We start from the raw sequence: 57,671 nt of genomic DNA, 5'->3' as shown, positions 1-57,671 counted from the left end.
GTTGGGAACGCAGAAGCCGCCCACGCCGCCACCGGAGAGATCCGGAACAGCTGCGTTGTCGCCTGCAGCCCAAGCACCCTCAACCACGCCGTCGTCGCCGGTGACGCGCAGGTCTGCGCTCACGCGAACGCGGCCACGCTCGTCAATCGGGAAGTCGGTGTTCTTCAGCATCGGGGATGCTGCCACGCCTGCGGTCCAGATCAGGGTGTCGGTCTTGATCTCGCCTGCGGGGGACTTGTCAGCCATGTTAATCAGCTGCAGGTTACCGTCGGTTGCGTCGGAGAGGGAGGTGTTCAGCAGGATTTCGATGCCGCGCGCACGCAGCTCTGCAACGACCTTCTCTGCACGGTCTGCGGGAACCTCGGGCATGATGCGCGGTGCAGCCTCAATCATGACGAAGTGCAGGTCAGAAACGGAAAGACGCTCGTTGCGCTCAACAGCAACGCGTGCCATGTCTTCGAGCTCGGAGATGGTCTCAACGCCAGCGAAGCCACCACCAACAACGACGAAGGTCAGGGCACGACGACGTGTTTCAGGGTCGGACAGCATGGATGCGACCTCGATGCGGTCCAGAACCCAGTTACGAACAGAAACTGCCTCTTCAATGGTTTTCAGACCGATAGCAACCTCTGCCAGACCCGGAATCGGGAATGCACGGGTCACAGCGCCTGCGCCGAGGACGATCTCGTCGTACTTCAGCTCGAAGGGCTCACCGTTATCGGTGGGCTCCACTACAGCGGTGCGGTTTGCGTGGTCGATGGAGAGAACGCGGCCGGGGATCAGCTCGGTGTCGCGCAGGTGCTGGCGCAGCGGCACAGTTGCGTTACGGCCTTCCATGGAACCTGCTGCAACCTCGGGGAGGAAGGGCTGGTAAGTCATGTAGGGGTTCGGCTCAACGATGGTGACAACGCCACCGGTCTCCTTGATAGCCTTCTGAATCTTCTTAGCAACGGTGAAGCCGACGTAGCCGCCACCGACGATCAGGACGCGAGGACGGTCCTGTGCCACCTTAGTGAATGCCATTTTGTTACTTCCTAGTCTTTAGGTACCGAGGTTCGGTAGCCCCGGTAGGGTGGTATGCGTAACTTTCGGCTCGTTCCGAAAGCTCCCCTGACGAACAAAGCGGCCCGCTCTGGAAGTCCTTACGCAACGCGAAGTGGCTAGCAGCACGAGCCTGTCTATCACATACCTGTTGTCTTCTATTTTACGCCTTTGTTTAGGTAATTTCGCACTTATGATTCCTTTGAGCTGACCCTAAGTTAAAAGTTTTGAAGATATGAACAGGGTTCATCTCGTGATGCGGGTTACGGTCAAAATTACCCTTTCCGTTTTTTACGCGGCATGTTCGATATTTTCGTTTATTGATGCGTGCCGTCTTCCGAAACTTAGGTTCCAACAACAAAGCCCGGGACCAACTCAAAAGTCAGCCCCGGGCGAACAGAAGAAGCTCCCTCAGAGAAGAAAAACACCGGCAACCCAGACTCGCAAGAGCCCTAACGAGTCCCCTTCCGGGCACCCTGCTGCGACCCCACAGAAACGCGACGCTTTCCATGATGAGCACCCGGATGATGCGCCGCATCACGAGCCATACGCGCAGCCTGCCCCGCACTCACGTGCATCCTGTGCAAACGATGCACCGAACCAGCCGTAATAATCGTCAACCACAACGTCAAAGCCGCCAAAATCACCGGCGGCAACCAACCACGATCCTCCGGAGGGCGACGCGCATCCGGCGCAGCCGCCTTCACAATGCTCTCACCCTCCTCATGCACCGGAGCAGCATCACTCGGAGTCGGCTCACTCACCTGCTGCTTACGATGCACCGCAATCCACTCAGAAATCGAGCCCAGCGGATTTGCCGTCACCGTAGGCGCGGGCAAAGCCATCGCATCCTGCGGGTTAAACACACCGTAACCGTACAAAGGGTCACGGCCCGTCGCACCAGCATCATCAGCCGAAGCAATCAAACGCTGAGCCAGCTGAGCCGCCGACTCCTGCGGATACTTCTGCTTCAACAACGCCGCAACACCCGTCACCAGAGGGGCTGCCGCCGAAGAACCCGACCACAGCATGTACCCATTACCGGGAGCCGCCGCAATCATGTCCGTACTCGGAGCAACCACAGCAATCGAAATGCCCTGAGTCGACGACCCCTCAGAAACCTGCTTATTCCGGTCAATACCACCCACCGTCAACACGCCAGGAATCGTCGCCGGAGCACCAACCTGCGTCAAACCGCTACCGCGGTTACCCGCAGCCGCAACAATCAGCACGCCCTTCTGCTCCGCATACGCAAAAGCCTCATCCCAGCTCTGCGGCCAGCTCGTCTTATTCGAGCCAATCGACATATTGATAATCTGAGCCCCGTGGTCGACCGCATAACGCACCGCCGCCGGAATCTGCTCATCAATGCTCTTGCCGCCGGTCGTACCCATATTCAGCGAAATCGGCAGAATCTTCGCCTCGGGAGCCACACCAATCATGCCGGTCGGTTTACCCGGCTGGCCAGCAATCGCAGAGTAACCCTGCGTATCGTGGCCGTGACCTGCAATCAGAGAAGCAACCTCCGTGCCGTGCATCGGCTCAGCACCCAGGCCCTTCCAACCGTCCTCGCTACCCACGCCCGAGACATCGGTACCGCGCAGAACATTACCTTCAAGATCCGGGTGGGTACCGTCCACGCCCGTATCAATTACGGCAACCGTCACGCCCTTACCCGTAGCCTGCGACCACAGCGACGTAATACCGTACTCGCGTAGCCAATACTCGCGGTGACGTACATCATCGCCGCTGGCAGTATCCGCGCCCTGACTTGGAGTTGCCGAAGTCTTTGGCACCGCAGTACCCGACGGCGAAGGAGTAGCCGTCACCTCCCTCTTCGGGCTCGGGGACGCAGAAGCTGAAGGCGTCGGGTCCGTCGCCCAAGTGGCAGGCGCCAGCGGGGTCCACAACGGCAGAAGAGTCAACGCGGCACTAGCGCCCAAAGCTGCAACCTTAGGGATGCGGCGAGTAGCGCCTCGGTCAGAACCAACCGAAGCGCGCACACCAAATACACGAGACGCACAGGCGAAAGACGGCGCAACAGACCAGCCGGGCAGGGGCATACCTCGCCGACGCTCAGAATGGAACATTAAAACTCCTCAAGCTGAGCCGCGCCGCGAACCACCATCGGTTCACGGCGCGAGCGCTCAAGCCTACAGCTGGGACAGAGCGATACCGTCCAGAATGTCGTGCTCGCTGACGGTCACCGAATCCACGGCACCATCAGTCATCTCATTCAGACGGGTCAGGATGCGAGCGTAAATCGTCGCGCCGGCACCAATCACATCCACCCGGCCGGGGTGCATGTAGCCGAGCTCCTCACGCTCGGCTCGGCTCAGCGAAGCCAACCAGCGGGCGGTCTTCTGAACGGTCTCTACGGAGAAGCTTTGAGCGTTAATAGCCTCAGAATCGTAGCGGTCCAGACCCAGCGCAGCGGCAGCCACAGTGGTCGCGGTGCCAGCCACAGCCACCACACGGCGTGCATCCTGCAGGGGCACAGTCTTACGAGCCACCTCGAGAGCCTCGTCAGTATCAGCCTCAACACGGGCAATCTGCGAGTCAGTCGACGGGGCGCTCATCATGTGACGCTCAGTCAGACGCACACAACCAATATTGACGCTGCGGGAAGCCTTCACACCCGACTCGTCACCGAGCACGAACTCAGTCGAACCGCCACCCAGGTCGAACACCAGGGTATCGCCATCACCGTAACCGACAGCGCGCACCGCACCAGCAAAGGACAGAGCAGCTTCCTCATCACCGCTGATAACCTCGGGCTCAATACCCAAAATCTCGCGGATACCGTCCACAAACACCTGACGGTTACCCGCATCGCGAGTCGCACTGGTCGCCACAAAACGTACCGAATCAGCGCCGTGCTCCTTCAGCAACTGCGCGTACTCACGAGCCGCAGCGAAAGTACGGTCCAGCGCCTCCTGCGCCAGCCAGCCGGTCGCGTCCACACCCTGACCCAGACGCACAATGCGCATCTCACGCACAACGTCCTTCAGGACGGTCTTCTCGACCCCGTCCACCACCTCAGTAGTGGAATCAGCAATCAGCAGGCGAATAGAGTTCGTACCGCAGTCAATCGCTCCAACGCGCACGGTGGGTTCCTTTCAGGTCTTCAATACCAATCAGTGCCAAAAGGCAACGCGAGCGCCGTAGGCGAAAAATTTTCGCTTTTCGGCGCTCTTTCTTCTATCTATTATGCGCCCGCACCGTCCTTCAAGACGATGCGGGCGCACCAGAATCAATATTTAGGCTTCTTCACGCCACGCGGGGTCGCAGGAGCAGACCTCGGGGGTCCACCACTCGGCGATAGCGTCCAGGCCGCGGTCACCCATCGGGTTCACGCCGCGCCCCACCGACAGGGTGTGGCCGATAACGGCGTGCAGGCACTTCACACGGGTCGGCATGCCGCCGGCAGAGATGCCGTCAATCTCCGGGACCTCTTCAGTGCCGCTGATTAGGCGGATGCGCTCACGCTCAGCCAGGTAGTTCTCGTGCGCGGCAGCGTACTGTGCCGCCAGGTCCGCGTCCTCAGCCAGCGAGTCGGTCATCTCGTACATCAGGCCGCCCGCCTCCAGGCGGGAAGCCGCAGCGGTAATCACCGGATGCGCCAGGTAGAAAACGGTCGGGAAGGGGGTGCCGTTGCTCAGGCGCGGCGCGGTAGCAGCCACGAGCGGGTTACCGCACACGCAGCGTGCCGGAATCTCAATCACGTCGCGGACCTTACGGCCCAGCTGCGCGGAGAGAACACGGATGTCCTGCTCGGTGGGGGTCAGGGTTTCAACAGTTACGCCGAAGCCGCCGGGGGTGCGTGCCTTCAGCTCTTCAATGGTGTTTTCGGTGCTCATAATCCTAAGTTTCTGGTACGAGGGGTCACCTCGTCCGCTTATGCCGGGTGCTTGCCAGGGCGGGGGTTCCTGCCGGTGGCTGGGGCTAGTTCTTCTCGAGAGAATTCCAAACCTTCGTGGTCCAGGCTTCCTCGGGGGCGTTCTTCGCGTTCGCAGAAGTATCGTCCGCCTTCGTGGAGTCCTCGGTAATGCCGGTGACCACGTAGGGGGTGTCGCCGGGGTTCACATAGTAGAGGCGGCTACGTGCCTGCTGACGAACGTAGTTGTCGTCGTTCCACCAGGTCTGCTCCGCCTTCAGCTGGGCGTTCTCCTGCTGCAGCTGGGAAATGTGCGTGTTGATCTGCTTGATTTCCCGATCCTGGTCAATGTAGGTGACCACCGGGTAAGCGGTACCGAGCGCAATCACGCCCACCACAACAGCGGTCAGGAAGCTACGACCGGAGAACATATGAGCCGCCACGGGGGCATCGTATCCGCCCTCTTCACTGCCCTGCTGGGCTGCGGCGCGGCGGCGGGCACGCTCCTCACGGCGAGCCTGCGCCTGACGTTCACGTTCAGGGTGGCGCTGGTTCAAGCCCACGCCGAAGAAAAGGGCACTAGCCTTTTTCATCAGGGAGGTGCGGGCTTCCTTAGCGGCGCCACGCGGCGCATCGGAGGCGGTAGCGCCCTGAGCGGGTGCAGTGGAACTCGTAGAGTGCGACCGGGTCTGCTGGTTTGCTCGCTGGCTCATTGCTCTGTCCCTCGTTCCATTCTGTACCGCTAAGCGCTTCCTTCATATTCTACCGGGTTCGTAGCACCACTTTTCTTCACGGATGGGGCAGGAGCTGAGGATTATAAAATCTGTCGTTGACGCAGAATATCGAGCAAATCCTGCGATTTTTCAGCATCAACTTTTCGGATGAACCACTTACCTGACGCATCAATCTTCTCAAGATCACCACTATTTAGAAGAGCGGGGTTCTCGCGTTCAGGATCCCAATCAATGTAATGGTGATAAACTTTGTTCTCTTCCTTCATAGTTCCAGGAACAAGCTGACCATCGGTATCCCAGTTGGTAGCATGTTCCTTCGCAGAAGAATTCAGGAGAGCAGTGGCACCCCAAATCTCATCAGAAACGTGGGTTTTCCGCAAGAACTTCTGCATAGCCTTGCCCTGATTGGAATCAAGGAATTTCACCATTGCCAGCGCTCCTTCACGAGAAACAACCCAAGAAGAAGAGCCACGGTAAAACTGCACCGGATACTTCATGCGAGGCCGACGAGAGTAGTATACGTCCCAAAGTTTCTGAACCAGGGCGTACACCTTATTGCCCAAACGCGCCTTCAAGTCATAGGAACGCGGGTACTTCAAAACAGTATAGAACTGCGTACCAGGTGCCATTGCGTAGAAGTTCATCCAGCATCGGTCACGGTTCTCTTCTCGGCCTAGGTACTCAATGTATTCAGTGAGCGGACGAGCCGGATAATCTTGGCCAGACAAGAAAATATAGTGATGAGCGTCGGGGTAGGTTTGCAGAGCCTCACGCAGCAGAACCTGCATAGCACGTGTCAGGGAATAACCTCCCCAGTTAACGTTAAACCGGCGGCTTACAAAATGAGCATCAGCAGTTTCAAATTCCTGCAAATTAGCTTTTTTATCAATAAAAGCGACTGTTTCTCCACCCGAGTTTTTAATGATTCGGGTGAGTTCAAGAAATTGCTGAGGTCGCGAATGGGCGAGGATCATAAAACATACAGTCATGACAGTCCTTTAAGAAATTGAGTGGAAAGATCTGGGTGTCCTATCAAGGCATAAAAATAAGGTCGCACCGTAACTATCTGTCATGAATCACATCACGATATAGTCAGGTACGACCCGAGTAGCCGAACAGAGAGCACCAGTTAGCTCATAGGTTTAAGTCGTCAATTGACGTCTTAAACCATTTGAAAGTATGAAGCGTGAGTGAGTATATACCCAAGATTATATGCCTCTAACAAGGAAAAACCGGGTCGACCCACAATACATGACGTGATGAATTACCTCACGATGTATCCGGATCGACCCGGCCTGTTCAGGGAAGTCCAACAGAACATCCCTTATAAGCTTTCAAGCGTCATTATGCCTTGAAGCGGGGGAATGCGGACTTGCCAGCGTAAACAGCTGCGTCGCCCAGCTCCTCCTCAATGCGCAGCAGCTGGTTGTACTTAGCAACGCGCTCGGAACGTGCGGGAGCACCGGTCTTGATCTGGCCAGCGTTGGTTGCAACAGCCAGGTCAGCGATGGTGACGTCCTCGGTCTCACCGGAACGGTGAGAAACCATGCAACGGTACTCGTGGCGCTGTGCCAGCTCCATTGCATCCAGGGTCTCGGTCAGCGAACCGATCTGGTTCACCTTCACGAGCAGAGCGTTAGCTGCGCCCTCTTCGATACCGCGAGCCAGACGCTCGGGGTTGGTCACGAACAGGTCGTCACCGACAATCTGGACCTTGTCGCCGATCTGCTCGGTCAGGGTCTTGTAGCCCTCCCAGTCGTTCTCATCCAGGGGATCCTCGATGGAAACCAGGGGGTACTTTGCAACGAGGTCAGCGTAGTATGCGCTCATCTCAGCTGCGGACTTCTTCTGGCCCTCGAACTCGTATGCACCGTCGTTGTAGAACTCGGAGGATGCAACGTCCAGTGCCAGTGCAACCTGCTCGCCCGGCTTGTAGCCAGCCTTCTCGATTGCCTCAACGATCAGGTCCAGTGCAGCTGCGTTGGACTCCAGGTTGGGTGCGAAACCACCCTCGTCGCCCAGGCCGGTTGCCAGGCCGCGGTCGTGCAGCACGGACTTCAGGGAGTGGTAAACCTCAACACCTGCGCGCAGAGCGTCAGAGTAGTTGTCGAAGCCGATGGGAGCAATCATGAACTCCTGGATGTCAACGTTGGAGTCTGCGTGAGAACCACCGTTGAGGATGTTCATCATGGGGACGGGCAGAACGTGAGCGTTCGGGCCGCCGAGGTACTTGTACAGGGGCAGGTCAGCGGACTCAGCAGCAGCCTTAGCAACAGCCAGGGAGACACCCAGGATTGCGTTTGCGCCCAGCTTGCCCTTGTTGTTAGTTGCATCCAGAGCAATCATGGCTGCGTCAACAGCGCGCTGGTCGGAAGCCTCAATGCCGATGACCTCTTCAGCGATTTCTTCGATAACAGACTTCACTGCGCCCAGAACGCCCTTGCCCAGGTATACGGACTTGTCGCCGTCGCGGCGCTCAACAGCTTCCCACTCACCGGTGGATGCGCCCGAGGGCACAGCTGCGCGTGCGAAAGCACCGTCTTCGAGCAGAACCTCAACCTCAACGGTCGGGTTGCCACGGGAATCCAGGATCTGGCGTGCGTGAACTGCGGTAATAACAGCCATGAATTGTTCTCCTTATGAGATGTCAAGGATGTGAACGGCTCACCCGGTAGTGGACAAGTCGCGTCCCCTAAATTCTAGCAAAACTCCCACACAAACACACTAGTTGCCACCGCTTTTTTATTGCCTTAATGAAGGTCTAGATAACCCTTAGTCAGGCGCTACAAAGCGGAACAAGACCCACACTCCCCCACATTGTGAGGGTGTGGGTACTCCCCCAAAGCACAACATGAGCCCAAATGCCGGGGTATGTGCCACGAGCATCCTCACGGTTGCCCAACACAACCCCAAACAAACAGAAGGCGCTTTGAAACCTTTCATTCCCTCAGAGAACAGATTTCAAAGCGTCTCACAGAAGAACTCAACCAGCGTTTCTAATAGCTCGGCTCATCATGCGTATGCTGAGCAATATAGCGACGAGTGTACGAACGCAGGGCACGCTCCGGATCCAAACCATTACGCTGTGCGCGGCTCACCAACGCAAAGAGCAGCTCGCCGAATTCCTCTTCAGTGTGCATATAGCGCAGGTCGTCCTCCATGCTCGTGGGCTCCGGCGGCAGAATAATACCCGCCTTACGTGCCTTCACAGCAGTCTTCTCAGCCATAGCGAGCGCCGGCAGATGCGGTGGAATACCATCCAGCGCGCCACGGTCGCTCTTCTCCTTCTTCTTCAACGCATCCCACGCCGCCTGCTGCTCAGCCGCGGTGCGAGGCGCCTCCGAAGAGCCCTCAGACTCAGCCGCAAACACATCGGGGTGGCGCGAACGAAGCTTCTGCACAAGGCCCTCAACCACCTGCACGATGTCGAAGCCCTGCGGGTTTGCCGCAGCAATATCAGAGTGGAACACCACCTGTAGCAGCACGTCGCCCAGCTCCTCACGCAGCAGCGGCATATTCGGCTCGCCGCCGGTTTCTACCGCCTCGACAACCTCGTAGGCTTCCTCCACCAGGTAGCGGATTAGGGAGGCGTGAGTCTGCTCAGCATCCCACGGGCAACCGCCCGGTGCGCGCAGCAGCGCCATGGTTTCCACCAGGGTGCCGAAGGCTTCAGCCGCGCGGGCGGCAGTGTCCTGAACGTTCTGCGCCGCAGAAGCCTCAGGAGTATTAGGGGTATCAGTCATAACAATCTTCCTCATCGAAAAAATGACAAACATAGCGCGCCGCGCCGACCCCCACACGGGGAGCCGGCGCGGCACACCTTACAAGGTTTTAGAGGTTCCAGTGCGAAAGCGCGCTCGTCATATGAGCCGGGATCTTCGAACCCAAACGCGGGAACATACGCAGCTCCTCAACGTAACGCTCAGCATCCAACGGACGCGGGTAGGTGACAAACGCCTGCTCATTCGCATAATCGAATGCCGCCTGAACCGGCACGCCCGGGGTGAAGGTCAGGCTCATAGCCAGCGGCGAGCCCTCGCCCTCGCTGTACGAGTCGGTCTTCAGCGCCGGAATGTCCAGCAGGGTTTCGGGAATCAGCTCGAAGGTACGGACCTGCTCCCAGAAGCCGTTGCGGCGCACGTGGGTCAGGGCGTCGTAGTAGGAACCGAGGGCGCGTACACGAATCAGCACGGTAGTGGCGTCCTTTGCGGTGCCGTTCTCGCCGAAGAGGTGCTCGACGACCGGCGCCAGACGCTGAGCGACCTGAGCCTCGGTCAGAACCAGGTTACCGGCTGCCAGCTGAGTCTCCGAGGGAACCAGCGGGCTCTGCACCGCGGCGGAAGGGGTGTCCGGCTCAGCGACGATGGTGGGCAGCTGGTTAAGCTCACTCAGAGCCGACGCAGAGATGCTGGAGGAAAGGCCCGCGGGGGCGGTCTCCGGCAGAGCGGCGGGTGCAGCAGGGGCAGCCTGAGCGGCAGCCTCGGATGCGGGCGCAACCGCTGCGGGAGCCTCACCAATCTTAGCCGCGGGAGTTACCTCAACGGTCTTGAGCTCAGCGGCCTTCTCAGCGGGCTCTTCCTGAGCGACAGGAGCCTTTACCTCGGTAGCCTTCGACTCAGATACCTTTGCTTCGGTTGCCTTCGCAGCGGCGCCGGCGGTGCCCACAGCGGCAGCTGCGGCAAGAGCACCAGCCAGGCCGGGAGCGACAGATGCGCTCTCGGAGACGGGCTCAGCGTCTTCCAGGGCAGGTGCCTCAGCGTGCGCTTCAGCGGAAGCAGCGGAGGTCTCCTGCTCAGCCAGCAGTTCAGAGTCGTCCAGGAACGCGGGCAAGGCGGGCTCTTCAGCCTTCTCTGCGACCGGCTCATCAGCAGATTCCTCAACGGGCTGGGTACGATCCAGAGTGAAGGACTCAGCAACCACGGGAGCGGCAGCCTTCTGTTCCTCGACAGCCGAAGCTTCCTCAGCGGGTGCTTCCTCAGCAACTGCGGCAGTTTCCTCAGCGGCAGGAGCTTCTTCCTCTGCATCCAGCTTCTTCTGAGCGTTGGCAACGATGGCAGCCAGGGCGGCTTCCATGTCTTCGCCAGACTCATCAAGCTCCTCAGCGGAGGTCTCAGAAGCCTCAGATGCCTCAGCGGCAGACTCTTCAGCCTGCTCAGTCTCGGGCTCTACGGTAGCCGCACCGAAGACCGGGTCGTTCTCGTAATCGTGCTCGAATTCAGCTTCAACCGGCGCAAACTCAGTCTGAGCAGGTTCGTCAGAAGCTTCGACAGATTCCTCTACGTCTTCCTTCTCCTGTGCGGAGGCGACAGCGGCACCAGCCGCTACGGTACCGGCCGCAGCAAGACCGGCGGCAGGCAGCAGACCCGAAGAGGTACCCTCTTCAGCAGCCTCAACGACAGGCTCTTCAGTGGATTCAACAGCGGCCTCAGCCTCGTTAGCCGCCTGCTTCTGAGCAAGCTCAGCCTCCAGCTCACGCTCGATAGCCTCACGCTCAGCCTCAACCGAGTCAGCACGCTGAACAGCAGCTTCCTGAGTCTCCTCCTGCGAAGTAGCCTCAGCAGCCACAGCGGTTGCAACGGGCTTAGCCTCGACAGCGGTGCCCTCCAGCAGGAAGCTCTCACGGGTAGTCTGGCCGTCCGCCATACCCAGGTAGGATGCGTGAACCTCCAGGCCGTCACCTAGACGCGGGTTCAGAGAGACCGCCGCGCGGTTCCAGGTTGCGCCGGCCTGCTGAGCCTCGGTGTACAGTGCCGCCACGGGTGCGAACCAGTCAATGCCGGGCGCCACAATGCCGGTTTCGACCTCGCGACCGCGGTGCAGCAGACGGTAGTGCATATCCTCATCCACCTGGCGCAGTTCCAGGCTCATGGTGCCCGAACCGCGGGTGCGCATGAGCTCCGCCAGGCCATAGAGGGCACGCTGCTTGGGGAGAGCGGGCAGGGTCGCTGCGCCCTCTGCGGGCTCGCTCAGGATGATGGACTCGGCAACCAGCTCTGCCTCGTCTTCGCTGAGCTTCTGCTCAGCTTCCTTCAACTCTGCAGCGGGCTCCTGAGCGGACTCTTCACGAGCGGAAGCCTCCTGCTTCTCGGCTTCCTTCTTATCGATGGCCTCTGCGGTCAGAGCGACCCCCTGAGAGGTACCCTTTTCTGCCTTCTCCTCAGCCTTATCAGCCTTTGCGGCGGAGGCAACAGCAGCGGCAGCAGCCACGGGTGCAGCAACAGCGGCAAGAGCAGGAGCTACAGAGGAGCTCTCGACGGGCTCGTCGTCCTCAGAACCGGAGCCTTCAGCCGCGGAGTCCTCAATCTTGGTAGCAGGCTCTTCCGTAGCGGTTTCTTCCGCGGTGCTGTCCTCAACAGCGCTTTCTTCAACAGCGGAAGTGTCAAAGATCAGCTCTGCGGTGTTCTCTTCTTCAGCGTCGAAGTCCTCAGCCTCGAGCGATTCAGAGACGGACGCTTCGTGCTTCTCCTCAACGGATACAGCGGAGAGCAACTCGGTCTCATCAGAGACCGCGTCTTCTTCCTCAGTAAGTTCAGATGCCAGCAGTTCAGGTGCCTCAACGACAGCCTCAATCGGCTCTTCCTCACCAGCGGCAACAGGCTCTGCAGCCTCTTCTACGCCTGCGGTAAGGTCAATGGTCTCCTCGGATTCGAAGTCTTCAGTAGCATCAGCAACAGGTGCGGGTGCCTCAGAGGCCTCAGCGTCTTCGACAGATTCAGCAGCTTCAGTGGACTCGGGTGCCTCAGCGGACTCTGCTTCCTCAGCAACTACCTCATCAGCGGGAGCTTCTTCAGCGATTACCTCATCGGAGGCGACCTCGCCGAAAGTCTCCTCTTCGCTATCGAGGGTGATGCCCAGGCGAGCAGCGTAGGCTGCCGCCAGGTCGTCCAGGCCGGCGTTCTGTGCCTCGGTGACAGCGGCGCGGGTGCGGGCAGTCTTCAGGTCTTCTGCGGTCAGGGAGTCTTCAGCACCTGCAGATACGTCCTCAGCGGCAGATGCAGAATGAGCGTTCTCAGACTTGTTCTCAGTAGCTTCTACAACAGCGTCGGCAACCTCAAGCTCTTCGCCACCCTCTGCCTCGTCTGCAGCCGCTTCAGCGACCTCAGCGGCAGTATCTTCGACATTCTGGGCACGCAGAGCACGCAGGTGCTCTTCAAACTGGGAACGTGCATCCGCTGCGACGTCCTTAGGCTCCTGCGCCTCGATAGATGCGTCCTCAGCTTCGGACTCTTCATCATCGCGCAGGAACGCGGGGGTAGCGGGCTGAGCAGCCTCAGCAACCGGGGCGACTTCTTCTTTAACGTCCTGGTCCTCAGTATTCTGCTCGACCTCAACAGGCTCCTCAGATTCCTGCGGGAAAGCACCAAGCGCAGCCAGCAGGCTACGACGCTCCTGCTCCTCCGCTTGTTCCTCGGTCAGCTCCTCAGCAGCGGAAGATTCTTCAACCTTCTCATCGCCGTGCAGGAGGGCACGCTTGAGATCCTCAACAGCGCGGTGCTCTTCATTCTGCTCTTCGTCGTGGTTCTGGTGGCGTGCGCTTTCAGACTTCACGAAGCGGCGCAGGGAGTCCTCCCACTGCTGCTGTTCCATAATCTTTTCGCTCAGTCGCGCGCTCTTAGGAGCGTCTTCGCTTGCCTGTTCTTTCTGAGCCTTAGCGGTTTCGGCGCTCTGTTCTTCGCGCGACTGTTCATCCAACTTCTTCTTGCCGATTCCAAAGAAGCTCATTGGGTGTCCTCCTCCGGCGTGCGCCGTGTGATGGTGCGCCATCTCCTTCAACCCCCGCAGGTGTGTGGGCACGGAGTCGGGAACATGACGCAGATGTCCTCATAATCCTTTTAATTCTATCGTGTGCATAGAGTTTCACCCCGCTACTCGGTGAGAGGTAACGGGGTGAAACTTGTACAGTTTTCAAGGCTTGATGCGGCTATATAGTCGTACTTTCAAGCCTGACTTATAAGCTTTCGAGAAGCTCTTTAGCGTGCCTCATCGCGGATGGGGTTCGCCGCCTTCGCAGCCTTCGCCAGCTCAAAACGGACGGCGCGCAGGGCAGTTGCCGCCATGACGCGCACACCAATGCCGATCGCCTGCTCGCTCGGGGCGTAATCGCCCTGGTGCAGATCGTAGGTGGGGTCGCCGGGGGCACGGGTGCCCAGGCGGAACATGGAGCCGGGAACTTCCTGCAGCATCCACGCGAAGTCTTCGCCGCCCATGGACTGCTCAACCAGCACAATGGAGTCTTCGCCCAGTTCGGCGCGAGCCGCGTTCTCCAGCATGGTGGTTTCCAGGTCGGTGTTCACGACCGGGGGCACTCCGCGGATGTGCTCCACACGCGCGGTCACGCCGAAGGGTACGGCAACCTGCTCGATGACTTCATCCAGCATGTTGCCTGCCTGACGCCAAACCTCAACATCCAGGCAACGCATGGTACCCGCCAGGTAGCCCTCGGCGGGAATAGCGTTGGGGGCAACGCCAGCACTGACCTGACCCCATGCCACCAGCACACCCGAACGAACGTCGGTGCGGCGGGTTAGCACGGCGGGAACCTGCACAGCAATCTGGCTCATCGCATAGATGAGGTCCTCAGTCAGATGCGGGCGAGAAGTGTGGCCGCCGTGACCGCTCAGATGAATTTTCACGGTATCCGAGGCGCTGGTAATCGCACCGATGCGGGTACCGATCTGGCCCAGGTCCACCTTCGGGTCACAGTGCAGAGCGAAAGCACGCGGAATATCCTTGAGTAGACCCTGCGAAATCATCTGCACCGCACCGCCGGGCAACTGCTCCTCAGCGGGCTGGAAGAGAATACGGACGCTACGGCCCAGCGGGGTCTTCTCGTTCAGCTCGTGCAGTGCCAGCGCCACACCGAGCATGACGGTCTGGTGAATATCGTGACCGCAGGCGTGCATCACGCCGGGCACGGTAGAAGCATAGGGCAGGTCGGTCTGCTCAACAATGGGCAGAGCGTCAATATCGGCGCGCAGAGCCACAGCGAAGGGGCCGCTCCCGATATCTACGTAGCAGCCGGTACCTTCGCAAGCAACGGGGTTCATGCCGGCTTCTCGCAGTCGATTCATGAGGCGCTCAGTGGTCGCCACTTCACGGAAGGAAAGCTCCGGGTTGGCGTGCACTTCGCGGCGGAACTGCACGAGGGTACCCATCATGCGCTCCACCCAGTCGTCGAAGACAGGGGTGGACAAATCGTAGCGAGAATTAGCGAAAACCATACACAGTAGAATAACGCCGCCCGCCGGGGTTTACCTACCCGCTCCCCCTTTCTGACAGCCCTCGAGAATATCTATGACTTTATGACAGATTGTGAAGAGTTTTTGTGCACGCCGAAGCCCCTGAAAATGCTCTGTGCCATCATTTCCATCAGACTTTTTCTGTCAAACAATTCAAGCCGCCACCCGGTGTGGGTGACGGCTTGAATCGTCAATGCTGTATCAGCTGATACCGCGTACTCAGATTAGAGCGAGCGGCTCAGGATTGCCTGCTTCACCTCGGCAATAGCCTTGGTGATCTGGATGCCACGGGGGCAAGCCTCGGTGCAGTTGAAGGTGGTACGGCAACGCCATACGCCTTCCTTGTCGTTGAGGATCTCCAGACGCAGGTCGCCTGCATCATCGCGCGAGTCGAAGATGAAGCGGTGTGCGTTCACGATAGCGGAGGGGCCGAAGTACTGACCGTCGGTCCAGAAGACCGGGCAGGACGAGGTACATGCTGCACAGAGGATGCACTTGGTGGTGTCATCGAAACGTGCACGGTCCTCAATGGTCTGCAGGCGCTCACGCTCAGGCTCGTTCGAGTCGTTGATGAAGAACGGCATGATTTCGCGGTATGCCTGGAAGAAGGGCTCCATGTCAACGATGAGGTCCTTCTCGCAGGGCAGACCCTTGATGGGCTCAACGGTAATCGGCTTGGACAGGTCAAGGTCCTTCAGCAGGGTCTTGCAAGCCAGGCGGTTACGGCCGTTGATGCGCATCGCGTCCGAACCGCAGATGCCGTGTGCACAGGAGCGGCGGAAGGAGACGGAGCCGTCTACTTCCCACTTAATCTTGTGCAGAGCATCCAGCACGCGGTCGGTGCGGTACATGGTCAGCGGGAATTCATCCCAGTACGCCTCGGAGGAAACTTCCGGGTTGTAGCGACGAATCTTGATGACCACATCGTACGTGGGGATGGAGTCGGAGTCGCCGCCGGTCATACCCTCAAACAGCTTGACGGATTCCGGTTCGGGGAGTTCGTTTTCAGCCATTTTAGTACTTACGCTCCTTCGGCTCGTAGCGGGTGTAGACAACGGGCTTGGTTTCGAATCGCAGGCCCTTGACACCCTCAAACTCGGATTCGGGGTCGAGGTAGACCATCGAGTGCTTCATGAAGTTGACATCGTCACGCTTGGGGAAGTCCTCGCGGTAGTGACCACCACGGGATTCCTTACGGTGCAGCGCGCCAACGGACATGACCTTTGCCAGCTCAATCAGGAAGCCAAGCTCAACAGCCTCAAGCAGGTCGAGGTTGAAGCGCTTGCCCTTGTCCTGGATGGAGATGTTCTTGTAACGCTCTTCCAATTCAGCGATGGTTGCCAGTGCTGCGCGGATGGTCTCGTCGGTACGGAACACCTGCATGTCAGCTTCCATAGCCTTCTGCAGGTCTGCGCGGATAGCGCCGACCTTCTCGGTGCCCTTGCCTTCGAGGATGCCGTTGAGCATGTTGAGAACGCGATCTGCTGCGTCGTCCGGAACCGGTACGAACTCAGCGGATGCTGCGTACTCTGCTGCCTTGCGGCCTGCACGCTTACCGAACACGTTGATGTCCAGCAGGGAGTTGGTGCCCAGACGGTTTGCACCGTGGACGGACACACAAGCAACCTCACCAGCTGCGTAGAGGCCGGGGATGGTCTCTTCGCTGTTGCGGTAAACCTCGGTCTCGTTGTTGGTGGGGATACCGCCCATTGCGTAGTGCGCGGTGGGGAACACCGGGATGGGCTGGTGGTGCGGTTCCACTGCCAGGTAGGTACGAGCGAACTCGGTGATGTCCGGCAGCTTCTCGTCGATGTGCGAGGGCTCCAGGTGGGTCAGGTCCAGCAGCACGTAGTCCTTGTGGGGACCGCAGCCGCGGCCTTCGCGCACCTCGTTTGCCATTGCACGTGCCACGATATCGCGGGGTGCGAGGTCCTTAATGGTGGGTGCGTAGCGCTCCATGAAGCGCTCACCGTCAGCGTTACGGAGAATACCGCCTTCACCACGAGCACCCTCGGTGACGAGAATGCCCAGGCCAGCCAGGCCGGTCGGGTGGAACTGAACGAATTCCATGTCCTCCAGGGGCAGGCCTGCACGCAGTGCGATGGCCATGCCGTCGCCGGTGAGGGTGTGGGCGTTGGAGGTGGTCTTGAAGATCTTGCCGCAACCGCCGGATGCGAAGATCACGGACTTAGCCTGGAAAACGTGGACCTCACCGGTTGCCAGGTCGTAGGAGACGACACCGGCGGGGCGGGGCTTGCCCTCTTCGTCCTTGACCAGAATCAGGTCGAGCACGTAGAACTCGTTGTAGAACTCCACATTGTGGCGAACGCAGTTCTGGTAGAGGGTCTGCAGAATCATGTGGCCGGTACGGTCAGCTGCGTAGCACGCGCGGCGCACAGCAGCCTTACCGTGGTCACGGGTGTGACCGCCGAAGCGGCGCTGGTCGATGCGGCCTTCGGGGGTTCGGTTGAAGGGAAGACCCATCTTTTCCAGGTCGAGCACAGCGTCAATAGCTTCCTTAGCCATGATTTCTGCTGCGTCCTGGTCGACCAGGTAGTCGCCACCCTTGACGGTGTCAAAGGTGTGCCACTCCCAGTTGTCCTCTTCAACGTTAGCCAGAGCGGCGCACATGCCACCCTGTGCCGCACCGGTGTGGGAGCGGGTGGGGTATAGCTTGGTCAGTACCGCGGTGCGAACTCGCTGGCCGGCCTCAATGGCGGCACGCATACCTGCGCCACCGGCACCGACGATCACTACATCGTACTTATGTACCTGCATGATGTTCTTTCTGTGTTTTAGATGTTTTCGTTTGTCTCGGATACGTCGCCGTTAGCGTGCCGAGCAGAAGCTGGGGAGCAGTTCAGCCGCTGCGCCGGAGGGGCAGGGGTCGAACGCGAAGATGGTGAGGGTACCAATGAGCAGGACGAATGCGCATGCTGCGAAGAGGATGATCTTCAACCAAGCGCGCAGGCGGTCCTTCTCTGCGTAGTCATCGATGATGACGCGGATACCGTTAGCACCGTGCAGCATAGCCAGCCAGAGCAGCAGCAGATCCCAGACCTGCCAGAAGGGGTTCGCCCACTTGCCGCCCACGAAGCCGAAGTCGATGGCGTGGATGCCGTCGCCGACCATGAGGTTGGAGAACAGGTGACCGAAAATCAGCACGACGAGTACGACGCCGGACAGGCGCATACCCAGCCAAGCGAACATCTCAAAGTTGTTGCGCTTGGAGGAGGAGCGGTTGTACTTCACACCGTCGATGCGGTTGTCACGCAGACGGGGTACATAGGTGCGGGGCTTAAGCGGAGTAGCCATAGTTTAGTGACCTCCCATGTGCGAGAAAACGATCGGCAGGTGACGTGCGGCGAAGCCAGCAACGGTGATTGCCCAGAGGAAAAGCACAACCCAGAGAATCTTGATGTGCGTGTAAGTTGCCTTCTGGCTGATTTCGACGTTGCCGTCCTTGTTCTTCGCCTGGATGTGCTCCACGTGTGAGTTGGTTGCCTTACCCCAGAAGTCAATGAGGATAATGCGGATACCGTTGAACGCGTGGTAGACGATGGCGGCGACAAGCGCGGTCTCACCCAGACCCATGATGGGGTTCTTGTACAGGCTCAGTACGCCGTTGTAGGCCTCCGGGGAGATACGCACGACGGCAGTATCCAGGATGTGTACAAGAAGGAAGAAGAAAATCGCGATACCGGTAATGCGATGAGCAACCCAGGACCACATGCCCCAGCGGCCGCGGTAGAGGGTTCCTTTAGAACCATTCAACACTGAATAACCTCCTGCTGCGACGGCGAGCTTCCGGGTTCTGAGGGGTCATTGTGACCCTCAGCTTCCGGGCACAGCTGTGTGCTCACCGACTGCTTTTGTTCGTCTGTTACTTCCAAGATATCAGGTAAATTCACAGCTTATTGACACCCTGTTTAGGGAATTTTTACAGGTTCTAAAAGTGAATTAGGGCATGTTTTTATTACCATATCGCCTACTTCCCCGTGTTTGTGGGGAACTTACCTTAACCTAACCTCAAACATCGCCTAAATGAGAGCCGCCTGACACTTTTTTGTTAAAACCTAAAAGAATTCGATATATGACAAATTCACCCGCTATTCTTGAAGCGATGAATACTGCACTCACTCGATTCCGCCCGCTCATTCCCGCCGGCGGTGTTGGCTCGCGTTTGTGGCCCCTGTCCCGCGCGCACGCCCCGAAGTTCCTGCTCGACCTCACCTCGTCGGGCAATTCTCTGCTGCGTGACACCTACGACCGTCTCATCGATCTCAGCAACGGTTCCGTCATGGTGGTTACCGGCACTTCGCACGCCAATGCGGTTACCCAGCAGATTCCTGAACTGCGGGCCGCTGACCTGGTACTGGAGCCCTCCCCCAAGGATTCGGCTGCAGCTATCGGCTTGGCTTGCGCCATCATCCACCGCCGCGAACCGGACGCTATTATCGGCTCCTTCGCAGCTGACCACGTCATCAGCCCGGTGGACGAGTTCCACCGTGTGGTGACCGAGGCTGTCATCACCGCGGCAACCGGCAAGATTGTCACCATCGGCATTACCCCCACCGAGCCCTCCAGCGCGTTTGGCTACATTCACGCCAGCGAGTCCCTGGGCATCGAGGGTGCACCCAACGCGCACGCGGTGGACACCTTCGTGGAGAAGCCGGACACCACTACCGCACAGAAGTACCTGGATTCCGGCGAGTACACCTGGAACGCAGGCATGTTCGTGGCACCGGCAGCCCTGATGCTCAAGCACCTCGAGGCGAACGAGCCCGAGCTGTACGCGGGCATCATGGAGATTGCTAACGCATGGGACACCCCCGAGCGCGAGGCCGTCATGGAGCGCGTGTGGGAGACCCTGCCCAAGACCGCTATCGACTACGCTGTGGCTGAGCCCGCTGCGGCAGCGGGCGACGTTGCAATGGTTCCCGGTTCCTTCAGCTGGGACGATGTGGGAGACTTCGACGCTGTGGCACGCCTGAACACCGAGAAGAGCGGCGAAGAGCTGACCATTCTCGGCGAGAAGGATAACGTTATCAACCACGGTTGTTCCGGCATTATTGTCGCGAATACCGACCGCAAGATCTCTATCCTTGGCCTCGACGATATCGTTGTGGTGGACACCCCCGACGCCCTGTTGGTCGCTCCGCGCTCCAAGGCACAGGCTGTCAAGGATGCAGTGGGTGAGGTCAAGGCGCGAGGCTTGAACAACCTCCTCTAAATTTTTGGCTCTGAGTAGGTACATGAGCCTTACTCGAGCAAAAGATACCTCTAGAGACCGGCTCTCTTCTTTTCGGAAGGGAGCCGGTTTTTTATGCCCTGATGAGCCATTTCGCGAGTCGATTCAAGGCTTTCACCTAGTGGGGGCACAAAAGGACACTTCCTTCGGCTGGGCAGGGGCAGAATACCTTACACACCCCGCGCAGATTGCACTTCCAGACTCTGATACGAGCCAAGGATCAACCACTATAGAGAACCATTCTCATGTTAATCTTGGTACATGCACATGACCCGTAAGTTTTTCCTCACCCGTGCCGGCGCACTCGGCGCAGTAGCCGCACTCGCCCTGACCGCATGCGGCTCCCAGACCACCCAGAACGCCCAGACCAGCCCCAGCGCCTCCACCTCTGCAAGCGCAACCCCCGCCCCTATCACCGAAGGCAAGGGCGCGGCAAGCCGCGTCGCCATCACCTACGACGGCGGCGTGCTCGTCTACGACGCCAAGGACATGAAGTTGCTCGCAGACATCCCCAAGGAAGGCTTCCTGCGCCTCTCCGACGCTGGCGATAACCGCCACCTCGTCGTTGCAGACGGTAACAGCTACACCTTCCTGGACACCGGCGTATGGTCCGTAGCGCACGGCGACCACTCGCACTACTACACCACGTCCCCGTCGCTGTCCTCGCTGTCTCTTGCGGCTGACCACACCGGTCACGTCATCAAGGACAACGGCAAGGTCGCGGCATTCGCTGACGGCACCGGCTCCTTCGCCGTGTACGACCCGGCGAAGCTGACCCACGATAAGCGCACCGCTTCCTCCCTGGAGACCACCACCGTCACCCTGCCGCAGCCGCACCACGGCTTCGCAATCCCGCTGCCCAACGACCAGTACCTGGTAGCGGTTGGCGACTCGAAGACCCGCACTGGCGCCGCTGTTGTGGACGCACAGGGCAAGACCGTCATCGAGAGCCCCGCCTGCCCCGGCGTTCACGGTGAAGCCATCGCCAAGGACGGCGCGTTCTCCATCGGTTGCACCGACGGCGCGCTGGTCTACAAGGACGGCAAGTTCACCAAGATCACCAATCCCGAGGACCCGTACTCGCGCTCGGGTAACCAGGCTGGCAAGGCTGACTCCCAGTACGTTCTGGCGGACTACAAGACCGACAAGGACGCTAAGCTGGAGCGCCCCGAGAAGTTCTCCATTATCGACACCGTTGCGGCAACCCGCACCGTCTACTCCCTGCCTTCTGGCGTGAGCTACACCTTCCGTTCGCTGGCTCGCGGCCCCCAGGGTGAGGCGCTGCTGCTGACCACCGACGGCAAGCTGCGTGTCTTCGATCCGGCGACCGGCGCGGAGCTGGGCTCCGTACAGCTCATGGAGGCGTGGACCGAGTCTGAGACCTGGCAGGACGAGCGTCCGGCACTGTGGGTGGACGGTAAGACCGCCTACGTGACCGACCCGGCGACCAAGAAGCTCATTGCGGTGTCCCTGTCGAACCCGGCAGCACCCAAGGAGCTGATGAGCGTGGAGCTTCCGAAGACCCCGAACGAGATTCTGGGTGTCTCCTCCTCGAACGCTGCACCGGTTGAGGCTGAGGCTCACGGTTCTGAGGCACACGGCACTGCTTCATCCTCGGCTTCGGCTGACGCGCACGAGTCCGGCGAGGCTCATGAGGGCCACTCCCACTAGGGCTCTCACGCTGAGATAAACCTAGCGAAAACATAAAGAGAGATGCGACCGATAACTTATCGGTCGCATCTCTCTTTACGTTTATACGCCAGCTACTAGCGCAACGGCAGAACCGTCATCTCTTCCCAGTCCTGCCCGTCATAGGAGTAGCAGTGTAGGTGATCCACGGTGAAGGTGCGCTGCTCGGCGGGCAGAGCATCAAACACCTCACGGGCGTTCGCCACCTGCTCTTCCGTGAGCCCGTGACCCAGGGTCACGTGCGGCACGTAGGGGAAGGACGCCGCGCCGGCACCGAATAGCTCAACCAGCTTCTGGTGAATCTGCTCGAACTCGGCCTTGCCCGCCTCCAGGTTCAGGTACTCCACCTCGGTGACCGGGCGGAAGGAGTGCACCGAACCCCAGCGCGCCTCAAAACGCGGCGTGTCCAGCGCCTCGCGGAACTGCGGGGAGTGCACCTCAGCCATTAGAGACTCGTTCAGCTCCGTCAGGTACACGGTCACGTGGGTGCTGATAGGCGCCACCGCACCACCGGCTACCGCGCGCTTCCACTCTTCCAGGCGCTGAACATTCTCACCGCTCACATGCGCAATAACGCTCAGGTAGCGGTGACCGGGTTTCAGGGTCGGGGATACAGGAGCCGTCGTGGGGCTCGAAGAGTTCTCTTGTGCTGTCATCTCAATCGTGCAGGTAATGCGGCGTCTCAGCCGGACTGGCTGAACAGCGCGCTAGATTGCGGCGGCAGGCAGGAAGCCAACCTTCTTGTACACGTTCTCAATGGTGACCGTAGCGATCTCGCGGGCGGCGGAGGCACCCACGGCCAGCAGGCGGTCCAGCTCAGCGGGGTCGTCCATCAGCTCGAGGGTGCGCTCGCGCACCGGAGCCAGGCGGTCCACCACGATATCGGCCAGGTCGACCTTCAGGTGGCCGTACATCTTGCCCTCGTAGCGTGCCACAATCTCGTCGATGCTCTCGCCGGTCATGGCCGAGTAGATAGAGAGCAGGTTGGACACGCCGGGCTTGGCCTCGCGGTCGTAGGCGATGACGGAGCCGTCGTCGGTCACGGCGGACTTAATCTTCTTCTGGGTAACCTTGGGGGTGTCCAGCAGCTTGATGAGGCCCTTGTCGGATGCCGCCGACTTGGACATCTTCGAGGTCGGGTCCTGCAGGTCGTAAATCTTGGCGGTTTCCTTCAGAATCACCGGCTCGGGCACCACGAAGGTCTCACCGAAACGGGAGTTGAAACGCTGAGCCAGGTTACGGGTCAGCTCCAGGTGCTGACGCTGGTCCTCACCCACGGGCACGCCGTCCACCTGGTAGAGCAGGATGTCGGCAGCCATCAGAATCGGGTAGGTGAACAGGCCCACGGAGGCGTTCTCGGCGCCCTGCTTCTGGGACTTGTCCTTGAACTGGGTCATACGGGAGGCCTCGCCGAAGCCGGTGAAGCAGTTCAGAACCCACGCCAGCTGGGCGTGCTCGGGCACGTGCGACTGCACGAACAGCGGGGTGCGGGTCGGGTCAATGCCGGAGGCGATATACTGCGCCGCGGTCAGGCGGGTACGCTCACGCAGCTCCTCGGGGTTCTGAGGAACGGTGATGGCGTGCATATCCGGGATAAAGAACAGACATTCGTTATTCGGGTCGTCCTGCAACGCCACCCAGTTGTTCACAGCACCAATGTAGTTACCCAGGTGCATCGAATCAGCCGACGGCTGCGCACCCGAGTAGATACGTGCCTTCTGCTGAGAGGCGTTAGGGATGAGGGACTTATCCTGCTTCTTTTCGTCTGCCATAGTTATTTCCTGTGCAGTTCTTCCTGTGCGGTGCTGCGGACGGTGCAGCACATCTTCAAAAACTTATCTGTAGGTGGGTCCGCGTCTTACTCACCGATGCGGTAGTCAACCACGAGCGGCGCGTGATCGCTGAAACGCTCGTCGTAGCTTGCCGCGCGGTCCACGACCGCTTCCACGGCGCTTTCGGCGAGCGCCGGGGTCGCCATGTGGTAGTCGATACGCCAGCCTGCGTCATTATCGAACGCCTTACCGCGGTAAGACCACCAGGTGTAGGGGCCGGGCACCTGACCCGCCAGCTCACGAGCCACATCGCGGTAGCCGATATCGCCGAAGAAGCGGTCAAAGTAGGCGCGTTCCTCCGGCAGGAAGCCGGCACGCTTCTGGTTAGCCTTCCAGTTCTTAATGTCCAGCTCGGTGTGGCCCACGTTCAAATCGCCCACGATGAGCACGTGGTCTGAGTGCTTTGCCAGTTCAGGCATGCGCACCAGCATGCGCTCCAGGAAGCGGTACTTATCGTCCTGCTTCTGGGTGCCGACCTCGCCGGAGTGAACGTAGGCGCTGACCACGGTCAGGGTCTTACCGTTGGGCAGAACGTAGTCCGCCTCAACCCAGCGGCCCGAATCGTCAAAGTACTCTTCGCCAATATTCGAGCGGGTCGCTACCGGCTGGTTCTCCAGAACTTCACCGGCCGAGTTCGGGGTGCGGCGGGTCGCCACCAGCACGCCCGCACGGCCCTTCGCGGCAGCCTCCGCGTGCAGAATATGCCACTGGGATTCGTCCAGCAGCTCACGCACGATAGCGTCGGGGGCGCGCACCTCCTGCAGGCAGAGAATGTCGATGTCACGGCTCGCCAACCACGCCGCCATATCCTTCTTATAGGCGGCGCGGATACCGTTCACATTCACGCTCGCCACGCGAAGCAGACCGCTCGGGCGCGGTGCAGGGGTGTTAGAAAAATGCATAGTCTTAATTATGCCAGTTTGAGGGAAGAGAAATTTTCACTCGTGCGCGTTTTTTCTCTGGCTGAACGGTAAACTATTGGGTGATGAATTCACACTCCTCACAGACCACCGACCACGGTGCCCCCTCACATTCTGCGGGCACCACCGCATCCGAAAGTACCGCTCACAACGCTGAGAGCCGCTACGAGCTACCCCCGATTCCCGGCCCGAAGTACGAGCAGGTCATCCACTACATTGAGCAGCGCTACATTATTCCCGGCAAGCCCGGCGATAAGCTGCCCACCGAACGCATGATTCAGCAGAACTTTGGGGTGAGCCGCCAGACGGTTCGTAGCGCCCTGAAGGTTCTGATTGAACGCGGCCTGCTCTACAACGTGCAGGGCTCCGGCACCTACGTTGCCGAGCGCACCGACGCCACCTACATTCCGCGCGTGGACACCTTCGTTGACGATATGCGCCGCCGCGGTTTTGAGGGGTCCACCCGCATGATTGCGACCCGCTGGGTGGACGCCACCGAAGAGATCTCCACCCACCTATCCGTGCCGGTGGGTGAGCAGGTGCTGTTCGTGCGTCGTCTGCGTCTTGCCAACCACGAAGTCATCGGCTTTGAGCGTTCCTACTTTGTCAAGGCCGCCGCAAGCAGCATCCTGGACGCCATGATGGCGGAGATGTCCGGTGCGATGAGCTCGCTAGACCAGCTTGCCGACACCCCCAACGCGATTAAGCACGCCCGCGTACGCACCAGCGCGGCGCTCTTCACCGACGCCGACGCCGAGGCGTTCAACCACCAGGTTCCCGTGGGCGAGGCGGCGTTCAAGGTCTGCGCGACCGGCTACACCGAAGAAGGTAGCCCCGTAGAGTACGCAGAGACCCTGTACCTTGCCGATGCCTACTTCTACGAGATGATTCTCTAGCACCTGCCTTTTCTCTTGTGATGACAGTGTGAAGGGCGGTGCCCCGGTAGATTGTTCTACCGGGGCACCGCCCTTTTGAGTTATCAGCCCTGAAATGTTGCGAGCCTTACGCCGCCTGACGCTCCGCAGTCTCAACCACGTTCACCAGCAGCTCCGCGCGGGTCATCGGGCCCACACCGCCGGGGTTCGGGGAAACCCAGGACGCCTTCTGCGCAGCCTCCGGGGAGACATCGCCGAAGAGCTTCTTCTTGCCGGTCTCCGGGTCCTCAGCGCGGGAAACACCAACGTCCAGCAGGATTGCGCCGTCCTTGACCTGGTGAGCCTTCAGCACGTGCGGAACACCCACAGCGGCAACAATGACGTCAGCCTCGCGCAGTACCTCGTCCAGGTTCTCGGTACCGGTGTGCGCCAGGGTTGCGGTCGCGTTCACCTCGCGGCGGGTCAGCAGCAGGCCCAGCGGGCGGCCCACGGTAATGCCGCGGCCGAGCACCACAACGTTCTTGCCGTTCCAGTCGATGCCGTGGCGCTTCACCAGCTCAATGACACCGTTGGGGGTGCAGGGCAGCGGGGAATCCAGCGGCTCAGAAACGTTCAGCACGAGCTTGCCGAGGTTGGTCGGGTGCAGGCCGTCAGCGTCCTTCTCGGGGGCGATGCGCTCCAGCACGCGGTTGGTGTCCAGGTGCTTGGGCAGGGGCAACTGCACAATGTAGCTGGTGCACGCCGGGTCGTTGTTCAGCTTGTCGATCTCTGCGTCGAGCTCTTCCTGAGTGATGTCACCGGGCAGGTCCACACGGATGGAGTTAATACCGATCTCTGCGCAGTCGCGGTGCTTAGCGCCCACGTACGAGCGGGATGCGGGGTCGTCACCGACCAGCACGGTACCCAGGCCGGGGGTAATACCCTTAGCCTTGAGCGCCTCGACGCGCTCCTTCAGCTCTTCCTTGATGGCTGCGGCGGTTGCGTTACCGTCTAGAATCTGGGGCATTGTTTTTCCTTCCATAGATTGCGGCGGGTTCGCCGAAACGGACGGTCTGTGTGTTGGGTTCTAGGGTGTGCCCCTAGAGGTACCACTCCCCCGCTACGTCCCTCAACGAATGTGGCGGGTAGAGCAGCAAAAAGTAAGAGGGCGAAATAACCCCGCCCGCTCAGCACCCACAGGGAATGTTGAGCGAACGGGGTCATTCATGGGTCTACCAGTTCTCGCTGCCCTGGTAGAGGGGGTACTTGGCGCAGAGCGCATCAACGCGGGCACGCAGAGCGGCAATGTCCGGGTTCGGCAGCAACACGGAAGCGATAATGTCGGCTACCTCGGTGAAGCCCTCAGCGTCGAAGCCGCGGGTCGCCAGAGCAGGGGTACCGATACGCAGACCGGAGGTCACCATCGGCGGGCGGGGGTCGTTCGGCACAGCGTTACGGTTGACAGTAATACCGGCATCGTGCAGCAGGTCTTCTGCTTCCTTGCCGTTGAGGGCGTGGTTGCGCAGGTCAACAAGCACCAGGTGAACGTCAGTACCGCCGGATGCGATGGAAACGCCGGCGTCCTTCACATCCTGCTGCAGCAGGCGGTTCGCCAGGATCTGTGCGCCCTCAACGGTGCGCTTCTGGCGGTCCTTGAACGCGTCAGATGCGGCGACCTTGAACGCGGTAGCCTTCGCGGCAATCACGTGCATGAGCGGGCCACCCTGCTGGCCGGGGAACACTGCGGAGTCAATCTTCTTCTTCAGCTCCTCGGTGCAGAGGATGAAGCCGGAGCGGGGACCGCCCAGAGTCTTGTGTACGGTGGAGGAGACCACGTGTGCGTGCGGGACGGGGTTCGGGTGCAGACCTGCAGCCACCAGGCCCGCGAAGTGGGCCATGTCCACCCACAGGTACGCGCCGATTTCGTCAGCGATCGCGCGGAACGCAGCGAAGTCCAACTGACGGGGGTACGCGGACCAGCCGGCGATAATCAGCTTGGGGCGCTCAGCCAGCGCCAGTTCACGCACCTGCTCCATGTCAACGCGGCCAGACTCGTCCACGCTGTAGGCGACAACGTTGTACAGCTTGCCGGAGACGTTCAGCTTCATGCCGTGAGTCAGGTGGCCGCCGTGTGCCAGGGACAGACCCATGATGGTGTCGCCGGGGTTCAGCAGTGCATGCATGACGGCGTTGTTCGCCTGCGCGCCGGAGTGGGGCTGAACGTTTGCGTGCTCAGCGCCGAAGAGTTCCTTCACGCGGGAAATAGCGAGGGACTCAACGATGTCAACGAATTCGCAACCGCCGTAGTAGCGGCGGCCGGGGTAACCCTCAGCGTACTTGTTGGTCAGCACCGAGCCCTGGCTTTCGAGGACGGCACGGGGGACGAAGTTCTCGGATGCAATCATCTCGAGGGTGTTCTGCTGGCGCTTGCGCTCCAGCTCAATGGCTTCTGCAACCTCGGGGTCGAGGTCGGCGAGGGGCATCTCGAGGATCTTCTGCTCGGACATTACGCTCCTGGAAGTGTTTTTGCGTTATCTTCGGTCGCTCATCATCGAGGTTTCCGCGGCGTATGCCGGGCGTTCTTCAGGAGGCGGCGGGCGCCTCCAACTGAAAACCCCGAATGAAAAAAATATGAGCTACACCTCATAATACCGTAAAGCCCGCTTTCCTTCGAGAAGGAAAACGGGCTTTACCAAGCATCACGATGAAGTTTTCACGGTGTCTGCGCGAGTCCGGCGCGGGGCGCACAACACACCCCGGCGGGCTTATTGGCGGCAGTTTACGCAGGTCTGTGCGCCCTACGCCTGACGCAGAATAGCGGAAGCGTACTCCAGGTACGCCTCGCGAGCGCTTTCCTTCTTACCGCCAGCCACCAGCTGGGTCTGCACCACGTAACCGGTCAGCACCGACAGCACCGCGGCACCGATAACGGTCAGCCACTCTTCAAGCTCTTCTTCGGTGAAGTCCAGCTCAGCGGCACCCCAGGCGCGGTAGCGTTCCAGGGACTGATCGCGCAGGTAGCTCAGCTGTTCAGACACCACGGTCGCCAGCTGCGGCATTGCCACAGCCTCGCCCCAGGTGACGAGCAGGTGACGGCGAATCTTGGGGGTGTCCAGCACCTTCAGGCACCCGAACACGTAGTCCCAGGGCTGTTCGGCGCGGATGCGGTCGAAGGGCGCCATGTCCATGCGGGCTGCCGCCAGGATAATCTCATCCTTGGAGGAGAAGTGGTTATAAATCGCTCCAGCAGACAGGCCAGTGGCCGCAATAATCTCGCTCATCGAAGCCTTCTGATAACCCTGCTTGATGAAGCATTCGCGGGCGGTCTCTACAATCTGAGAACGCCTGTTCTTTTTGTATTCTTCGCTGACTTTAGGCACACCCTAATCCTAGCGAACTTTTAGCCAATCCGTGCGCATCCTGGTCGCTGTTGACGCGCCCTCATGCGCAAATCCGGCGCAAAATAGAGCAAAAATTCTATAAATACGACTGCCCACAATACGGATGCTCCACCGCAGATGTTCCAACACGAATGTCCCAGGTGGAGAGTATGAAAAAGCGGGGCATCCCAGGCTCACCAGAAGGTTCACCCTAGAATGCCCCGCTCACAGCGGGCAGCTCAGCGCAGGCTGAGCCCGCTACACATTTTTAGTGGAAGAAGTGGCGGGTACCGGGCAGGTACATGGTCACGCCAGCAGCCTTAGCCGCCTCGATAACTTCCTCGTCGCGAATCGAACCGCCCGGGTGCACGACGGCACGCACGCCGGCGTCCAGCAGCACCTGCAGGCCGTCAGCGAAGGGGAAGAACGCGTCGGATGCGGCAACCGCACCGCGGGCACGCTCGTTACCTTCACCGCCGAGAGTGTTCGCGCGCTCCACCGAAAGCTTGCAGGAATCCACGCGGTTCACCTGGCCCATGCCGATGCCCACGGCGGCACCGTTATCGGCAAGCAGAATAGCGTTGGACTTGGGCGAACGCAGTGCACGCCACGCGAACTCGAGGTCACGCAGGGTTGCCTCGTCAGCCGGCTCACCGGCAACCAGGGTCCAGTTCTTCGGGTCGTCACCCTCAGCCTGTAGGCGGTCAGCCTCCTGGAAGAGTGCGCCACCGGAAATGGGGCGGTACTCGATAGCCTCGCGGGCAAAGTTCTCGGGCAGAACCAGCAGGCGCAGGTTCTTCTTCTCACGCAGGATCTCCAGCGCCTCGGGCTCGAAGCCGGGAGCCACGATCACCTCGGTGAAGATGCCCTTGACGGTCTGAGCCATAGCGGCGGTCACCGGGCGGTTAGCGGCAATCACGCCACCGTATGCGGACAGCGGGTCGCAAGCGTGCGCCTTCGCGTGAGCGTCCGCAATCGGGTCAGCCGCGCCGGGGGTTGCCACAGCAATACCGCAGGGGTTGTTGTGCTTGATAACGGCAACAGCCGGCTCGTCGAAGTCGTAAGCGGCACGCAGAGCGGCATCAGCATCAACGTAGTTGTTGTAGCTCATCGCCTTACCGTGCAGCTGCTCCGCCTGAGCAATGCCGGGGGCAGCGGCGGGGTCAACGTACAGGGCGGCACGCTGGTGCGGGTTCTCGCCGTAACGCAGGGTCTCGCTGCGCTCGAAGCCCAGGCCAGCGTACGGGGGCCAGAAGTTAGCGTCCTCATCCTGCAGGAACTGGGATGCAGTCCAGGTGGCCACAGCGGTGTCGTATGCGGCGGTGTGGGCGAATGCGCCGGCAGCAAGGCGGCGGCGCTCGTCCAGGGAGAAGCCACCGTTCTTAGCGGCCTCAACGGTGCGCGCGTAGTCGGCGGGGTCCACAACAATAGCGACGGCGTCGTGGTTCTTCGCGGCAGCGCGAACCATGGAGGGGCCACCAATGTCGATCTTCTCGATGATGGCGTCCTGATCGGCACCGGAGGCAACGGTCTCAACGAAGGGGTACAGGTTCACAACCACCAGGTCGAATGCCTCAACGTCCAGCTCTTCGAGGGTGTCGATGTGCTCCTGCTTGCGGCGGTCCGCCAGAATACCGGCGTGGATGCGCGGGTGCAGGGTCTTCACGCGCCCTTCGAGGCACTCGGGGAAACCGGTAACTTCGGTGACCTCGGTGACGGGTACGCCTGCTGCCGCGATGGTGGATGCGGTGGAGCCGGTGGAGACCAGCGCGACGCCAGCCTCGTGCAGGCCGCGGGCGAACTCCTCCAGACCGGTCTTGTCGTAGACGGAAATGAGGGCGCGGCGCAGGGGCACGCGATCGAGCTCAATGAGAGACACAAATACTCCGATGCTTTAGACGTGCACGCCGGTTCTCGGCGGCACAGCTGGTGGATGGACGTAGCCTGCCCGGATAGACAGGATATGTGTGGGGTATTCCCCGCCGCTGTGCACCTTCCCCTCAGGGGTACTCGGGTGCCACAACGGAACGTGTGTGGGCGGCGGGGTGTGAGCTCGGCTCATTCCGCCGCAAAAATCTAGTGGGCGGAATTAGCTGTCGGATGCAGCGCCGTCAGATGCAGTGCCGTGAGATTCAGCCAGGGATGCGATGGTCTGCACGAGCAGGCGGCGCTCCTGCACCTTAATGCGTTCGTGCAGGGTTTCTTCGGTGTCGTCATCCAGAACGGGCACTGCCGCCTGGGCGAGGATGGGGCCGGTGTCAACGCCCGCATCCACAAAGTGGACGGTCAGGCCGGTAATCTTCACACCGTGCGCTAGGGCGTCACGCACGCCGTGCGCACCCGGGAAGGAGGGCAGCAGGGCGGGGTGGGTGTTAATAATGCGGTTTTTGAAACGCTCGACCAGCTGCGCGTCAACAATGCGCATGAAGCCGGCGAACACAATGTAATCGGGGTTGTAGGAAGCGATCTTTTCTTCCAGCGCGCGGTTCCAGGAGGGGCGGTCGGCGTAGTCGCCGGGCTGCACCAGGAAGGTGGGTACGCCCGCCGCCTGGGCACGTTCAATGCCCAGACAGGGCTTGTCGGCGCCCACTGCCGCAATGTCGAGGGGAAGCTCGCCCGCTGCTACAGCGTCGAGGATGGACTGAAGATTCGTTCCGGAGCCGGATACCATAACCACAATTCGCACCCGACTAGTATAACCCGTCTCACACCCTTATCCAAAGGGGGTAAGAGGTTCACAACACGCCTAAAGCCCAAAGGCGAGCACAAAGAAACCCCGGCGAGACGAATCCTCACTGGGGTTCACCGGACGCAAACTCAACAGGTCGCAAACTCAATAGGTCACGGGCAGACGGGGCGGTACCCTTATAGGTATGTCTACTCCCCCGCAGAACACCCCGAACAACACTCCGAACGACACCCCGCAGCAGCCCACCCCGAACAACGGTGCACCGCAGAACCAGCAGGTTCCACCGCGAGCGCCGCAGCAGGCACCGCAGAACATGATGCCGCAGCCTCGGGGACCTCAGGGCAAGAAGCCGCGCAAGCCCATCGACCCCATCGAACAGCAGAAAGCGAATATTCGCACCTCGCTCATGCTGATTGTTGCCGCGCTGGTGATTTTTGCGGCGTCTTCCTTCGTGCTTTCCACGATGCCGCTTTTCTTGGCGCTCTTCCTCTTCGCGCTCGCCGGCATTACCCTGAGCATTATTGCGATTGTGCGCACCGCAATCTACCGCGGCCCCTGGTTCTTCTACATTGCCGCAGGCGTCAGCATTATCTACGGCGCTATGACCCTGCTCGGTGGCATTGGCCTCGCCTTCATGCCCGGCGCGCAGGAGTACCGTGAGTGCCGCGCCGCCGCGCTGACTCAGACCGACATGTCCACCTGCGACGAGAAGTTCCAGGGCACGATGGACAAGCTCACCGGCGCGTCCAGCTCTAGCTCTTCAGCCGCGCGTTAGTTCTTCTTGCGCGCGTTAGAACCCTGGCCGCTAGAACCCTGGGACTTCGAGGAGATGACATCCAGCGGGGGCAGCTCCACGGTAGACGCCTCATCGGTCACCAGCGGAAGCACTCCGGTCTGACTACGAACCTCAAAGATGCGCTTCATCGCCTGATCAGCAGAGAGGACATCCAGTTCGCGATCCACAAAGTCGCGCTCTGAGTCCTTCTTCTGCTTCTTGCGTGCCGCCTTAGCCGCCTTCTTCGCCTCGCGCTTCTGCTCACGCTCATGCGCGCGGTCATTGGCACGGTCCCGAGCGGAATCCTGCGCGGCGGATGCGGCGTGAGCGGCATCGGCTGAGCTATCCTGCGCTGAGTCATCTTGCGCTGCGGCGGGCTGCTCAAGACCAAAGCCGAAGTACGCCATAATGCGGATCGCGCGGCCCTTCGAACGCAGCGCCTGCTCTGCGGGCTCTTCGACAGCGTCCTCACGCTCAACAGGTTCAGCAGCCTCGTAGACGGGCTCCTGAATCAGCTCGCGGGTCTGCTCATCGGAGGGGTCGTGAGCGTACAGGGCGGGCTCATAAGCAGTGTGTTCATAAGTAGCGTGCTCGCTGGAGGCAGGCTCAACAGAAGCTTCGATACTCTCGTAATCCTCAGCATGCGCAGAGTCAGCATGTGCAGAGCCAGCATGTGCAGAGTGCAGGTAATCGACCTGCTGAACGGCCTCAATCGGCTCGTACTCCTCAGCAGAGCTCTCCTGCGCAATAAGCTCTTCGGAGACAGACTCCTGAGTAGCGTCCGCAGTGGATTCTGCTACTACAGGCTCTTCAGCCGCCTCTTCGCGCTCTGCAACAATCTCAGCGAAAGCATCCGCCGCCGCACGCTGCGCCAGCTGTTCGGTCGCCTCCACGGGGACGGCAACCACAGGCTCCTGCGGATGCACCGGAACGTGACCGGTCGCCACCTCAGATACAACAGACTGCTCAGATGCTACAGACCGCTCGGGCTCAGCAACGTGCTCGGAAGCCTGCGCACGTGCCGCCTCCTCAGCTTCACGCTCAGCGGCTTCACGCGCAGCCGCCTCTTCAGCTTCACGCTCAGCGGCTTCCTCAGCCTCACGCTGTGCACGTTCCGCACGCTCCTGGGCACGCTGCTCACGACGCTCCGCAAAACGCTCACGACGCTCCGCAAAACGCTCACGGCCCTGTGCAAAACGCTCACGGGCCGAAGCAGTAAAACTCATCAGACGCTCACCCAGGTTCGGGCGCTCATCCGCAAAACGAGGCAGCTCACGGCTACTATCCGGCACCAGGGCACGGCTCAGCAACATACCGAAAGTCACGCCGGCACCCACCGTCAACGCGGTATGCGCCGCAAAAGTCAGCGGCTCAGCACCAACCTCCGTAAAACGACCAATGCCCAGAGAACCGTACGAAATCCAGCCCAGCCACAGGGCACCAAACGACGTCATAATACCGGTCATCACACCCAGCACCACTGCAGAAATCAGCGCAGACAGCGGGCGGAACGGAACCTTCAGAGCAACCCACTCATCCAGGTGATCCTCACCCTCACGCAAGAACCACCAGCCAGCAATCGCACCGGCAACCAGTGGCACCAGCAAACCCACCAGACCAAATGTGCCCAACGACTCGGGCACAGCGCCCAAAATCGGAAGCATCGGCAAAGTACCAGCATCGCTACTGGTCAAACCAACCGAGGTGCCCGCACCAAAGGAGAAACCGGCACCGGTCGACCACGCAATCGCGTAGATTACCAGGTTCGGCAAGAAACCCAGCTGCAGCAGAGTCACCGCAGTATCACCCACAGCGCCCGCGTGCAGCTCCTGGTAGGTGGCAACGATCTGCGACCAGCCCGCCAAAATACCGATACCCAAAAGCACCGCACCCAGACCAATCAGCGCCACAAAAGCAACCACCGCAGCACGCACCACAGCCCAGGCGTACGAACCCGCCCAACGCGAATACTGACTCATCTGCGAAATCTGCTCCGCAGTATCAACACCCACCATGCGCGAGAGCGAACGCGCCTCACGGTAGCCACCCCACATCAGACCAGCCACCACAATACCCAAAGGCACCAGGGCAGCATTCAACGCCTGAAGAGGCTGAGGATGCGGACTCGCCCAACCGTACATCGCCGAGCTAATCAGCGCATAGGTCACCGAACCGGACAGCACCGGAATCAAAAACTCACCCTCATACGAGGCACGCGCCAAGCGACGACCCGAACGATAACAGAGCAGCAGCGGCAGAATACTCAAACCCAGCGGCACCAGCGTCATCGTGCCGGCAGAAGCACCAAAAGCAGCCGCAAGATCCAGGGGAACACCGTGAATCAGAAGCCACAGGTGCGCCGACATGGCGGCCACGGAGGAGAACTCCATGTCGCCAAAACCCTTGGTCGCCCACACGGCAGACATCGCCGCAAACACGGCAACAGCAGAGAACAGGGCAGTAACAATTAGCTCAACAACACCCTGAAGCCACAGAGGCATGGGCATGGAATAACGCGAGATAGGTGAGGTGCTTTTCATCGTCCTTCAATCATGCCACGAATTAACGACGAAACCCGCCTCCGATTAACACTCGAAAGCGGGTTCTCACAACTATTCACACAGGGATGCACGCGAGGACGCGCATCCGGCAAAGTTTTAATCCTCAGTCCACGGGTTGGAAGCCTGAACACCCCAGGCGCGGTACACCTGAGCCTTAGAAGAAATCAGCTCCAAATCATAGGCACTCGCGCTCGCCGCCATCAGACCCTCCAGGGCGGCGGTAGGCAGCGGACCGGCATCATCACGACCCACGGCATGCACACCGAGCGGCGCCTGACGACCAGCCCACTCGAGGCTCACATGCGCATCCACATTAATAACGTGGTCGCCAAAGCGCTCAAGAAGTTCGGTAATCCAACGATCAGTTTCCGGGTAGGGGTACAGGCCCTTCAGCTCACCAATACTCAGCACGGAAATGTACATGTGTCGGAACGAGCGGCGGCGCAGAAAAGCGACCACGGCGGGATCAGGATCCGCCTTACGGATCTCCGCAAGAACGTCGGAGTCCAGGAGCATACCGGAGAAATTCATACCCCTAATGCTACGCTACGCGCAGACCGGCGTACTGAATAGCGGGGATGCCCTCGGGGTTCGGCAGAAGAAGGAAGTTCAGGAACTCGTCGCGCTTAGAAGAAATGCGGGAGTAATCGTCAATGCTGACTGCGGTGTATCCGCCTCGCGCGGGGACAGCTGCGGCACGCAGGCTTTCCTGGTAGGAGCGGGAGGGGTTCAGAGAGATTGCTGCTTCGGTTGCAGAGCCGTTGTACATGTGACAACCTGCGCCGTGAGTGGCGCGATCCTTTCGCGTTGCTCTTGTCTGTACCAATTACCACCGGTTATTCCGGTGGTGAATACAAACCGCTTCGTCATCCGAGCCACCCGTGAACATGGGGTTGGCGTTCGACCATAGTCGGAGCTTATCAGTCGAAACTCTTGAAGCTGGGTTTAGCTTACAGCATTTTCTCAAGTTAAGTAAAGCGTTTTTTGAAAGAGATTTAGATTATTAGCATTTTGGCTTGTGGGAAAGTTTTAAATGGGGTGAATTTTTGATACTGCGCGGAATATCTTATGTGAATACCGGTGTTTTTATGCGTTAAAAACTCCCCCACCACAAATACGGAATACACCCCAAACCACCGCTCAATAGTCGCTCCAGCAGCCAGTCTGACAGCCAGCCCGGCAGCCGCCAGCAAATGACCGGCGACAAGGCGCAAGCCCGCACAATACGCGATAATGAGCTGGTGAGCGCCAACAACCCCTTCCCCGAAATTCCCGTCACCGTACCGCAGATCATTCGCCAGGCCGGGCACCGCACCTACCAGCGCGGCCTCGCCTACCAGCGCAACCGCGAAGTCATCCGCTACAGCTACGACGAAGACGAGCGCACCCTCACCGGGCTCGTCAACGGAAGCACCATCATCCCCTACGAAGTGACCGTTCGCTTCTTCCCCGCCGTCAGTGGCTCCGCAACATTCACCGCCCGCTGCACCTGCCCCGTGCTCACCGATTGCAAGCACGCCGTAGCGCTCATGCTCACTGCGCTCGACCGCGCCTCCGTAGCGAAAAAGGCACTCAGCGAACACCCCGGACCGGTCGGCGTACCCGGTGCCGCAACGGAGGGTGCCGCTGCGAAGGACGCGGCAGAGGCAAAGGGATCCGCAGGTTCAAAGAGCGCGGATATTGCGGAGGCGAAGAAGTCCGCCGACCCGCTTGCGGCGCTACGTGCCTCCGGTGCGCTCACCACCGCGGCAAAACTACCCGCACCCGATGCAGCGGCTGTCGAGCCCGAAAACCCCCAGGGAAGCTTTGCGCTCAACGAGCTAGGCGCCTCCCCGAGCCTGCAGGCAGAGGCGTCCGCCACCAAAATCTCGGCATGGCGACGCGATCTCTCCTCCGTTCTTTCCGCACGTCAGGACCTTGCGGGCATTGATTCGATGCGCGTGAGCGGTGCCCTGGATTTCTCACTGAGCGTCTCCGGCTCCTACGCGCGCGGCCGCAATATGCCCGGGGCAACCCCCAGCATTAACCTGCTCGCCCGCCCGCTCATGGCGTCCAAAACCGGGCGCTGGATCAAGGGCGGACTCAGCTGGGAAACCTTCGCCTCCAGCGTGGGCGGACCCGTCGGACGGCACGAAATCTACCCCGAACACGAACGATTCTTCGCCGAGCTCTACTCGATTGCCCGCCCCTGGCAGAACATGTATTCCTCGCACCGCGACTGGATTTCGATTAGCGCATCTGCCTCCACTCTGCTCTGGGATGTACTCGCCCGCGCGGAGGATATTGGCCTGCCCCTGCTGATCAACGGTCGCGAGGTGAACTACGCCGTGCTGAGCCCGGCACAGGTGCGCCTGCACGCCAGCGCTGAGAAGCACGCAGAAGGCGCCGGCCTGCAACTTCAAGCCGCGCTCAGCTGGGAAGGACGCGAAGGCGAACTGCTGCGCCAGCTCTGGCTGCCCGCCGCGCACTGCCACCCCATCGGCACCCCGCGCACCGGTTTCTTTGCCCTGGGCGGGCTCGCACAGCAGGAGTACGAGCAGGCGGCAAAGGCGGTGCACTGGAAGACCGCGCGCCCCGGCGCACTGGATGAAGTGGGCCGCGAATCTTTCGTGCAAAAGGACGCGCTGAAGGCGCCGACTGAGGAAGCCGAGAATAGCGCACCGACGATTGCCCCAGTACAGGGTGAGCGGGTGCGCTACTCCCCCGCCGTGCCCGAACTGCCCGAGGGCGTGGAGCTGGCGCTCATCCCCCTGGTCGAGCCGCTCGATGCCGCCTCCGAATCGCTCATTAGCGCCGGAACCGTGCACATTCCCGCCGCGGAACGCGCCACGTTCCAGAAGGAGTATCTGCCCGCGCTCAGCCGTTCCATTCCCTCGCTGACCCCCGATCCTGCGCTGGCGCTGCCGCGCGTGAAGCCGCCGCATCTGGTGCTTGAAATCAGCTTTGACGAGCAGGTACGCCACGACGCGCAGCTGAGCTGGCACTGGGAGTACCCACTGAACCCCTTCGCGGAGGACAGTGCAGAGGAGGCGAGCGCGCAAGAGGCGAGCACACAGAATCCTGCGGCCGGCTCCGATGTGTACTCCCTGCCCGTTTTCGGTTACCCCGGTGAAGAGGGCGGCGAGATTCGCGACGAGCGTTTTGAGGCGCGCGTACTGCGTTCGGTACGCGCCATTCTTGCCGCCCACCCGGCGCTTTCCGGGCTGGAGGAGCGCCGCATCGAAGGCTGGGAAACCCGCGAGCTGCTCAGCGCGATTCTGCCGAAGCTTCGCCGTGTTTCCGCTGTTCAGGTGCGTTTTAATGGCACCCCGCCACAGTTCGTGGAGGCAACTGACGCGCTCATTGAAATCACCGTGAGCGAGGGCAATTCTCGCGACTGGTTCGGCCTGGGCATTGCGGTAAAGGTCAATAACTGGACCGTGCCGTTTGCGCAGATTTTTGAGGCACTCGATCGCGGGGCAGACCGTATTCTGCTCGGTAACGGTACCTATTTTTCGCTGCGTCGACCCGAGTTTAAGACCCTGCGCACCCTCATCGCGGAGGCTCGCGAACTCGACGATGCGGGCGGTGAGTTGCGCATTAACCGCCACCAGGCGGGACTATTCTCTGAGCTGGAGTCGCTGGCGGCGAGCGTGCATACGACCGCGCGGTGGGACGCTCAGGTGCGTTCGCTACTGGAGCTGGTTGAGGGCCTGGAAGATGCCGAAGAGAGCGCTGAAAAGGGCACTGAACAGACCCTTGACAAGGGCACGCAGGATTCCCCCGCGCTCCAGAAGACCTCTCGCAAGAAGACTTCCCGCCAGATTATTCCGAGCTGCCCGGTACCCACCGGCCTGCAGGCGACCCTACGCCCCTACCAGGTGGAAGGTTTCCAGTGGCTGTCGTTCCTGTATGAGCAGCGTCTGGGCGGTATTCTCGCCGACGATATGGGTCTGGGTAAGACCGTGCAGGCTCTCGCCCTGCTCGCCCACGCGATCGAGGAGCATCGTGCTGCCTCCGAACGTGCTGCCGAGCGCGGTGAGAGCGTCGAGCCGTTCGCGCCCTTCCTCGTGGTTGCGCCGACCTCCGTGATTACCAACTGGGCGGCGGAGGCGACACGCTTCCTGCCCGAAGCGAAGGTCGTGACCATCACCGAAACCACCGCAGGTAAGACCCCGCTGGCTGAGCGCATCGCCGGGGCGCACCTGGTACTGACCAGCTACACGCTGCTGCGTATGGACGAGGACGCCTACACCGGCTACGCCCGCACGCTAGGCCGTACCGTTGACGATTCCACGGGCGAGCAGTCCGCCCCCGAAGGCTGGGGTGCGCTCCTGCTGGACGAGGCGCAATTCGTCAAAAACACCGGCACCCGCGCCTGGTCCATCGCCCGCGCGATGCCCGCCCGCACCAAGATCGCGATGACCGGCACGCCCATTGAGAACAACCTCATGGAGCTGTGGGCGCTGCTGGCGATTGTGGCGGATGGCCTGTTCCCCTCAGCCCGTGCGTTCCGTGACCTGTACGCTCGCCCGGCGGAGTCCGGTGAGGACCCGGCGCAAGCCGCGGCGACGGCTGCTCGTCTGCGCCGGCGCATCCGCCCGCTCATGCTGCGCCGCACCAAGGAGCTGGTGGCGGCGGAGCTTCCGGCGAAGAACGATACGCGCGTGAACCTGCCACTGGCTCCCGGTCACCGCCGCATCTATGACACGCATCTGCAGCGTGAACGTCAGAAGGTGCTGGGTCTACTGGAGGATATGGACAAGAACCGGTTCACGATCTTCCAGTCGCTGACCCTGCTACGCCGTCTAGCGCTCGATGCCGCGCTGATTGATCCGGAAGCCTACGCCGGGGTGTCGTCGGTCAAGCGTGACTACCTGGTTCAGCAGCTGCCCGACCTGCTCGAGAAGGGCCACCGAGTGCTGGTGTTCAGCCAGTTCACCGGCTACCTCAAGAGCATTTCGGCACGCCTGGCTAAGGAGGGCATCGGTCACCTGTACCTGGACGGTTCTACCCGCAACCGTGCCGAGGTTATCGAGGCGTTTACGAGCGGGCAGGAGCCGGTGTTCCTCATTTCGCTCAAGGCTGGCGGTTTCGGCCTGAACCTGACCGAGGCGGACCACGTGTTCATCATGGATCCGTGGTGGAACCCCGCCGCCGAGCAGCAGGCGGTGGACCGTATTCACCGCATCGGCCAGGACAAGGAGGTGCACGTCTACCGTCTGGTTGCCGAGGGCACCATTGAGGAGAAGGTCATGCAGCTCAAGGAGTCGAAGGCCGCGCTCTTCGATGCGGTGGTCGGTGAGGGCGAGTTCGCCTCCGCGGCGGTGACGGCTGAGGATGTGCGTGAGCTCTTTGCGCCGGCTGTCGAGCGGTAGCCACCTTCCAGACTGAGCGGTAGACTTCGGGTCTGCTGATATGCCTGACGCCCGTCATTTTTCGTTACTTGGTTACGCCTCGGGCTAGATTCACGCCCGATTCTGCTGTGGCCCTTCTCAACGGGGGCTCTGAGGCGTAACCTGGTACGACTACTTACGGAGGCGCCGCCTCCCCACAGATTCAAAAGGAGCATCATGAGCTACAACGTACCCAATGTAAAGTTCAACGACGGCCGATCCATTCCGCAGCTGGGCTACGGCGTATGGCAGATTGAGGACGAGGTCGCCGAGAAGATTGTGAGCACCGCCCTGGAGATCGGCTACCGCCACATCGACACCGCCGCTAGCTACGGCAACGAGGCGGGCGTGGGCCGCGCTATCGCTAACTCCGGCGTGGCTCGCGAAGACATCTTCCTCACCACCAAGCTGTGGAACTCTGACCAGGGTTACGAGAGCGCTTTCGAGGCGTTCGAGGCTTCCTTGGAGAAGCTGGGTACCGACTACGTTGACATGTATCTGATTCACTGGGCTAAGCCGCAGCAGGGTCTGTACCTGGATTCCTGGCGTGCGCTGATTGAGCTGCAGAAGCAGGGTAAGGTCCGTTCGATTGGTGTTTCGAACTTCCCCGAGGAGCAGTTGCGCGAGATTATCGAGGAGACCGGCGTGGTTCCGGTCATCCACCAGGTTGAGCTGCACCCTTACTTCTCGCAGGAGGCGCTGCGTGCTGTTCACGCTGAGTACGGCATCGCGACTCAGGCATGGAGCCCGCTGGGCAACGGTAGCGATCTGCTGCAGAACCCCGTGCTGGCTGAGATTGCGGAGCGCCACGGCGCAACCCCCGCGCAGGTCGTGCTGGCATGGCACCTGGCTAAGGGCACCGTGGCTATCCCGAAGTCCGCGACCCCCTCCCGCATTGAGGAGAACCTGGCGTCGGTGAACGTGAAGCTGACCGCCGAGGACATCGCGGCTGTGGATGCGCTTTCCAGCCCCGAGGGTCGTATTGGCGCTGACCCGGCGAACATTGATTTCTAAGCTGGAGCGTAGAGTCCCGCGTCTAGGGGCTTGAAGCTAGGCAGAGTAAAGCCCCGACAGGCACAGATAGTGCTTGTCGGGGCTTTATTGCGTTCTCAGGATTGAGTTTTAGCGAACGCTCGTTCTCGGATTGGAGTTCTCGGATTGGATGGTTTTTGTAGAGCTATCCTTAGCGAGCGCTCCGCAGCTTATCTTTCACCGCTAGTTCTCGTCCTCCACCAGCAGGGAGAGGGAGATGCGGCGGCGTACCGGGTCAACCTCCACCACGCGCACCTGCACAATGTCGCCGCTGCGCACAATATCGTGCGGGTTCGCCACGTAGCCGCGGCTCATCTGCGAGATGTGCACGAGGCCGTCCTGGTGCACACCAATATCCACGAACGCGCCGAATGCCGCCACGTTCGAGACGGTGCCCTCGAGCACCATGCCGGGGCGTACGTCCTCGAAGTGGGAGACGGATTCGGAGAAGCGGGCGGTGCGGAAGCTACCGCGCGGGTCCAGGCCGGGGCGGCGCAGCTCGGTGAAGATGTCCTCGACCGTGTACACGCCGGCGGTGGCTTCCACACTCTCCGGCACGTGGCTGTCCTGTTCGTGACTGTCCTGCACGTAGTCGGCGGGGTTCAGCCCGGCGAGCGGGTCGGTTCCGTCCGAGGTTCCCAGGGCGCCGGCAACCCAGTGGGCGCCATTGCGTGCCTGCGCGTCGGCAATAATGCGGCGCGCGAGCGGGTAGGCTTCCGGGTGCACCGCGGAGGCGTCCAGCGGCTCCTCACCGCCGCGGATGCGGATGAATCCAGCCGCCTGGCGGAAGGTTTTCGCACCCAGTCGCGGCACGTTCAGCAGCTGCTGACGGTTCGTGAAGGCGCCGTGTTCGGTGCGGTAGGCGACGATGCGTTCGGCGGTTGCGGTGCCCACGCCCGCCACATGCGCGAGTAGCTGCACGGAGGCGCTGTTGAGGTTCACGCCCACGGCGTTCACGCAGTCTTCGACGGTGTCGTTGAGGGCGCGACGCAGGGCGGCGGGCGGCACGTCGTGCTGGTACTGGCCCACACCGATGGACTGCGGGTCGATTTTGACGAGCTCGGCGAGCGGGTCCTGCAGGCGGCGTGCAATGGAGACGGCGCCGCGTACGGTCACGTCGTAGTCGGGCAGTTCGGCGGCGGCGAGGGCGGAGGCGGAGTAGACGGAGGCGCCCGCCTCGGAGACCGTCACCTTCTGGGGTGCTTCTGCGCCTTCCTCGCGCAGGGTGCGGATCAGTTCGCTGGCGAGCTTGTCGGTTTCGCGGCTTGCTGTGCCGTTGCCAATGGCGATGAGTTCCACGCCGTGCTCGCGGCAGGCGGCGGCGAGCTCGCGCAGTGCTTCTGCCCATTGGTTGCGCGGGGCGTGCGGGTAGACGGTGCCCACGCGCAGCGGCTCACCGGTGCCGTCGACTACGGCGTATTTCACGCCGTGGCGCAGGCCCGGGTCCAGGCCGAGGGTGGTCTTGTGTCCGGCGGGTGCGGCGAGCAGAATATCGCGCAGGTTGGAGGCGAACACCTCGGTCGCGTGCTGTGCGGCGGCGTCGAGTAGCTGGTGGCGGATGCGTTCGGCAAGGCGCGGGCGCAGGTGGCTGCGCCATGCGGTGCGCACGGTGGCGGCGAGCCAGCCGAGTACGCGGTCTTCGTCGTCGACGGTGTTGAGCACCTGCACGGGGATGCGTAGCGCGGCGGCGACTTCACGCTCGTATGCAGAACGGACGTTCTCGTAATTTTCGGCGGCGGCCTCGGCTTCGGCGCGGGCGGCACCGCGCAAGCGGCTGAGCGCCACGGGGGCGGGTGCCACATCCACCTTGAGGCGCACCACGCCGGCATCCTTGGCGCGGTGCAGCGCCAGCACGCGGTGCGGCGGAATGGAACGAATACGGTCCGAGAAGGCGAAATAGTCGGAGAACTTCGCACCAATGCTTTCCTGACCGGCAATTACGCGGGATTCAATCACGCCGCCTTCACGCAGGCGCTTGAGGAGCTTTTCGCTCAGCACCGGGTCGGTGAGGGCGCGGTCAATCAGGATCGCGCGGGCACCGTCGAGAGCCTCTTCGGCGCTGTGAATCTGCAGGGCTTCGTCCGCCTCTGCAACCTCAATGCTCTCGTCCTCGTCCTCGTCCTCGGTGCCGTCGGTAATGTATGCGGCGGCGATGGCGTGCGCCTCGGCGAGGGGCACCTCCAGCAGGTCTTCGACGAGGGAATCAAGCCCGGCGGCACGCGCCATCTGGGCGCGGGTCACGCGCTCGCTGCGGTACGGGGCGTAGATGGCGTTCACGTCTGCGATGGTGGCGGCGTTCATGAGCGAGGAACGCAGCTGCAGCAGGGTGAGCGGGTCGATGAGGCCTTCGTCGGCGCGTTCAGTGAGCGCTTCGAGCACGCGGTTGCGGCGCTCTTCGAGGGCGCGGAGCTGACCCAGGCGCGACTGGATGGTGCGCAGCTGGGTGTCGGTGAGCGCGCCCGTCGCTTCTTTGCGGTAGCGGGCGATGAAGGGTACGGAGTTGTCGGCGTCAAGCAGCGCCACGGCTGCGCGGATGCGGTGCGGCGCAATGCCGGTTTCTATGGCGAGCGCGTTGATGAGGTGCTCGGCGGGCTGCTCAGTCTTGCCGCCGGTTTCGTGTTTTTCGCGGTGTGCGGCACTGCTGGGTTCGTTGCCGGCGGCGCTGCTGGGCGCGGGGTCTGCAGCTCGATCCGCGCGCGGGCGGATGCTGCTCGGGAGGGGGTGTTCGCTCATCCTTCCAGTTTCGCATATTTCGCCGCGGCTCATGGGTTGGCCGGTAATGCTGAGAAAAGAGTCAGCGCGGGGCGTATTTTGCTCGCCTGTGCGGGTGCGGGTAAGCGTATTTTTCTATCGCATCTTCTAGTGCAGATTACGAGTCTTTACGCACATTTTGCCCTGTGGGTGCGCTAAATATTGTCATCTTTCCGTAAGAAACCGTGTTAGGGGTTCACGTATTTGAATAGTGCTTAGTTTCAGCGATAAATTTAGATAAAAGAGCATATTTTTTTGAAAAAATATCTCTTATTCGTGCAGATAAGAGCTGGACTCACGCCACGCAAACACCCTTATCTGCGTGCACACGTTCAGGGTTTCGGCGGCACGGTACGACAAGGTGCCGCCACATCCCGCAGATGAAAGAGGGACCCATGCGCGAACAAGCCGCGCTATCAAACGCGCCGGAGGGCTACTTAGATTTTCACGACGAGTACGCGGAACTCATCGCCGAACTCGCCGCGCTGGGGTTCACCCCTACCCAGGTTCTCCGCCGCCTCAACTTTCTGTACCCGCACATCAACAAGAAGTACCTGAACTATGCGCTGAGCTCCGGCATCTGGCAGTTTGGCCCGGTCACGGCAGACGCTCCGAGCTACACGATACTCGCATGCGGCCTCTGGTACGTTTTCGCGGAAGCCTACGATTTGCCTCCGGAGCCCGAGTACGCGGCACTGATTCTTGATTGCGATATTATTCACGACCTGCCGTCCGCGCTGGAGGCACGCCACTTCAGCAATGAAGACATTGCGCACGTTCTGGCGAAGATTGGCGCAACGCTCAAGTACCTTGCCGCGCACCCCTACTCCCAGCTGGAGGAAGAGGCGTACGCGCAGACCCTCGAGGACATCCGGCAGCGCGGTGTGAAAGAAATCGGCACCGAGGGCGGTAGCCTGTACACCCTGTTTGCCTCCAGCATGGAGGGCGAATCGGCGTGGCCGGCACCGGCTCAGACCGTCAACGATTACCTCGGTGACGGCGACTGGTCCTTGGGCATGCTCCGCACCGGCATCTACCCGGCGGAGGCGCTCGAAAACGAGTGGTATATCGACGCCGCGGCGGTACCCGAGGATTTTGCGCCGAAGACTCTGAGCCTGTTTTTGAGCTATTGCGCCCGCTACGACCGCGAGCCGACGGCGCTGAACTACGGCTACTGGTCGACCATTCCCACTCTGATTGGTGAGGTGCCGCCGCTGGGTGCGGTACGCGCCAAGTTCGGCTCCTGGCAGACGACTCTGCATCGCGGACGCACGCAGATTGCCCGCGAGCTGCGCCTGTGGACGAAGAACGAAGCAAACGCAGCTGCTGTGGAGGCGAGCGCCGCTGAGTCGGATGAGGCCGAGTTGAGTGCCGCTGAGGAGCTTGAGCTCCTCGATGCTGAGCTGACTAACGCTGAGTTGGCTAACGCTGAGCTCACCGAAGCAGAACTAGCAGAGTTGGATACCCCGGACGGCGGCTCCCCTGCGGGCGCTCCCGCAGAACCGGCGGAACCGGCAGAGCCCGCGCGTCTGAGCGCCCGCGAACTCACCGAGCAGGGCATCGGCGTGGTGCAGACCGCCCACACCGACCTGGCGGCGTACCACCGCACCCAGTGGGAGCAGACGGTGGAAGTCTTCGGCGAACGCCTCGCGCAGCTTGCCTGGAACCGCCGTCTGAGCACCTACTACTTCTTCGACGGAGCCTGCCTGGAAGATGCCGACCCGACCCCCGTGGTGACGGTTTTCCGCTCCCCCACCGGTTTCCTCTGCGAGCTTGAACCCGCCGTCGAGGCGCTGCCCGCCTTCGACCCGGAGTTCCTGCAGGAGCACGGCTGGAGGCACCCGGTACCGGTGCATGCGCTGTGGAACCTGCACGCGCTCGACCCGCTGGAGGCAGCTGCCGCCGTCATTGAGGCGATGCGTTCGGGTTGCGGTTGTGAACGCTGGGATTTCTACCGCACCGATGACGACAACGACCCGCTTGCCGAAGAGGCTGAGGTGGCGCCTCTCTAAGCGCACTCCCGCGAGCCTCTCGAGTTCATCTCTAGAGCCTCTCGGGTTCATCCCTGGAGATAGCGAAAGCCCGCGCCCCCACCTCCTGCAAAGGAGGTGGGGGCGCGGGCTTTACGCATGCACGGGATACCAGCTGCGGCAGCCGGCACCGATAGCCGGCGCAGATAGTAGATACGGCTTAGCGTGCCGAGAAAATCTCGGACGCCTCCACAATCGCAATCTGCGCGGTGCGGGTCGAAATCGCCTCGTGGCGGCGTGCATCCGCGCGGCGCTTGAAGAACCAACCAATGCCCAGAATCGCGAACCAGACGGGCATCGCGAGCAGACCCCTGAGGGTTTCTTCATCCATGGCCAGCACGCCGATGGTGAAGGCGAAGAACACCAGAGACAGCCACGCGGAGAAACGGCCGCCGGGCAGGCGGAACTTCGACTTCGCATGGCGCGAGGGGAACTTCTTGCGGTACATCAGGTAGCTGACCATGATCATCGCCCACGCGAAAATCACGAGTACCGCAGCCACGGTGGTGACCAGGTTGAACGCGCTAGAAATCGAGTCACCCGCGTAGAGCAGCACAATGGAGGACAGCAGCATCACGGCCGAGAGGAACAGCGCGTTACGCGGCACGCCGGCCTTGGAAACCTTACCCAGGAACGCGGGTGCGCTGCGCTCGCGGGCCAGGCCGAAGGCCATGCGCGAGGTCGAGAAGATACCGGAGTTCGCCGAGGAGGTTGCGCTGGTAATCACCACGAAGTTGATGATGTGCGCGGCGATGCCCAGGCCCGCCAGGGTGAACATGGCGACGAAGGGGCTCCTATCGGGGCTGACGAGGCGCCAGGGGGTAACCATCAGGATGGTGACGAGCGCACCCACGTAGAAGACCATGATGCGCACCGGCACGGCGTTGATTGCCCTGGGCAGGGTCTTTTCGGGGTCCTTGGTTTCTGCCGCGGTGGTACCGACGAGCTCTGAGCCCATGAACGCGAAGACGGCAATCTGGAATGCGCCGAGGAAGCCGATGAAGTGGTTCGGGAACATACCGCCGTCGTTCCAGAGGTTTGCGACGGATGCCTGCGCGCCACTGGGCGAGGTGAAGCCGATAGCGACCATGCCGCCGCCAACAATAATCAGGGCAACGATGGCGACAATCTTGATCATGGCGAACCAGAATTCGATTTCGCCGAAGTTCTTCACGGACACCAGGTTCAGGGTCAGCAGAACACCGATGACGGCGAGCGCCGGAATCCATGCCTGCAGGTCGGGCCACCACATACGCAGGTAGCCAACAATTGCGATGATATCCGCGACGGCGGTGACCACCCACATGAACCAGTAGGACCAGCCGAGGAAGAACCCGGCCATGGGGCCGACCAGGTCGGTGGTGAAGTCGGAGAAGGACTTGTACTTCAGGTTGGAGAGAAGGATCTCGCCCATGGCTCGCAGCACCAGGAAGATGACGGCACCAATAAGCATGTACACGAAAATCACGGAGGGGCCTGCCATGGAGATGGCGCGGCCGGAGCCCATGAACAGGCCGGTGCCGATGGCACCGCCGATTGCAATGAGCTGGATGTGGCGGTTGCTCAGACCGCGGTGCAGTCGTTCTCCCTGTTCGGGAGCTTTAGGATTCAGGCTGACGTTGTTCTGTTCAGTCACGACGTCCTCTTTTCTGCGGTTGGTACCCCGTACCGCATGTGCCGTTGCTGGATAACAACTGTCATATCGCAGCAGACAGAATCTCTGTATGAATATGCGGCTAGTTACTTTGCGGGGCGGCCCCGGATTTCGGGGCGCGACTGGGGCTCTACCAGTTACCGCGCTGTGTTCGGAAGTGTCACGCTATCGACTAACGCGGAGTTTTTCTGGGAGCTCTCGCAGCTATTTGAATAGTTATTCTACAGGGTATTGGGGGTTCAGGGGTGGATTTTCAGCAAAAATTGTGATTTATGTCTATTATTTAGGTCATACTACCCGGCGTGAACTATCCCCCCCATCGCACCCCGAAACACACGCAAGCCCCGCTTCCACATCCGAAAAGAATGTGAAAACGGGGCTTGAACGCTATACCAATACGCACCAAAGCAAGAATAAAATTACTTCTGAGAAGCCTCGTCAGCAGTGTTTTCAGAAGTCAACGCGCGGGCACGCTTGGCAGCGTGACGGCGAGTCAGGATCTCGTAGCCGATAGCCAGAGCAATGAACCAGACGGGGGTCAGAGCCAGACCGACAGCGGTATCCGGGTACAGGCTCAGGGCGTAAACCATCACGGCAAAGAAGACCAGACCAAACCAGCTCATGCCAATACCCCAGGGCATCTTATACTCGGACGCTTCGTGGCGCTCCGGGAACTTCTTGCGGTACACCAGGTACGCAATCAGGATCATGCTCCAGGTGAAGATACCCATCATCGACGCCACGGAGGTCACCACGGTGAACGCCTCCATGATGCCGCTACCGGCGTACAGCATGACCAGGCTGAACAGCAGCATCACGGTGGTCAGGTACAGGGCGTTCGCGGGCACACCGTTCTTGGTGAGCTTGCCCAGTGCGGAGGGTGCGGCACCGTCGTGCGCCAGGCCGTACACCATGCGGGAGGTCGAGAAAATACCGGAGTTCGCCGAGGACGCCGCGGAGGTCAGCACCACAAAGTTCACCAGGGAGGCGGCAATACCAATGCCAGCCAGGGAGAACATGCCCACGAAGGGGCTCATGGACTTATCCAGCTTGTCCCAGGGGGTGACGGCGAGGATGGTCAGCAGCGGCATAGCGTAGAAGAGGCCAATGCGGAAGGGCACCGCGTTAATTGCCTTGGGCAGGGTGCGTTCGGGGTGCTCGGTTTCCGCAACGGCGGCACCGACCAGCTCAGCGCCCACGAAAGCGAAAAGCGCAATCTGGAAGGCGCCCAGGAAGCCGGTCAGACCCTGAGTGAAGATGCCGCTACCGGAGGGGCCGGGGTGATCCCAGAGGTTCGTTACGGAGGCGACAGTACCGTCGGGCGAGGTGAAGCTGAAGGCGACCATAAGCGCACCCACCACAATGAGCAGCACAATGGCGACGATTTTAATGACGGCGAACCAGAACTCGATTTCGCCGAAGTTCTTCACCGAGGGCAGGTTCAGCAGCAGTAGCGCCACGATGACAGTGAGCGCAGGAATAAACTTGGGCACGTCGGGTAGCCAGTATTGCACGTAGCCGGTAATAGCAATGACGTCCGCGATACCTGTGACGACCCAGAAGAACCAGTACGACCAGCCGACGAAGAAGCCGGCGCGCAGACCGAGGATGTCGGTGATGAAGTCGGTGAAGGACTTGTACTTGGGGTTGGAGAGCAGAATCTCGCCCATGGCGCGCAGAACAAAGTAGATAACGCTCCCGATAATCGCATACACAAAGACGATGGAGGGGCCGGTCAAGGCGATGGTCTTTGCCGAGCCGAGGAAAAGGCCGGTGCCGATGGCGCCGCCAATAGCGATCAGCTGGATGTGTCGGTAGCTTAGTCCGCGCTGAAGCTTAGAGTGCTCTGCTTCGGAGTCTAGGCCGGTGACGGAGTTGTGCTGCGTTGGCTGCTGTGTCACGTATTTCTCTTTCCTGCGTCGATTCGCCCTAAATTTCACTCGGGGGCGAGTCCGGGTGGTTGGTATTCATGCATAATCCTTAGCGGCGTGTATGGAGGAGAAATTCCCGCATCCATAGCTTGCGCGGTGCGCTTGGGCTTGTGGGCTCCGATTTCGCGGGGCTTCCGATTTCTTGCATCGCCGATAAAGGGTTATGCAGAGAATGCATAATTTCAAATTTTACCCCCTCATACCCACACAAGTACAAGGAATACAACATCACCAGATTTTTGAGACGGGACGATTGGGACGGGGCGAGCCTGTGACATCTCTCAACCTTCACCCGATACACGCCTCGCATCACCCCTGAGCCGCCGCACTTTTGTCTGCGCACTGAATTTCTGTGTTTCTCAGACCGGCATACTCCCGGCTAGTTCAGTCTCACGCCCGGCTAGTTCAGCGTCACGCCAGCCCTGCGCGCCGCGAAACCGCACGGTGTAGCGGCGCTACGCTATTCTTTTAGGTATGTCTACTGAGAACACGCAGCCTAGCCAGGCACCCGAATCCACCGAAGAAAAGGCCAAGAAGCCGGTTCCTGAGGAATTCTTCCGCCAGCCCTACTCCTTCGTCCGCCGCGGCGACCGCCTCACCGCGCGCCGCCAGAAGGCGTGGGACACCTACTCCCCCACCCATGTGCTGGACATTCCGCGCCTGCGCACCGACACCTCCGTGTCCCCCGAGGCAACTTTCGACCCGGTGAAGATTTACGGCCGTGAGGCGTACCAGGTCGTAGAGATCGGTTCCGGTCTGGGCGAGGCAATCGTGCACCGCGCAGCTGAGGTGCCCGAGGCGAACTTCCTCGCCGTTGAGGTGTACACCCCCGGCATCGCGGACCTGCTGCTGAAGATGGGCAACGCCGGCGTGGAGAACGTGCGTGTGGCTCAGGCGAACGCACCCGAGCTGCTCGACAACATGTTTGAGGAGAACTCCGTGGACGAGCTGTGGGTGTTCTTCCCGGACCCCTGGCACAAGTCCCGCCACCACAAGCGCCGCCTGGTGTCCCCGGCGTTCGCTGATAAGGTTGCGCGCGTGCTCAAGCCAGGCGGCATTTGGCGCCTGGCGACTGACTGGGAGGAGTACGCCCTGGTCATGCGTGAGGTTCTGGAGGCGCACCCCGACTTTGAGAACGTGAACCCCGGCGCCGGTGCGACCGAGGAGGATCCGCTGGGTGGTTGGGCTCCGCGTTGGGAGGGTCGTACCCTCACCAGCTTTGAGCGTAAGGCTCAGGAGGCGGGCCGACGCGCGCACGATCTGACCTACCGCCGCAAGTAAGCGGGTCAGCGTTAGCGAGAGTTACCGCCAGGTGATTTCCCGCCACCGCGCAAAGTGCATACGTTAAAGCAGGTGAGGCTCCCCGATCATTCGGGGAGCCTCACCTCCTTGTGTGTGGGTCTGAGTGCATGCGGGCGGGGGTCTACCCTACCTCGCTCGCACAACGCTAAGACGCACAAGCCTATATGGGTGGCCGACTAGCGCAAATAGGCTAGAACAGCCGAACCGTTTATCCCAGTGTAGCGGGTTTAGCCGGTTTAGCGCTGCGGCTTCGTATCATCCGCCGTAGCCGACTGGTGACGCTGACGGTACAACACCACAGCCGAAGAACGCTGACGAGGCGCCGGGCGGGTACCGCGGGCAATATGCACCACGTCGCCGCTGGTACCGGCAGCGAACACGCGCTCCGCCAAGCCCAGCTTCACCTTCGCATCCTCGACCTGACGCTGCAGCGCCGCAATCTGCTCCTGCTGCTCCTCCACGAGGGACTCCAGCTCAATAATGCGGCGAATACCCTCCAGGGAGACGCCCTCCTGCGAGAGCTGCTGAATCTGCTGCAGACGATTCACGTCACGCTGCGAATAGCGGCGCGCCTTACCGGGCGCACGCGAAGGCTGGACCAGGCCGATGCGGTCGTACTGGCGCAGGGTCTGCGGGTGCATGCCCGCCAGCTCAGCTGCCACAGAAATCACGAAAACCGGCAGGTCCACGCTGTGCAACGGCTTGCCGCTACGGGACTTAGATGATGATTCTCGAGATGCCATGGTTTACTTCGCCTTCTTCAACAGATCCTTACGCGGGTTCTCCTGCGGTGCCAGTTTTACGAACTTATCGAATGCTTCCTGCGCCTCTGCGCTCAGCTCGGTGGGCAGAACAATTTCGGGGATGACCAGCAGGTCGCCGTCGCCGCCCTTAGCCTTGAAGCCGCGGCCCTTAGCGCGCAGTCGGCGGCCGACCTGGCCGGGTGCCAGGCGCAGCTTCACGGTGGATGCGTCGGGCAGGGGCACCTCAATCACTGCGCCGTCGACGGCCTCGGCGAGGGTGACGGGCGCACGCATAATCAGGTTGTTGCCCTCGCGCGAGTACACGGAGTCATCGGAAACGCGCACGGTGACCTTCAGGTCGCCGCCGTGCAGGCCCTTGCCGCGCAGGCGGACCTTCTGGCCGTCCTTAATGCCTGCGGGGATGCGTGCCTCGGTGTGGGAGCCGTCCGGCAGGAACACGGTCACGGTTGCGCCGGTGTATGCCTGGGCGAGGCTGATGCGGGTGCTGGTGGTGCTTTCCTCGGGGGCCGCATGCTGCGCGCCGCCGAAGTCGCTACCCATGTTGCCAAAGCCGCTACCCATGCCGCCGAAGTCGGCGCTAGTGAAGCCTGCGGAGCGTCGGGAGCCACCGGCGCTACCACCGAAGAGGCCGCCGAGCAGGTCATCAATGTTGATATTGGCGCTGGTGCCGCCGCGGAATCCGCCGAAGGCGTCTGCGCCGGGGTAGCCGCCGCTAAAGCCGCCTGCACCGAAGCCGCCCGCGCCCATGCCTGCGGCGCCGTAGCGGCGAATCTGGTCGTACTCCTCTCGCTGCTTCTTGTCGGAGAGCACGTCGTAGGCCTCGGAGATTTCCTTGAACTTCTTCTCAGCCTGCTCGTCACCGGGGTTCAGGTCCGGGTGGTACTTGCGGGAGAGCTTGCGGTACGCCTTCTTGATGTCGCTTTCGCTTGCGTCTTCGCTAACCCCCAGTGCCTTGTAAAAGTCGTCGGTTAGCCAGTTTTCACTTGCCATGTTTTGTTTCTCCTTCTGCGGTGATGCGCCGCCCTCCTCGGTTACGGGACGGCTTGCAGGGGCACCGCGTGCTTGTCTTAATACTCTATATAAAAGTTTAGTCTACTTGACTCAATTTTGAAAGGGCTGAGCCCAAAAAATAGCGCCCCTACAAGCCTTTAACCGCCACCACAGCTCGCCAAAACCCGCGCCAACACACCGGGTATAACAACCCCGGCAGAACAGGCGCACCGGGCGAACAGTCCAAGCCAGCAGCCCAGGCAAACAACAGGGCGGGCACTCCCCCATCAGGGAGAGCACCCGCCCGTCGTTAGTTATTCAGCCATTGCTGAGCCGACCACCTTACGGTGCGACAGCCACAGCCACCTGAGCGGTACGAACCACACGGTCGTTCACGCGGTAGCCGTAACGCAGAACCATGGAGACATGATCCTCGGCCACCTCGTCGGTGGGCTGCTGCAGTACAGCTTCGTGGATGTTCGGGTCGAAGGCGTCGCCTACTTCACCGAAACGCTCCACGCCCTGCTTGCCGAGCAGCTCTTCGAGCTTGGTAGCGATGGAGGCGAAGGGGCCGTCCTGCAGGTCGCCGTGCTTGCGTGCGGCGTCGATGTCGTCGAACACCGGCAGCAGTGCGCCGACCAGGTCACTGATTACGAAGAGTCGCAGCTGCTCCTTTTCGCGGGCGGTGCGGTTCTTGTAGTTGGTGAACTCTGCCTGCAGGCGAAGCAGGGAGTCCAGGCGCTCTGCGGCGAGTGCCGCATCAGCAGATTCTGCTTCTACGGCGTCCTGGAGCTCAGCCTCGACGGCTTCCGCAGCTTCCTCGGGGCTTTCGACCGATTCAGCTTCGGGGTGGCCTTCCGCTGCGGGGGCGTTGAATGCCTCCTCCAGCGGGTCGGGGGTGGTGTTTTCCTGCTCAGCCATGATTACTTCTTCTCGTCTTCGTCGATAACCTCGGCGTCGACAACGTCCTCATCAGCGGCGGGCTTGGACTCGGATGCCTCAGCCTGAGCTGCTGCGTAGAGTGCCTCGCCCAGCTTGGACTGGGATGCCTGCAGCTTCTCGAATGCGGACTTCACTGCTGCGTCGTCGTCGCCCTCGAGTGCCTTCTTCAGCTCGTCGACATCGCCCTGAACGGAGGTCTTGACGTCCTCGGGCAGCTTGTCGCCGTTCTCCTTCAGGAGCTTCTCGACGGAGTATGCGACGGACTCAGCTGCGTTGCGGGTGTCAGCAGCCTCGCGGCGTGCCTTATCCTGCTCAGCGTGTGCCTCTGCGTCCTTGACCATGCGGTCGATGTCGTCCTTGGAGAGGGAGGTACCGCCGGTGATGGTCATGGACTGCTCAGCGCCGGTGCCCTTGTCCTTTGCGGAGACGTGCACGATGCCGTTTGCGTCGATGTCGAAGGTGACCTCAATCTGGGGCACGCCACGGGGTGCGGGGGCGATGCCGGTCAGCTCGAAGGTACCCAGGTTCTTGTTGTCGCGAGTGAACTCACGCTCACCCTGGAAGACCTGAATGGTCACGGAGGGCTGGTTGTCCTCTGCGGTGGTGAAGGTCTCGGAACGCTTGGTCGGGATTGCGGTGTTGCGCTCGATCAGCTTGGTCATCACGCCGCCCTTGGTCTCGATACCGAGGGAGAGAGGGGTGACGTCAATCAGCAGAACGTCCTTACGGTCGCCCTTCAGAACGCCTGCCTGCAGTGCTGCACCCATTGCCACGACCTCGTCGGGGTTCACGCCCTTGTTGGGCTCGCGGCCGGTGAGCTCCTTGACGAGCTCAGCGACGGCGGGCATACGGGTGGAGCCACCGACCAGGATGACCTCAGAAATCTCGGAGATGGACACACCGGCCTCCTTGATGACGTCGAGCACGGGCTTCTTGGTGCGCTCGAGCAGGTCGCGGGTCAGTTCCTCGAACTTTGCGCGGGTCAGCTTCTCATCCAGGTGGATGGGGCCCTCGGGGGTCACGGACAGGTACTGCAGGGAGATGTTGGTGCTAGAAGCGCTGGACAGCTCCTTCTTAGCCTGCTCAGCTGCCTCCTGCAGACGCTGCAGAGCAATCTTGTCCTTGGACAGGTCAGCGCCGGTGTTTGCCTTCACCTGTGCGAGCAGCCACTCGACGACGCGGTGGTCCCAGTCGTCACCACCGAGGCGGTTGTCACCGCTGGTTGCGCGAACCTGGATGGTGGAGAAGCCGTCGTCGTCCTTGCCGACTTCCAGCAGGGAGACGTCGAAGGTACCGCCACCGAGGTCGAAGACCAGGATGAGCTCGTCTTCCTTACCCTTGTCCAGGCCGTATGCGAGTGCTGCGGCGGTGGGCTCGTTGACGATACGCAGGACGTTCAGGCCTGCAATCTCGCCGGCTTCCTTGGTTGCCTGACGCTCAGCGTCGTTGAAGTATGCGGGAACGGTAATGACGGCGTCGGTAACCTTATCGTTCAGGAATGCCTCTGCGTCACCCTTCAGCTTCATGAGGATACGAGCGGAGATTTCCTGCGGGGTGTACTTCTTGCCGTCAATCTCGGTGGTCCAGTCGGTGCCCATGTGGCGCTTGACGGAGGAGATGGTGCGGTCGACGTTGGTCACTGCCTGACGCTTTGCGACGCTACCGACCAGAACCTCGCCGTCCTTGGAGAATGCGACGACGGAGGGGGTGGTGCGGGTACCCTCTGCGTTAGCGATGACGACCGGGTCGCCACCTTCCAGTGCTGCTACGACCGAGTTGGTGGTACCGAGGTCAATACCTACTGCACGTGCCATATGTTTATTCACTCCTTAGGTGTTAGTGCCCCGCTTCTTCTAATGCGAGGCGGGATAGTTTGAAAGTTTTGGAGGCGGTCGGTGCTGCGCGTGCCACCCCGTGTGGGGTGGTCTGCGCGGCTTCCTTGAGCCTCATGTACTCAAGTATGCACTCCCCTGGCTGGGGTGTCAATAGAGTTGAGCGAACTTTACTCAACTTTTTTATGCGGAGGGGCGTGAGGGGTGGGTGTTTTAGGGCTCTGGGTGGGTGTTTTGCGGGTGATTTTTGGGGCGGCGGCGAGGTGTGAATGGGGCGTTTTGCCGCGGAATTCCGCGGTTTTTAGTCTGGGTGAGGGCGCGGCGCGGCGATTCAGCGCACGGCGGACTGTGCCGGGGTGGTTGGGCGAAAAAATTTTTAAAAAAGGGGCGGAAAACTGAAAATTGGGGTATGAGAGGCACCAAGAGACTCCTATATAGGAGGTGCGGAGCGATTTTTGAGCCAGGAAGCTAGACCTCTAGCAGCGTTGCTAGAGGTACGCTTCGTGCAGGTACCCCAACTACGAGCGCCCGCCGTGAGGCATTCAGAGCGAGATATCAAAGAATCACTCCTATATATGGAGAACCAATCTGCAAACTCTTTCGCTCTCCCGACGAGGGCATCTCCGCTTGTCCGACCCGTAATTCTCTAACCTTCACCTGTGGCTTGAGGCTACCCACCTGCCGTATGCTGGTTACGCCCCCATCCTCTCGAAGCAGACAGGAGACTCCGATGCAAGAGCAAAGTAGCCCCGCGCATACTGGCAGTCGTGGACTTACCAGTGCACCCACAAGCAGAACCTCCAAATATAAATCAATGAAAATACCGGGTTGGATTTTTGCCATCGCTCTAATCCTCCATGGCCTAATATCAATATTTCAAAATTCACTAAAAAATGCACCATTTCCATTTGAATATGAATTCTTAAACATATTAACATTCTCCATCCTTTCGGTAATTTTTATAATATATATGCTAATTCTCTGGAATAATTCAAAATCAAAATCTGAAAATTTTATAGAATACCTGCTTAAAGATTTAAAATATCTTACTTTCCCAGCGGGATTCATTTTTGCCTCATTATCGATACTGAATCTAAAATTTATTAATGATTATGTCGGGTTTATCTCTGCATCTCTCGGAATCTTCGGAGTCATGCAGAAACCATCAAATAACCACATATCCATTGTCCAGAACATCTCTTCTGACGCCCAATCTCAGCGCCATGAACGAACCAGGCTTCTTGTGGATAATTTAAGAAGCGAAAATTATTATTCAAAAATTAACGCCATCCACGGCCTTGCATCTATTGCAGACGAGTGGCTCAGTGACTCCGATATCCCCGAAGAGCAGGCTCACAAAAATGGGCAAAATATTATAAATATTTTATGCGAGTATGTTCGTTCACCTTTCCCTTTGGCGCAAAAAGCAATAATTCTCAGCACTGACACACCTCCTACTGACTACGCAGGAGACTTCTTCACAGACCAGGCAACCTTTCGCGAAGAACAGGAAGTACGCCGAAGCATTTTTGATGAGATAAGCGTCCGTCTTCACCCCCTTGATGAGAAAGAAAAACGAGATTACACATCATGGCATGTGTTTGAATTTAACTTTAGTAAATCAACCATTTTCTACCCTCTTAACAGGCTAAGGTTTTTCAATCCAAATTTTCGCAATTCAAAATTTTTTGGGCTAGCAGATTTTAGTTTTTCAGACTTCCAAGGAATTCCAATATTTGCAGATACTCATTATTTTGGAGACGCTTCCTTCTCATGCGCATACTTCCAGGGGACAGCTCTTTTCAGTGATTCGTGTTTTGAAAAAGAATTAAATTTTCAGGCAACGACGCTTAAGGCAGGCGCAATATTCGAAAGTTCAATTTTCAAAGGATCCACTATAATCACGCCAGTTCTACAAGATGGCCAAGTTTTCTTTGAAGGCGCTATTTTCAATTGTTCCTCCGTGCATAATTTTCTTAATTTAAACCATCCTGATATGTCCAAAATAGATGTCAAATCTGTAACTCTCGTGGGTAAAAGAAGATACAAACGGTTTGAGGCGAAGATTCCTGTGAATTCCCGTCTTTACGATCCTGATTCATGGGATGAGAAAAAACAGGAATATACCCGAGTCAGCAACCCTGCAGAGTAACACCAAATATTGGCCTTATAAAGAAGAAGCCCCGTCTGCACATATTGAACTGCGCCCCGAAACTTGGACGCTAT

The 57,671-nt window shown here is 60.3% G+C and carries 41 protein-coding genes and 1 riboswitch (1 of these 42 running past the window's edge); of the genes, 9 read left to right on the top strand and 32 right to left on the bottom strand.

All coding sequences use genetic code 11. The annotated features are described in order from the left end of the window. From HMPREF2971_RS05995 to sdhC, 14 genes are all read right to left on the bottom strand, one after another. A protein-coding gene (locus tag HMPREF2971_RS05995; protein ID WP_012904069.1) for an NAD(P)/FAD-dependent oxidoreductase crosses the window boundary here: on the bottom strand, positions 1-1,023 show its 5' portion. Its footprint begins 363 nt before the window's first position; 1,023 of the gene's 1,386 nt are visible here — the first part of the coding sequence; its start codon is at positions 1,021-1,023; its stop codon lies beyond the left edge, outside the window. Positions 1,024-1,493: 470 nt separating this feature from the next. After that, positions 1,494-3,131, bottom strand: a complete 1,638-nt coding sequence (locus HMPREF2971_RS05990) for a S8 family peptidase (RefSeq protein WP_070691894.1) — start codon at positions 3,129-3,131, stop codon at positions 1,494-1,496. Positions 3,132-3,194: 63 nt separating this feature from the next. Next, positions 3,195-4,148 (bottom strand): Ppx/GppA phosphatase family protein, encoded by a 954-nt coding sequence (locus tag HMPREF2971_RS05985; protein ID WP_049338698.1) that lies wholly within the window; start codon positions 4,146-4,148, stop codon positions 3,195-3,197. Between the two features lie 153 nt (positions 4,149-4,301). Continuing rightward, a complete protein-coding gene (locus HMPREF2971_RS05980; protein ID WP_049341514.1) occupies positions 4,302-4,901 on the bottom strand; it encodes a DUF501 domain-containing protein in 600 nt (199 codons plus the stop codon). Positions 4,902-4,986: 85 nt separating this feature from the next. After that, on the bottom strand, positions 4,987-5,631 hold the full coding sequence (locus tag HMPREF2971_RS05975; RefSeq protein ID WP_049350040.1) for a septum formation initiator family protein: 645 nt from the start codon (positions 5,629-5,631) through the stop codon (positions 4,987-4,989). Between the two features lie 101 nt (positions 5,632-5,732). Continuing rightward, the gene (locus HMPREF2971_RS05970) at positions 5,733-6,641 is read right to left on the bottom strand and encodes a beta-1,6-N-acetylglucosaminyltransferase (RefSeq protein WP_080973343.1); all 909 of its coding nucleotides are present in this window, start codon (positions 6,639-6,641) and stop codon (positions 5,733-5,735) included. Positions 6,642-6,996: 355 nt separating this feature from the next. Continuing rightward, positions 6,997-8,277, bottom strand: a complete 1,281-nt coding sequence (eno, locus tag HMPREF2971_RS05965) for a phosphopyruvate hydratase (RefSeq protein WP_049341512.1) — start codon at positions 8,275-8,277, stop codon at positions 6,997-6,999. Positions 8,278-8,648: 371 nt separating this feature from the next. Further along, the gene (locus HMPREF2971_RS05960; protein WP_005506837.1) at positions 8,649-9,395 is read right to left on the bottom strand and encodes a nucleoside triphosphate pyrophosphohydrolase; all 747 of its coding nucleotides are present in this window, start codon (positions 9,393-9,395) and stop codon (positions 8,649-8,651) included. A gap of 88 nt (positions 9,396-9,483) precedes the next feature. After that, positions 9,484-13,374 (bottom strand): ornithinee aminotransferase, encoded by a 3,891-nt coding sequence (locus HMPREF2971_RS05955; protein WP_070691891.1) that lies wholly within the window; start codon positions 13,372-13,374, stop codon positions 9,484-9,486. 248 nt (positions 13,375-13,622) lie between these two features. Then, positions 13,623-14,873, bottom strand: a complete 1,251-nt coding sequence (locus tag HMPREF2971_RS05950) for an amidohydrolase (protein WP_049358308.1) — start codon at positions 14,871-14,873, stop codon at positions 13,623-13,625. 242 nt (positions 14,874-15,115) lie between these two features. Next, a complete protein-coding gene (locus tag HMPREF2971_RS05945) occupies positions 15,116-15,904 on the bottom strand; it encodes a succinate dehydrogenase iron-sulfur subunit (protein WP_005506828.1) in 789 nt (262 codons plus the stop codon). Between the two features lies 1 nt (position 15,905). Next, positions 15,906-17,669: a succinate dehydrogenase flavoprotein subunit gene (gene sdhA / locus HMPREF2971_RS05940; RefSeq protein WP_049350037.1), complete on the bottom strand. Its 1,764-nt coding sequence runs from the start codon at positions 17,667-17,669 to the stop codon at positions 15,906-15,908. Between the two features lie 51 nt (positions 17,670-17,720). Next, on the bottom strand, positions 17,721-18,206 hold the full coding sequence (locus HMPREF2971_RS05935; protein WP_049327899.1) for a succinate dehydrogenase hydrophobic membrane anchor subunit: 486 nt from the start codon (positions 18,204-18,206) through the stop codon (positions 17,721-17,723). Between the two features lie 3 nt (positions 18,207-18,209). Continuing rightward, positions 18,210-18,668, bottom strand: a complete 459-nt coding sequence (gene sdhC / locus HMPREF2971_RS05930; RefSeq protein ID WP_005506819.1) for a succinate dehydrogenase, cytochrome b556 subunit — start codon at positions 18,666-18,668, stop codon at positions 18,210-18,212. Between the two features lie 346 nt (positions 18,669-19,014). Here sdhC and HMPREF2971_RS05925 point away from each other — a divergent pair, with 346 nt between their 5' ends. Further along, a complete protein-coding gene (locus tag HMPREF2971_RS05925) occupies positions 19,015-20,124 on the top strand; it encodes a mannose-1-phosphate guanylyltransferase (protein ID WP_049362038.1) in 1,110 nt (369 codons plus the stop codon). A gap of 285 nt (positions 20,125-20,409) precedes the next feature. Beyond that, on the top strand, positions 20,410-21,813 hold the full coding sequence (locus HMPREF2971_RS05920; RefSeq protein ID WP_239669164.1) for a hypothetical protein: 1,404 nt from the start codon (positions 20,410-20,412) through the stop codon (positions 21,811-21,813). 95 nt (positions 21,814-21,908) lie between these two features. Here HMPREF2971_RS05920 and HMPREF2971_RS05915 read toward each other — a convergent pair whose 3' ends face one another. From HMPREF2971_RS05915 to HMPREF2971_RS05905, 3 genes are all read right to left on the bottom strand, one after another. Beyond that, positions 21,909-22,487: a 2'-5' RNA ligase family protein gene (locus HMPREF2971_RS05915; protein WP_049362032.1), complete on the bottom strand. Its 579-nt coding sequence runs from the start codon at positions 22,485-22,487 to the stop codon at positions 21,909-21,911. Positions 22,488-22,538: 51 nt separating this feature from the next. Beyond that, complete coding sequence (trpS, locus tag HMPREF2971_RS05910; RefSeq protein WP_049362031.1) at positions 22,539-23,603, bottom strand: tryptophan--tRNA ligase; 1,065 nt, start codon at positions 23,601-23,603, stop codon at positions 22,539-22,541. A gap of 86 nt (positions 23,604-23,689) precedes the next feature. Further along, positions 23,690-24,565 (bottom strand): exodeoxyribonuclease III, encoded by an 876-nt coding sequence (locus HMPREF2971_RS05905; protein ID WP_005506814.1) that lies wholly within the window; start codon positions 24,563-24,565, stop codon positions 23,690-23,692. Between the two features lie 80 nt (positions 24,566-24,645). On the opposite strand from HMPREF2971_RS05905, the gene HMPREF2971_RS05900 reads away from it, so the two are divergent. Next, complete coding sequence (locus HMPREF2971_RS05900) at positions 24,646-25,479, top strand: GntR family transcriptional regulator (RefSeq protein WP_070691890.1); 834 nt, start codon at positions 24,646-24,648, stop codon at positions 25,477-25,479. 106 nt (positions 25,480-25,585) lie between these two features. On the opposite strand, the gene HMPREF2971_RS05895 is transcribed toward HMPREF2971_RS05900, so the two are convergent. The 5 genes from HMPREF2971_RS05895 to purN form a co-directional block, all read right to left on the bottom strand. Then, a complete protein-coding gene (locus HMPREF2971_RS05895) occupies positions 25,586-26,464 on the bottom strand; it encodes a bifunctional methylenetetrahydrofolate dehydrogenase/methenyltetrahydrofolate cyclohydrolase (protein ID WP_005508973.1) in 879 nt (292 codons plus the stop codon). A gap of 205 nt (positions 26,465-26,669) precedes the next feature. After that, positions 26,670-27,944: a serine hydroxymethyltransferase gene (gene glyA / locus HMPREF2971_RS05890; protein ID WP_070691888.1), complete on the bottom strand. Its 1,275-nt coding sequence runs from the start codon at positions 27,942-27,944 to the stop codon at positions 26,670-26,672. A gap of 291 nt (positions 27,945-28,235) precedes the next feature. Next, positions 28,236-28,817: a TetR/AcrR family transcriptional regulator gene (locus tag HMPREF2971_RS05885; protein WP_049341495.1), complete on the bottom strand. Its 582-nt coding sequence runs from the start codon at positions 28,815-28,817 to the stop codon at positions 28,236-28,238. A gap of 268 nt (positions 28,818-29,085) precedes the next feature. Then, the gene (gene purH / locus HMPREF2971_RS05880; protein WP_070691886.1) at positions 29,086-30,696 is read right to left on the bottom strand and encodes a bifunctional phosphoribosylaminoimidazolecarboxamide formyltransferase/IMP cyclohydrolase; all 1,611 of its coding nucleotides are present in this window, start codon (positions 30,694-30,696) and stop codon (positions 29,086-29,088) included. Positions 30,697-30,906: 210 nt separating this feature from the next. Continuing rightward, complete coding sequence (gene purN / locus HMPREF2971_RS05875) at positions 30,907-31,488, bottom strand: phosphoribosylglycinamide formyltransferase (RefSeq protein WP_049352241.1); 582 nt, start codon at positions 31,486-31,488, stop codon at positions 30,907-30,909. A gap of 202 nt (positions 31,489-31,690) precedes the next feature. Between purN and HMPREF2971_RS05870 the strand changes: the two genes are divergently transcribed. Beyond that, positions 31,691-32,281: a 4-hydroxyphenylpyruvate dioxygenase gene (locus HMPREF2971_RS05870; protein ID WP_070691884.1), complete on the top strand. Its 591-nt coding sequence runs from the start codon at positions 31,691-31,693 to the stop codon at positions 32,279-32,281. On the opposite strand, the gene HMPREF2971_RS05865 is transcribed toward HMPREF2971_RS05870, so the two are convergent. The 3 genes from HMPREF2971_RS05865 to HMPREF2971_RS05855 all read right to left on the bottom strand — a co-directional run bounded on the left by HMPREF2971_RS05865 (position 32,278) and on the right by HMPREF2971_RS05855 (position 35,611). Beyond that, positions 32,278-34,821 carry a cell division protein PerM gene (locus HMPREF2971_RS05865; protein ID WP_070691882.1) on the bottom strand — a complete coding sequence of 848 codons (2,544 nt, stop codon included), beginning with the start codon at positions 34,819-34,821 and terminating at the stop codon, positions 32,278-32,280. The genes HMPREF2971_RS05870 and HMPREF2971_RS05865 overlap by 4 nt on opposite strands. Positions 34,822-34,938: 117 nt before the next feature. Next, positions 34,939-35,373, bottom strand: coding sequence for a PIN domain-containing protein (locus HMPREF2971_RS05860; RefSeq protein WP_012904099.1), 435 nt, complete (start codon positions 35,371-35,373; stop codon positions 34,939-34,941). Positions 35,374-35,383: 10 nt separating this feature from the next. Then, on the bottom strand, positions 35,384-35,611 hold the full coding sequence (locus HMPREF2971_RS05855; RefSeq protein WP_044150747.1) for a hypothetical protein: 228 nt from the start codon (positions 35,609-35,611) through the stop codon (positions 35,384-35,386). 35 nt (positions 35,612-35,646) lie between these two features. Further along, positions 35,647-35,781: riboswitch (SAM riboswitch) on the bottom strand. Between the two features lie 254 nt (positions 35,782-36,035). Here HMPREF2971_RS05855 and HMPREF2971_RS05850 point away from each other — a divergent pair. Beyond that, on the top strand, positions 36,036-40,199 hold the full coding sequence (locus HMPREF2971_RS05850; RefSeq protein WP_070691880.1) for a DEAD/DEAH box helicase: 4,164 nt from the start codon (positions 36,036-36,038) through the stop codon (positions 40,197-40,199). Positions 40,200-40,394: 195 nt separating this feature from the next. Continuing rightward, entirely contained in the window at positions 40,395-41,231 is an 837-nt protein-coding gene (locus HMPREF2971_RS05845; RefSeq protein WP_049350026.1) for an aldo/keto reductase, read from the top strand. A gap of 201 nt (positions 41,232-41,432) precedes the next feature. Here HMPREF2971_RS05845 and HMPREF2971_RS05840 read toward each other — a convergent pair whose 3' ends face one another. Next, complete coding sequence (locus HMPREF2971_RS05840; protein ID WP_210398876.1) at positions 41,433-43,982, bottom strand: helix-hairpin-helix domain-containing protein; 2,550 nt, start codon at positions 43,980-43,982, stop codon at positions 41,433-41,435. Positions 43,983-44,395: 413 nt separating this feature from the next. Between HMPREF2971_RS05840 and HMPREF2971_RS05835 the strand changes: the two genes are divergently transcribed. Continuing rightward, positions 44,396-46,012: a dehydrogenase gene (locus HMPREF2971_RS05835; protein ID WP_070691877.1), complete on the top strand. Its 1,617-nt coding sequence runs from the start codon at positions 44,396-44,398 to the stop codon at positions 46,010-46,012. 178 nt (positions 46,013-46,190) lie between these two features. Here the strand turns inward: HMPREF2971_RS05835 and HMPREF2971_RS05830 are convergent, their stop codons facing one another. Together HMPREF2971_RS05830 and HMPREF2971_RS05825 are read right to left on the bottom strand one after the other, a co-directional pair. After that, the gene (locus HMPREF2971_RS05830; RefSeq protein WP_070691876.1) at positions 46,191-47,666 is read right to left on the bottom strand and encodes an amino acid permease; all 1,476 of its coding nucleotides are present in this window, start codon (positions 47,664-47,666) and stop codon (positions 46,191-46,193) included. Positions 47,667-48,103: 437 nt separating this feature from the next. Continuing rightward, entirely contained in the window at positions 48,104-49,585 is a 1,482-nt protein-coding gene (locus tag HMPREF2971_RS05825) for an amino acid permease (RefSeq protein WP_070691874.1), read from the bottom strand. Positions 49,586-50,089: 504 nt separating this feature from the next. Between HMPREF2971_RS05825 and trmB the strand changes: the two genes are divergently transcribed. Further along, entirely contained in the window at positions 50,090-50,896 is an 807-nt protein-coding gene (gene trmB / locus HMPREF2971_RS05820) for a tRNA (guanosine(46)-N7)-methyltransferase TrmB (RefSeq protein WP_070691872.1), read from the top strand. Between the two features lie 257 nt (positions 50,897-51,153). Here trmB and HMPREF2971_RS05815 read toward each other — a convergent pair whose 3' ends face one another. The 4 genes from HMPREF2971_RS05815 to dnaK form a co-directional block, all read right to left on the bottom strand. Then, positions 51,154-51,660 (bottom strand): heat shock protein transcriptional repressor HspR, encoded by a 507-nt coding sequence (locus tag HMPREF2971_RS05815; RefSeq protein ID WP_049341461.1) that lies wholly within the window; start codon positions 51,658-51,660, stop codon positions 51,154-51,156. Between the two features lie 3 nt (positions 51,661-51,663). Continuing rightward, positions 51,664-52,671: a DnaJ domain-containing protein gene (locus HMPREF2971_RS05810; protein ID WP_070691870.1), complete on the bottom strand. Its 1,008-nt coding sequence runs from the start codon at positions 52,669-52,671 to the stop codon at positions 51,664-51,666. 342 nt (positions 52,672-53,013) lie between these two features. Beyond that, positions 53,014-53,592, bottom strand: coding sequence for a nucleotide exchange factor GrpE (locus HMPREF2971_RS05805; protein WP_070691869.1), 579 nt, complete (start codon positions 53,590-53,592; stop codon positions 53,014-53,016). Positions 53,593-53,594: 2 nt separating this feature from the next. Further along, positions 53,595-55,427 (bottom strand): molecular chaperone DnaK, encoded by a 1,833-nt coding sequence (dnaK, locus tag HMPREF2971_RS05800; RefSeq protein ID WP_070604420.1) that lies wholly within the window; start codon positions 55,425-55,427, stop codon positions 53,595-53,597. A 748-nt stretch (positions 55,428-56,175) separates the two neighbouring features. Here dnaK and HMPREF2971_RS09250 point away from each other — a divergent pair. After that, the gene (locus HMPREF2971_RS09250) at positions 56,176-57,597 is read left to right on the top strand and encodes a pentapeptide repeat-containing protein (RefSeq protein ID WP_141755860.1); all 1,422 of its coding nucleotides are present in this window, start codon (positions 56,176-56,178) and stop codon (positions 57,595-57,597) included. Positions 57,598-57,671 lie beyond the last annotated feature (74 nt).

The organism is Rothia sp. HMSC066G07 (genome assembly GCF_001814485.1).
Classification (GTDB): domain Bacteria; phylum Actinomycetota; class Actinomycetes; order Actinomycetales; family Micrococcaceae; genus Rothia.
This window is presented reverse-complemented; position numbering and strand designations above follow the sequence as displayed.

What these genes read in the sequence shown, in the direction of transcription:
- HMPREF2971_RS05860 (WP_012904099.1), bottom strand. Translation starts at nt 35,373, where the DNA reads ATGAATTTCTCCGGTATGCTCCTGGACTCCGACGTTCTTGCGGAGATC.
- sdhA (WP_049350037.1), bottom strand. Translation starts at nt 17,669, where the DNA reads ATGCAGGTACATAAGTACGATGTAGTGATCGTCGGTGCCGGTGGCGCA.
- HMPREF2971_RS05835 (WP_070691877.1), top strand. Translation starts at nt 44,396, where the DNA reads ATGCGCGAACAAGCCGCGCTATCAAACGCGCCGGAGGGCTACTTAGAT.
- HMPREF2971_RS05925 (WP_049362038.1), top strand. Translation starts at nt 19,015, where the DNA reads ATGAATACTGCACTCACTCGATTCCGCCCGCTCATTCCCGCCGGCGGT.
- HMPREF2971_RS05935 (WP_049327899.1), bottom strand. Translation starts at nt 18,206, where the DNA reads ATGGCTACTCCGCTTAAGCCCCGCACCTATGTACCCCGTCTGCGTGAC.
- HMPREF2971_RS05960 (WP_005506837.1), bottom strand. Translation starts at nt 9,395, where the DNA reads ATGACTGATACCCCTAATACTCCTGAGGCTTCTGCGGCGCAGAACGTT.
- trmB (WP_070691872.1), top strand. Translation starts at nt 50,090, where the DNA reads ATGTCTACTGAGAACACGCAGCCTAGCCAGGCACCCGAATCCACCGAA.
- purN (WP_049352241.1), bottom strand. Translation starts at nt 31,488, where the DNA reads ATGGTATCCGGCTCCGGAACGAATCTTCAGTCCATCCTCGACGCTGTA.
- HMPREF2971_RS05990 (WP_070691894.1), bottom strand. Translation starts at nt 3,131, where the DNA reads ATGTTCCATTCTGAGCGTCGGCGAGGTATGCCCCTGCCCGGCTGGTCT.
- trpS (WP_049362031.1), bottom strand. Translation starts at nt 23,603, where the DNA reads ATGGCAGACGAAAAGAAGCAGGATAAGTCCCTCATCCCTAACGCCTCT.
- HMPREF2971_RS05945 (WP_005506828.1), bottom strand. Translation starts at nt 15,904, where the DNA reads ATGGCTGAAAACGAACTCCCCGAACCGGAATCCGTCAAGCTGTTTGAG.
- eno (WP_049341512.1), bottom strand. Translation starts at nt 8,277, where the DNA reads ATGGCTGTTATTACCGCAGTTCACGCACGCCAGATCCTGGATTCCCGT.
- HMPREF2971_RS05950 (WP_049358308.1), bottom strand. Translation starts at nt 14,873, where the DNA reads ATGGTTTTCGCTAATTCTCGCTACGATTTGTCCACCCCTGTCTTCGAC.
- HMPREF2971_RS05870 (WP_070691884.1), top strand. Translation starts at nt 31,691, where the DNA reads ATGTCTACTCCCCCGCAGAACACCCCGAACAACACTCCGAACGACACC.
- HMPREF2971_RS05980 (WP_049341514.1), bottom strand. Translation starts at nt 4,901, where the DNA reads ATGAGCACCGAAAACACCATTGAAGAGCTGAAGGCACGCACCCCCGGC.
- HMPREF2971_RS05915 (WP_049362032.1), bottom strand. Translation starts at nt 22,487, where the DNA reads ATGACAGCACAAGAGAACTCTTCGAGCCCCACGACGGCTCCTGTATCC.
- HMPREF2971_RS05970 (WP_080973343.1), bottom strand. Translation starts at nt 6,641, where the DNA reads ATGACTGTATGTTTTATGATCCTCGCCCATTCGCGACCTCAGCAATTT.
- HMPREF2971_RS05805 (WP_070691869.1), bottom strand. Translation starts at nt 53,592, where the DNA reads ATGGCTGAGCAGGAAAACACCACCCCCGACCCGCTGGAGGAGGCATTC.
- HMPREF2971_RS05895 (WP_005508973.1), bottom strand. Translation starts at nt 26,464, where the DNA reads ATGCCCCAGATTCTAGACGGTAACGCAACCGCCGCAGCCATCAAGGAA.
- HMPREF2971_RS05815 (WP_049341461.1), bottom strand. Translation starts at nt 51,660, where the DNA reads ATGGCATCTCGAGAATCATCATCTAAGTCCCGTAGCGGCAAGCCGTTG.
- HMPREF2971_RS09250 (WP_141755860.1), top strand. Translation starts at nt 56,176, where the DNA reads ATGCAAGAGCAAAGTAGCCCCGCGCATACTGGCAGTCGTGGACTTACC.
- HMPREF2971_RS05865 (WP_070691882.1), bottom strand. Translation starts at nt 34,821, where the DNA reads ATGAAAAGCACCTCACCTATCTCGCGTTATTCCATGCCCATGCCTCTG.
- HMPREF2971_RS05855 (WP_044150747.1), bottom strand. Translation starts at nt 35,611, where the DNA reads ATGTACAACGGCTCTGCAACCGAAGCAGCAATCTCTCTGAACCCCTCC.
- dnaK (WP_070604420.1), bottom strand. Translation starts at nt 55,427, where the DNA reads ATGGCACGTGCAGTAGGTATTGACCTCGGTACCACCAACTCGGTCGTA.
- HMPREF2971_RS05810 (WP_070691870.1), bottom strand. Translation starts at nt 52,671, where the DNA reads ATGGCAAGTGAAAACTGGCTAACCGACGACTTTTACAAGGCACTGGGG.
- glyA (WP_070691888.1), bottom strand. Translation starts at nt 27,944, where the DNA reads ATGTCCGAGCAGAAGATCCTCGAGATGCCCCTCGCCGACCTCGACCCC.
- HMPREF2971_RS05920 (WP_239669164.1), top strand. Translation starts at nt 20,410, where the DNA reads ATGACCCGTAAGTTTTTCCTCACCCGTGCCGGCGCACTCGGCGCAGTA.
- HMPREF2971_RS05975 (WP_049350040.1), bottom strand. Translation starts at nt 5,631, where the DNA reads ATGAGCCAGCGAGCAAACCAGCAGACCCGGTCGCACTCTACGAGTTCC.
- HMPREF2971_RS05845 (WP_049350026.1), top strand. Translation starts at nt 40,395, where the DNA reads ATGAGCTACAACGTACCCAATGTAAAGTTCAACGACGGCCGATCCATT.
- HMPREF2971_RS05840 (WP_210398876.1), bottom strand. Translation starts at nt 43,982, where the DNA reads ATGAGCGAACACCCCCTCCCGAGCAGCATCCGCCCGCGCGCGGATCGA.
- HMPREF2971_RS05905 (WP_005506814.1), bottom strand. Translation starts at nt 24,565, where the DNA reads ATGCATTTTTCTAACACCCCTGCACCGCGCCCGAGCGGTCTGCTTCGC.
- HMPREF2971_RS05850 (WP_070691880.1), top strand. Translation starts at nt 36,036, where the DNA reads ATGACCGGCGACAAGGCGCAAGCCCGCACAATACGCGATAATGAGCTG.
- HMPREF2971_RS05955 (WP_070691891.1), bottom strand. Translation starts at nt 13,374, where the DNA reads ATGAGCTTCTTTGGAATCGGCAAGAAGAAGTTGGATGAACAGTCGCGC.